The sequence below is a fragment of the Bradyrhizobium sp. USDA 10063 genome (assembly GCF_054063735.1).
Map to the genome: position 1 here is coordinate 7,332,570 of NZ_JBSSGP010000002.1, position 56,311 is coordinate 7,388,880.

53 protein-coding genes (2 of these 53 only partly in view) are annotated in these 56,311 nt (G+C 64.1%); 24 read left to right on the forward strand and 29 right to left on the reverse strand.

The features are described from left to right. Positions 1-162, reverse strand: the 5' portion of a protein-coding gene (locus tag ACVJGD_RS36575; RefSeq protein WP_456638750.1) for a hypothetical protein. It extends 120 nt beyond the left edge of the window; only the first 162 of its 282 coding nucleotides appear in the window; it begins with the start codon at positions 160-162; its stop codon lies beyond the left edge, outside the window. A 68-nt stretch (positions 163-230) separates the two neighbouring features. Beyond that, entirely contained in the window at positions 231-1,481 is a 1,251-nt protein-coding gene (locus ACVJGD_RS36580) for a phage major capsid protein (RefSeq protein ID WP_456638751.1), read from the reverse strand. Between the two features lie 625 nt (positions 1,482-2,106). Between ACVJGD_RS36580 and ACVJGD_RS36585 the strand changes: the two genes are divergently transcribed. Continuing rightward, positions 2,107-3,123: a P63C domain-containing protein gene (locus ACVJGD_RS36585; RefSeq protein ID WP_456638752.1), complete on the forward strand. Its 1,017-nt coding sequence runs from the start codon at positions 2,107-2,109 to the stop codon at positions 3,121-3,123. A 230-nt stretch (positions 3,124-3,353) separates the two neighbouring features. Here ACVJGD_RS36585 and ACVJGD_RS36590 read toward each other — a convergent pair whose 3' ends face one another. The 3 genes from ACVJGD_RS36590 to ACVJGD_RS36600 all read right to left on the reverse strand — a co-directional run bounded on the left by ACVJGD_RS36590 (position 3,354) and on the right by ACVJGD_RS36600 (position 7,078). Beyond that, positions 3,354-4,751: a tyrosine-type recombinase/integrase gene (locus tag ACVJGD_RS36590; RefSeq protein WP_456638753.1), complete on the reverse strand. Its 1,398-nt coding sequence runs from the start codon at positions 4,749-4,751 to the stop codon at positions 3,354-3,356. A gap of 706 nt (positions 4,752-5,457) precedes the next feature. Continuing rightward, a complete protein-coding gene (locus ACVJGD_RS36595) occupies positions 5,458-5,649 on the reverse strand; it encodes a hypothetical protein (RefSeq protein ID WP_456638754.1) in 192 nt (63 codons plus the stop codon). Continuing rightward, positions 5,633-7,078, reverse strand: a complete 1,446-nt coding sequence (locus ACVJGD_RS36600) for a helix-turn-helix domain-containing protein (protein WP_456638755.1) — start codon at positions 7,076-7,078, stop codon at positions 5,633-5,635. The genes ACVJGD_RS36595 and ACVJGD_RS36600 overlap by 17 nt, the downstream gene beginning before the upstream one ends. 201 nt (positions 7,079-7,279) lie before the next feature. Here ACVJGD_RS36600 and ACVJGD_RS36605 point away from each other — a divergent pair, with 201 nt between their 5' ends. The 3 genes from ACVJGD_RS36605 to ACVJGD_RS36615 all read left to right on the forward strand — a co-directional run bounded on the left by ACVJGD_RS36605 (position 7,280) and on the right by ACVJGD_RS36615 (position 9,964). Beyond that, a complete protein-coding gene (locus tag ACVJGD_RS36605) occupies positions 7,280-8,917 on the forward strand; it encodes an isocitrate lyase (protein ID WP_456638756.1) in 1,638 nt (545 codons plus the stop codon). Between the two features lie 73 nt (positions 8,918-8,990). Continuing rightward, positions 8,991-9,200 carry a DUF4170 domain-containing protein gene (locus ACVJGD_RS36610; RefSeq protein WP_028167478.1) on the forward strand — a complete coding sequence of 70 codons (210 nt, stop codon included), beginning with the start codon at positions 8,991-8,993 and terminating at the stop codon, positions 9,198-9,200. 206 nt (positions 9,201-9,406) lie between these two features. Then, positions 9,407-9,964, forward strand: coding sequence for a hypothetical protein (locus tag ACVJGD_RS36615; RefSeq protein ID WP_456638757.1), 558 nt, complete (start codon positions 9,407-9,409; stop codon positions 9,962-9,964). Between the two features lie 5 nt (positions 9,965-9,969). Here the strand turns inward: ACVJGD_RS36615 and ACVJGD_RS36620 are convergent, their stop codons facing one another. Beyond that, positions 9,970-10,857, reverse strand: coding sequence for a metallophosphoesterase family protein (locus ACVJGD_RS36620; protein ID WP_456640488.1), 888 nt, complete (start codon positions 10,855-10,857; stop codon positions 9,970-9,972). A 145-nt stretch (positions 10,858-11,002) separates the two neighbouring features. Between ACVJGD_RS36620 and ACVJGD_RS36625 the strand changes: the two genes are divergently transcribed. Genes ACVJGD_RS36625 through ACVJGD_RS36640 form a run of 4 tightly spaced genes read left to right on the forward strand, consistent with a single transcriptional unit; the run spans position 11,003 to position 14,187 of the window. Beyond that, entirely contained in the window at positions 11,003-11,479 is a 477-nt protein-coding gene (locus ACVJGD_RS36625) for an NUDIX domain-containing protein (RefSeq protein ID WP_456640489.1), read from the forward strand. A gap of 57 nt (positions 11,480-11,536) precedes the next feature. After that, positions 11,537-12,682, forward strand: coding sequence for a hypothetical protein (locus tag ACVJGD_RS36630; protein WP_456638758.1), 1,146 nt, complete (start codon positions 11,537-11,539; stop codon positions 12,680-12,682). After that, entirely contained in the window at positions 12,682-13,626 is a 945-nt protein-coding gene (locus tag ACVJGD_RS36635) for a glycosyltransferase family 2 protein (RefSeq protein ID WP_456638759.1), read from the forward strand. Before ACVJGD_RS36630 ends, ACVJGD_RS36635 begins: the two co-directional genes overlap by 1 nt. Positions 13,627-13,674: 48 nt before the next feature. Continuing rightward, the gene (locus ACVJGD_RS36640) at positions 13,675-14,187 is read left to right on the forward strand and encodes a GNAT family N-acetyltransferase (RefSeq protein ID WP_456638760.1); all 513 of its coding nucleotides are present in this window, start codon (positions 13,675-13,677) and stop codon (positions 14,185-14,187) included. A 50-nt stretch (positions 14,188-14,237) separates the two neighbouring features. On the opposite strand, the gene ACVJGD_RS36645 is transcribed toward ACVJGD_RS36640, so the two are convergent. The 6 genes from ACVJGD_RS36645 to ACVJGD_RS36670 form a co-directional block, all read right to left on the reverse strand. Beyond that, the gene (locus ACVJGD_RS36645) at positions 14,238-16,619 is read right to left on the reverse strand and encodes a TonB-dependent receptor (protein WP_456638761.1); all 2,382 of its coding nucleotides are present in this window, start codon (positions 16,617-16,619) and stop codon (positions 14,238-14,240) included. 101 nt (positions 16,620-16,720) lie between these two features. Further along, complete coding sequence (locus ACVJGD_RS36650) at positions 16,721-17,134, reverse strand: DUF2946 family protein (RefSeq protein WP_456638762.1); 414 nt, start codon at positions 17,132-17,134, stop codon at positions 16,721-16,723. Between the two features lie 269 nt (positions 17,135-17,403). Then, positions 17,404-19,467, reverse strand: coding sequence for a hypothetical protein (locus ACVJGD_RS36655; RefSeq protein WP_456638763.1), 2,064 nt, complete (start codon positions 19,465-19,467; stop codon positions 17,404-17,406). 1 nt (position 19,468) lies between these two features. Next, on the reverse strand, positions 19,469-22,270 hold the full coding sequence (locus tag ACVJGD_RS36660) for a DUF4159 domain-containing protein (RefSeq protein WP_456640490.1): 2,802 nt from the start codon (positions 22,268-22,270) through the stop codon (positions 19,469-19,471). After that, complete coding sequence (locus ACVJGD_RS36665) at positions 22,270-23,211, reverse strand: DUF58 domain-containing protein (RefSeq protein ID WP_456638764.1); 942 nt, start codon at positions 23,209-23,211, stop codon at positions 22,270-22,272. The genes ACVJGD_RS36660 and ACVJGD_RS36665 overlap by 1 nt, the downstream gene beginning before the upstream one ends. Then, positions 23,211-24,206, reverse strand: coding sequence for an AAA family ATPase (locus ACVJGD_RS36670; protein ID WP_456638765.1), 996 nt, complete (start codon positions 24,204-24,206; stop codon positions 23,211-23,213). The genes ACVJGD_RS36665 and ACVJGD_RS36670 overlap by 1 nt, the downstream gene beginning before the upstream one ends. Before the next feature lie 220 nt (positions 24,207-24,426). On the opposite strand from ACVJGD_RS36670, the gene ACVJGD_RS36675 reads away from it, so the two are divergent. Genes ACVJGD_RS36675 through ACVJGD_RS36690 form a run of 4 tightly spaced genes read left to right on the forward strand, consistent with a single transcriptional unit; the run spans position 24,427 to position 27,222 of the window. Then, positions 24,427-25,041, forward strand: a complete 615-nt coding sequence (locus ACVJGD_RS36675) for a DUF1285 domain-containing protein (protein ID WP_456638766.1) — start codon at positions 24,427-24,429, stop codon at positions 25,039-25,041. An 8-nt stretch (positions 25,042-25,049) separates the two neighbouring features. After that, positions 25,050-25,709, forward strand: coding sequence for a CoA pyrophosphatase (locus tag ACVJGD_RS36680; RefSeq protein WP_456638767.1), 660 nt, complete (start codon positions 25,050-25,052; stop codon positions 25,707-25,709). Continuing rightward, entirely contained in the window at positions 25,706-25,969 is a 264-nt protein-coding gene (locus tag ACVJGD_RS36685; RefSeq protein ID WP_456638768.1) for a DUF6111 family protein, read from the forward strand. The genes ACVJGD_RS36680 and ACVJGD_RS36685 overlap by 4 nt, the downstream gene beginning before the upstream one ends. Continuing rightward, on the forward strand, positions 25,966-27,222 hold the full coding sequence (locus tag ACVJGD_RS36690) for a CCA tRNA nucleotidyltransferase (RefSeq protein WP_456638769.1): 1,257 nt from the start codon (positions 25,966-25,968) through the stop codon (positions 27,220-27,222). The genes ACVJGD_RS36685 and ACVJGD_RS36690 overlap by 4 nt, the downstream gene beginning before the upstream one ends. Positions 27,223-27,293: 71 nt before the next feature. Here the strand turns inward: ACVJGD_RS36690 and ACVJGD_RS36695 are convergent, their stop codons facing one another. The 6 genes from ACVJGD_RS36695 to ACVJGD_RS36720 form a co-directional block, all read right to left on the reverse strand. Beyond that, on the reverse strand, positions 27,294-27,530 hold the full coding sequence (locus ACVJGD_RS36695) for a DUF2158 domain-containing protein (RefSeq protein ID WP_456638770.1): 237 nt from the start codon (positions 27,528-27,530) through the stop codon (positions 27,294-27,296). A gap of 152 nt (positions 27,531-27,682) precedes the next feature. Further along, a complete protein-coding gene (locus ACVJGD_RS36700) occupies positions 27,683-28,444 on the reverse strand; it encodes an HAD family hydrolase (protein WP_456638771.1) in 762 nt (253 codons plus the stop codon). Next, on the reverse strand, positions 28,428-29,315 hold the full coding sequence (hemF, locus tag ACVJGD_RS36705; protein WP_456638772.1) for an oxygen-dependent coproporphyrinogen oxidase: 888 nt from the start codon (positions 29,313-29,315) through the stop codon (positions 28,428-28,430). Before hemF ends, ACVJGD_RS36700 begins: the two co-directional genes overlap by 17 nt. 3 nt (positions 29,316-29,318) lie before the next feature. Then, positions 29,319-29,684 carry a 6-pyruvoyl trahydropterin synthase family protein gene (locus ACVJGD_RS36710; RefSeq protein ID WP_225119003.1) on the reverse strand — a complete coding sequence of 122 codons (366 nt, stop codon included), beginning with the start codon at positions 29,682-29,684 and terminating at the stop codon, positions 29,319-29,321. 16 nt (positions 29,685-29,700) lie between these two features. Then, positions 29,701-30,333, reverse strand: coding sequence for a 7-carboxy-7-deazaguanine synthase (gene queE / locus ACVJGD_RS36715; protein ID WP_456638773.1), 633 nt, complete (start codon positions 30,331-30,333; stop codon positions 29,701-29,703). Continuing rightward, positions 30,330-30,800, reverse strand: coding sequence for a tRNA (cytidine(34)-2'-O)-methyltransferase (locus ACVJGD_RS36720; RefSeq protein ID WP_456638774.1), 471 nt, complete (start codon positions 30,798-30,800; stop codon positions 30,330-30,332). The genes queE and ACVJGD_RS36720 overlap by 4 nt, the downstream gene beginning before the upstream one ends. A 275-nt stretch (positions 30,801-31,075) precedes the next feature. On the opposite strand from ACVJGD_RS36720, the gene petA reads away from it, so the two are divergent. From petA to ACVJGD_RS36745, 5 genes are all read left to right on the forward strand, one after another. Continuing rightward, positions 31,076-31,606, forward strand: a complete 531-nt coding sequence (gene petA, locus ACVJGD_RS36725) for a ubiquinol-cytochrome c reductase iron-sulfur subunit (RefSeq protein ID WP_456638775.1) — start codon at positions 31,076-31,078, stop codon at positions 31,604-31,606. A gap of 60 nt (positions 31,607-31,666) precedes the next feature. Continuing rightward, on the forward strand, positions 31,667-33,739 hold the full coding sequence (locus tag ACVJGD_RS36730; RefSeq protein WP_456638776.1) for a cytochrome c1: 2,073 nt from the start codon (positions 31,667-31,669) through the stop codon (positions 33,737-33,739). Between the two features lie 224 nt (positions 33,740-33,963). Beyond that, a complete protein-coding gene (locus tag ACVJGD_RS36735; RefSeq protein ID WP_456638777.1) occupies positions 33,964-34,638 on the forward strand; it encodes a dienelactone hydrolase family protein in 675 nt (224 codons plus the stop codon). Between the two features lie 56 nt (positions 34,639-34,694). Then, positions 34,695-34,925, forward strand: a complete 231-nt coding sequence (locus tag ACVJGD_RS36740) for a hypothetical protein (RefSeq protein ID WP_456638778.1) — start codon at positions 34,695-34,697, stop codon at positions 34,923-34,925. Continuing rightward, positions 34,922-35,188, forward strand: coding sequence for a type II toxin-antitoxin system RelE/ParE family toxin (locus ACVJGD_RS36745; RefSeq protein ID WP_456638779.1), 267 nt, complete (start codon positions 34,922-34,924; stop codon positions 35,186-35,188). Before ACVJGD_RS36740 ends, ACVJGD_RS36745 begins: the two co-directional genes overlap by 4 nt. 17 nt (positions 35,189-35,205) lie before the next feature. On the opposite strand, the gene ACVJGD_RS36750 is transcribed toward ACVJGD_RS36745, so the two are convergent. After that, positions 35,206-36,213: a VOC family protein gene (locus ACVJGD_RS36750; RefSeq protein WP_456638780.1), complete on the reverse strand. Its 1,008-nt coding sequence runs from the start codon at positions 36,211-36,213 to the stop codon at positions 35,206-35,208. 326 nt (positions 36,214-36,539) lie between these two features. On the opposite strand from ACVJGD_RS36750, the gene ACVJGD_RS36755 reads away from it, so the two are divergent. Continuing rightward, positions 36,540-38,702 carry an anthranilate synthase component I gene (locus ACVJGD_RS36755; protein ID WP_456638781.1) on the forward strand — a complete coding sequence of 721 codons (2,163 nt, stop codon included), beginning with the start codon at positions 36,540-36,542 and terminating at the stop codon, positions 38,700-38,702. 19 nt (positions 38,703-38,721) lie between these two features. Next, complete coding sequence (locus ACVJGD_RS36760) at positions 38,722-39,261, forward strand: adenine phosphoribosyltransferase (protein WP_456638782.1); 540 nt, start codon at positions 38,722-38,724, stop codon at positions 39,259-39,261. A gap of 146 nt (positions 39,262-39,407) precedes the next feature. Here ACVJGD_RS36760 and ACVJGD_RS36765 read toward each other — a convergent pair whose 3' ends face one another. The 8 genes from ACVJGD_RS36765 to ACVJGD_RS36800 all read right to left on the reverse strand — a co-directional run bounded on the left by ACVJGD_RS36765 (position 39,408) and on the right by ACVJGD_RS36800 (position 48,965). Then, complete coding sequence (locus tag ACVJGD_RS36765; RefSeq protein ID WP_456638783.1) at positions 39,408-40,076, reverse strand: hypothetical protein; 669 nt, start codon at positions 40,074-40,076, stop codon at positions 39,408-39,410. A 60-nt stretch (positions 40,077-40,136) separates the two neighbouring features. Next, the gene (locus tag ACVJGD_RS36770) at positions 40,137-40,886 is read right to left on the reverse strand and encodes a P-loop NTPase family protein (RefSeq protein ID WP_027581286.1); all 750 of its coding nucleotides are present in this window, start codon (positions 40,884-40,886) and stop codon (positions 40,137-40,139) included. A gap of 170 nt (positions 40,887-41,056) precedes the next feature. Then, positions 41,057-42,259 (reverse strand): M48 family metalloprotease, encoded by a 1,203-nt coding sequence (locus ACVJGD_RS36775; protein WP_456638784.1) that lies wholly within the window; start codon positions 42,257-42,259, stop codon positions 41,057-41,059. Positions 42,260-42,408: 149 nt separating this feature from the next. Further along, positions 42,409-42,969, reverse strand: coding sequence for a LemA family protein (locus ACVJGD_RS36780; RefSeq protein WP_456638785.1), 561 nt, complete (start codon positions 42,967-42,969; stop codon positions 42,409-42,411). A 110-nt stretch (positions 42,970-43,079) separates the two neighbouring features. After that, entirely contained in the window at positions 43,080-44,048 is a 969-nt protein-coding gene (locus ACVJGD_RS36785; RefSeq protein ID WP_456638786.1) for a small ribosomal subunit Rsm22 family protein, read from the reverse strand. Further along, positions 44,045-47,506 carry a chromosome segregation protein SMC gene (smc, locus tag ACVJGD_RS36790; protein WP_456638787.1) on the reverse strand — a complete coding sequence of 1,154 codons (3,462 nt, stop codon included), beginning with the start codon at positions 47,504-47,506 and terminating at the stop codon, positions 44,045-44,047. The genes ACVJGD_RS36785 and smc overlap by 4 nt, the downstream gene beginning before the upstream one ends. Positions 47,507-47,710: 204 nt before the next feature. After that, positions 47,711-48,367, reverse strand: a complete 657-nt coding sequence (locus ACVJGD_RS36795) for a DsbA family protein (RefSeq protein WP_282531642.1) — start codon at positions 48,365-48,367, stop codon at positions 47,711-47,713. Between the two features lie 118 nt (positions 48,368-48,485). Beyond that, entirely contained in the window at positions 48,486-48,965 is a 480-nt protein-coding gene (locus ACVJGD_RS36800) for a DUF721 domain-containing protein (RefSeq protein ID WP_456638788.1), read from the reverse strand. Positions 48,966-49,063: 98 nt separating this feature from the next. Between ACVJGD_RS36800 and mutY the strand changes: the two genes are divergently transcribed. The 3 genes from mutY to ACVJGD_RS36815 all read left to right on the forward strand — a co-directional run bounded on the left by mutY (position 49,064) and on the right by ACVJGD_RS36815 (position 51,418). Then, positions 49,064-50,185: an A/G-specific adenine glycosylase gene (mutY, locus tag ACVJGD_RS36805; protein ID WP_456638789.1), complete on the forward strand. Its 1,122-nt coding sequence runs from the start codon at positions 49,064-49,066 to the stop codon at positions 50,183-50,185. Positions 50,186-50,303: 118 nt separating this feature from the next. Further along, a complete protein-coding gene (locus tag ACVJGD_RS36810; protein ID WP_456638790.1) occupies positions 50,304-50,723 on the forward strand; it encodes a PaaI family thioesterase in 420 nt (139 codons plus the stop codon). Positions 50,724-50,800: 77 nt separating this feature from the next. Further along, complete coding sequence (locus tag ACVJGD_RS36815; RefSeq protein WP_456638791.1) at positions 50,801-51,418, forward strand: glutathione S-transferase family protein; 618 nt, start codon at positions 50,801-50,803, stop codon at positions 51,416-51,418. A 725-nt stretch (positions 51,419-52,143) separates the two neighbouring features. Here ACVJGD_RS36815 and ACVJGD_RS36820 read toward each other — a convergent pair. Next, on the reverse strand, positions 52,144-53,055 hold the full coding sequence (locus tag ACVJGD_RS36820; RefSeq protein ID WP_456638792.1) for an SMP-30/gluconolactonase/LRE family protein: 912 nt from the start codon (positions 53,053-53,055) through the stop codon (positions 52,144-52,146). Between the two features lie 477 nt (positions 53,056-53,532). On the opposite strand from ACVJGD_RS36820, the gene ACVJGD_RS36825 reads away from it, so the two are divergent. Continuing rightward, positions 53,533-53,973 (forward strand): VOC family protein, encoded by a 441-nt coding sequence (locus ACVJGD_RS36825; protein WP_456638793.1) that lies wholly within the window; start codon positions 53,533-53,535, stop codon positions 53,971-53,973. 966 nt (positions 53,974-54,939) lie between these two features. Beyond that, positions 54,940-55,770 (forward strand): alpha/beta fold hydrolase, encoded by an 831-nt coding sequence (locus ACVJGD_RS36830; RefSeq protein ID WP_456638794.1) that lies wholly within the window; start codon positions 54,940-54,942, stop codon positions 55,768-55,770. A gap of 358 nt (positions 55,771-56,128) precedes the next feature. Here the strand turns inward: ACVJGD_RS36830 and ACVJGD_RS36835 are convergent, their stop codons facing one another. After that, positions 56,129-56,311, reverse strand: the final stretch of a protein-coding gene (locus ACVJGD_RS36835) for an MBL fold metallo-hydrolase (RefSeq protein ID WP_456638795.1). Its footprint extends 978 nt past the window's final position; 183 of the gene's 1,161 nt are visible here — the last part of the coding sequence; the start codon falls outside the window, past its right edge; the stop codon is at positions 56,129-56,131.

Consider the following 56,311-nt stretch of genomic DNA (forward strand, 5'->3'; position numbering starts at 1 on the left):
ATGCGGCAGCCGATGGCCGTAGAACGGTCCCGGCAGGTCGCCGGTGCCGTGATGATGCCGGCAGTGGCAATATGGGCAATCATCAATCACAAGGCTGCCGCCGCCGATGGCGCGGCAGGCTACCACAGGCGCGCCCGCGCCGGCGGGCATATGTGTGTTCATGTCAACCTCCTCTGATGCTCGGAACGGACCTTGGCTTGGCGGTCGGGCCCGTTTCGTTTTCGCGCGGGTCAGTTGATGCGCAAGAGCCTTGCCGCATTGGTGCAGATCACGCCGCCGCCCAATCTGGCGAACAACTTGAACAGGACGCAGGCGCCACTTGAATATGGGTCGGGCAGAATCGTCAGCGCCCTGCGGTTCACCAGCATGTAGGCCGCTTTCCAGCCGCCGAACGCGACCGCCACGTTACCCGGCGCGACGTCGGGCATGTGCTCGCTGATGATGACCGGACTGCCGTTCAGGAGATAGCGCTCCGGCTGGGTCGGATCGGCCATCATGATCGGGCGGCCGTTGGCGTCGCTCATCGTCAGCGTCAGCGCAAACGTGTTCTGGTTCATCAGATAGGCGCCGCCCGCGCCGTGGTACTGCACCGGCACCTGCCATTTCAGCAGCAGCAAGTCCTGCCACGTAAACTGACCGGCCGGCGAATTGTCCGACGTCTCGCAAACCGGAATGCCCGCCGCCGGATTGAGAATGCCGACCGGCATGCCGATGCCGCTGCCAGTGGCGATGGCGCGTGAGGCGATGCGGCGCACACCCTGCTGCCCCTTCTGCGTGATCCAGTTCTCGATGTTGATGCCGGCGTCGTCCAAAAAGCTGCGCGTCGCGCAGATCAGGCCGCGCAATTCTTCCGGCTTCAATTCCAACTGTCCGAGGCCACGGGCGACGTCGGCGCCAGAGGCATTGACCGCGCAGTCGGTCTCACAGGCCCAGCCGAACAACTCCTCGCCGTCGACGTTGTCGACCAGAAATTGCACCGAGGCGCCGGCGATCGTCATGCTGTCGACCACGCCGGTGAGGTCGCCGGGATCGGTCAAACAACTCAGGATGCGATTACTGATTTCCGGCGGCACCAAGACGCCGATGCCGCCGAGCGAGAACTCGCTTAAAGCTTTGCGCTCCAGGTCGGGCATGCGCGCGAAATCGCCGGCGCGCAGGTAGCTGGTGAACGAGCGCGCTGCGGTCATCGCGGTGTCGATGTCCTGCGAACCGAAGCTGACCGGCGCTATCGCGGTCGCGCCGTTCTTGCACACCAGCCGCGTCGTCAGATAGTCGTGCGCGTGCTTGCGCTCCAGCGCCACGTCATCGCCGCCGTCGAAGCCCGGCCGCTTCAGCCGAAGCAACTCGCCGTTGATCGCACCTTCAAGTCCATCGAGCCGCGCCCGAAACGCATCGACTTCGTCCTTGGTGACGAAGGTCTCATTCAGATGCGCGCGCGTTTGCTGCACCTCGCGCACGAGGTCGGCAAGTCCGTCACTCATGTAGTCCTCCAAACGTCAGTGCGCCCGGCCGGCAGGCGCGGGTTGTCCTCCTTGATCTCCTTTTGGGTGTGGTCGCAGCGAGCATAGACCGAAAATGACGGGTCGGAAATATTGTTGCGCGCCGCAAACGAAATCGACGCACCGACCATTGCGCGACCGATGCGCCGACTCGGACTGACGTTTGGAGGCCGGGCTTTCCGGCGGCGTCAGTGTAGCACAACAACGAGCGGCTGCGCGTGGCGTCGCCCTATCTGCGTCGCCTGAAAAGGTGATCGGCGCGGACGGCAAGAGCTATCCTGCCAAGCGAAAGCAGCAGCCCAGCACAAGAACGATGAATCCGTCGAGGACCGCGCGCCGCGTCTTGTGCTGAATTAAATCGAGGCATGACGATGCAGAGCGCCGCTGCCAAGGCAGGCCTTGTATCAATCGGTGATCCGGCCACGTCTCGCGATGGCGAGGCGCGAGCAAGGCAGCGTCGGCTAAGCGTCGGAAAGACATAGAAAAAAGCAGTGCGAAACGACGGGATTCCCAACTTAACCGGATTCTGTGAAAAATATCAAAAACGTGCTTGCTGAAATCAGCAAGCACGTTTAATGGATTTTCATGCAGCCATCATGAGGATCCAATGATCGACGACACGCCACAGAGCAAGGGCGGCCAAGCGCGGGCCGACAGGCTGAGCACCGATGAAATCCGCGAAATCGCGTCGTCGGGCGGCATGGCCAAAAGCAAGAAGGTCAAGGAGCTGGCGGCTAAGCTGCCCAAGGCTACCCACCAGGGGAAAATGGTGGTTGGTGACCTTGAGCTTGATTGCTACGTGTTGGCCGACGGCCGGCGCCTTTTCCATAAACGAGGTATGGCGCGCGCGCTCGACATGAAGTCGGGCGGCGGCAACGTCTTTCTACGGGCGGTTAAGCGCAAGGGGCTTGGATCCGAAATCAGTGATTCGCTGCTTAAGAAAATTGAAACTCCTATTGTTTTCAAGCCTCTGACACAGGATCTAGCGCACGGCTACGACGCCGATGTGCTGGTTGATGTTTGCAAGGCTGTCATACGGGCCGCCGACGCCGACAAGTTGATCAGCTCGCAAGATGGTTTGGTTGCGCAAGCCCGGATCCTATTACAGGCCTTTGCCAAGATCGGCGTTACCGCCCTCATTGATGAGGCGACCGGCTATCAGCAGGTTCGAGACCCGAACGCGCTGCGGATCCTAGTCCAACAGTATATCGAGGCGGAGAAACGCGAATGGGAAAAGCAATTTCCCGATGAATACTATGATGAACTGAATCGCATCTATGGCAGCAAGCGCTTAACTACCACCGGATCCGGTGCTGTGATCCAAAATCGACCGCAGCACTTTGCCAATTTCACGCGGTCCCATGTCTACCGCCCGCTAGAGAACGGTGCCGTCCTTGAAGAACTCGACCGGATCAATCCGAAAATCGACAAGAAGGGAACTCGCCGGGCACGCTTTCATCAGCATCTTACCCTCGGCTATGGCATCGAGAAATTGAAGCGGCAGGTCGGCGAGGTCATGACGCTGATGAAGGTTTCGGACACCGTCAGCCAGTTCAAGAGGCTTTTCGCAAAACGGTTTCCGCAAAATGGCACGCAGCTTTCATTCTTAGATGATGAAGTATGAACTTTTTGCTTGGCGCTAAGCATTAGCAAGGGCGGTGACCGCAAATCACGGTCGCGCAACGCTACCGTGATCGCGCCACCAAAGCTGCCAGAACCTTGGCGTCACTAAGTTGCAATCGTCGCGGTGGAAGAAGCTGGCGGCGCTGCCGGCAGCCGCCTTCTAGACGGTGCTGCGGCGGGCCAAGCAGGCCGCGAACGAAGCCCGACCGAGAGACCGGGCTTCCGAATTGGTCAGGCGGCGAGACGCAGGTCGGTGTCCGCCTGCTTCCCCGGTGCGGCCTCGCCGATGATCCGCCGAAGCTCGGTCGCCCACGCCTGCAGGACTTCGCGCTTCTCTTTCATCTCGCGACCCTCCGCGTGGACGTAGTGTCTGCCGGTGACGGGTGGTAGCTTGATGCCGTCCTCCGTCGTCACGCGATGATCCAGGCAAAGCGCGATCTTCGACAACGGCTGACCGATCCCACGCGCCCAGCTCGCCGCAGTCCGGCGCAAATCGTGCGGCGTGAACGGCTTCAGCCCGAGCAGCGCGCAGATGCCGGGCGTCTTGACCTTGCCCTTGACCTTGGTGCCGCGTAGCGCGGTCGACATCGCCTTGCGGTGCAGCGGTTGGTCGTCAAGCGGGCTGGCGAACACGTATTGCTTGTTCGATCCCTTGAGCGCTTCCCGAATGATCTCGACCGCGAGGGTCGACAATGGCTGATGGATCACGCGGCGCTTCTTGACCCGCTTGAGCGGCACGTCGAAGCGCGGGCTGCTGCCGTCGAGATCGACCAGCTCGTCACGGTGCGCGCCGAGCAGCTCGGCCGAGCGCAGCATGGTCACCAGCTCGAACTTGAGCGCCAGCCGGGTGCGCCGGTCCCACGGCATGTCGTCGCGGTCGAGGCCATGCCAGAAAACCCTGATCTCTTCCTCGGACAAGACGCGGGTGCGCGGATGCTCGTCGTCGAGCTTCGGCAGGTTCACGCACGGCGAGGTGGTGACGTACTCGCGCCCGGCTTCCGCTGCCCAGTTGAACAGGCCCGACGCTGCGCGGCGCATATGGCGGGCGTTGCTGACTGACGGCTTGCCACCGTGCCTGCCGGCGACGATGTCGTTCGACAGCTCCGCGATGTCATGCTTGGTGACCTCGCTGGCCAGCTTCTTGCCGAGGCGCGGCGACAGGAAGCGGCGCATGTGGCTGGCATATTGCGCCCAGCTCTCGATGCGCGGGCGCATCTCGCCGTCCGGTTTCCTGACCGGGGTTTCCATCCATTCGATCCGCTCCTCGATGATCTCATCGACGGTCTTGCCCTGCTTCGCCCTGTTCGCCTTGTGCGCGCGGAAGGTTTCGGCCATCGCCTCGCCGCCGCGCGCCTTCAGCGCGTAGACCTTGGCGCGGGCATGCTCGACGGTGAAGGTCTCGGGATTATGGATGCCGAGCCACGCGGTGCGCTGGCGGCCGACGGTCCGGTCGGTGAACTTGAAGCAGAAGGTCGCCACGCCAGCGGTGGTGATGCTGACGTAGAGGCCGGGGCACTTGCGATCGTATTTCTTGGTGCGCCGTGCGACGCCCTTCTCGCACAGGCGGTCGGTCAGGATGACGCTGCTGCCCCGTGTGCGCCGGGCGGCGGTTATGCTACGATTGGTCATGGTTTCAGCTCTCCAAAGGGTTGTGGACCATTTGGGCTCGGCTGTGCGTTCTCTCGGTCCGTGGAAGGGTGAGAGGCCGTAGGGCCGGGCCCTGTTTTTGGCAAAGCGCGCGCTGAAAGCCGATCAAGAGGTTAGCGAAAAGCCGCTTGTTTCAAAGGGTTTTGTTGCTTTCAGACGTTTTCGCCTACTTGCAAAATATAGTCGTGTGGTTCTGGCGCCCCGACGCTGGCGCTAAGCTTGCGGGAAGTATCCCGCAGGCGACGGTGGCAAGAAAGCCCGGTCACCGGGAAGAGCACGAAGTAAGCCGTAACACCATCGCGCAGGGAAAGCCGGAGTTGCTTCGGTTGACCTGTGGTCCTACCCCCGTGCTTTTTGTTGCACGGGGCCCACGGGTGCAACCGGCACCCGGCTTTCCCTGCGCCCTCTGTTCGATGAGAGGGTGAAACGAGACGCAAAGCTCGGACGCATCGCGCCGCGAGAACGCGGACTCACATCCCCTCCGCTGTTTGAAATTGAATCCGAATCTCACCCCACGTCGTCCCGGGCTTGACCCGGGACCCATAACCACAGGATGTCGTGATGTGCTCCGCTGTAACCGCTTGTGCTCACGCAACAACGCCTCCCTGTGGTTATGGGTCCCTGCTTTCGCAGGGACGACACCGGTGCGGGTCTTGGGAGAATCGTAAGGGTGCGGACGCCGCGAGCGTTACTTCATCGCTCCGAAGCGGCTGTCGAAGGAGTTTGAGTGCACGATCGGCTGCGAGCCGGCGAGCTGCGCATCCCTGGCTGCCGGCGCGGCTGCGGCGGTCGAGGTGGCCGGCGCGTCGGTGACGGTCGGCTTGAGCGCCGGCTTGGCGGCGCGAGCATGGGATCGTCGATACTCACAATTCCCGCGCATTCGAAAATGCGAACGAGGAGACCCGCCGCGTGTTCTCGTCCAGGATCAGCGTGCGCGTGATCGGCGGCTCGGCGCGCTGGGCGCAGTTCTCGCGCTCGCAGAGGCGGCAGTTGACGCCGATCGGCGTGCCCTCGGCTTTCTCGAGGTCCATGCCGGCGGCGTAGACCAGGCGCGAGGCGTGGCGGATTTCGCAGCCCAGGCTGATGGCAAAGCGCGGCTGCGGCAACGGGTGCGGCGCGATCGGCCGGCGCACCATCTGCGCGATCGAGAAATAGCGCGTGCCGTCGGGCAGCTCGATCACCTGCTTGAGCAGCCGGTCCGGCGTGTCGAAGGTCGAATGCACGTTCCAGAGCGGGCAGGTGCCGCCGAACTTCGAGAACGGAAAGGTGCCGGAGGAGAAGCGCTTGGACACGTTGCCGGCATTGTCGACCCGCAGCATGAAGAACGGCACGCCGCGCGCGTTCGGCCGCTGCAGCGTGGTCAGGCGATGGCAGATCTGCTCGAAGCCGGCATTGAAGCGCTGCGCCAGCACATGCACGTCGTAGCTCAGCGCCTCGGCCGCGGCGAGGAAGACCTGATACGGCATCATCGCGGCGGCGGCGAAATAGTTCGCGAGCGTGATGCGGTAGAGCCGGCGCGACGTATCGTCGAGCGGGCCGGCGCGGCCGACGATGGAATCGATGCTTCCGCCGCATTCCGCAAGCCCGATCTGCAGCGCGAGCTGGAAGGTGCGGCTCGGCGTGTCGACCAGCTCGGAGATCAGGAGCTGCCGGCGATGGCGGTCGAACCGCCGCAGCGTCTCGCGCATCACGTCGACAGGCATGATCCGCGTCACGATCGAATGCTTTTCGCGCAAGCGCGACGAGAGCGCCGCGAACAGCCCGTCGGCGGCCACGTTCAGCTCGTCGCGCAGGTTCTCCGCCGCGGTCTCGAGCTCGGGGAAATAGTTGCGGTTGGCCTCGATCAGGTCGCGCACGCGCTCGATCGGATTGGCCTCGAAGCGGGCGCCCTCGTTGCGGTCGGCCATCTGGGCGGCGACCAGGGTCTCGCCGCGGCGGGCCTCGGTATAGGCGGCGTAGAGCCGCTGCAGCGCATGGGTCACGCCGGGGCAGAGCTCGGCGAGGTCGCGAAGTTCCTGCTTGGGAACGTCGATCTGGCGGAACAGCGGATCGGAGAAGATCTCGTTGAGCTCGGCAAAGAAGCGGTCCTCGTCGGCGGTCGCGAGGTCACGCAGGTCGAGGTCGTAGGTCTCGGCGAGGCGGAGCAGGATCTGCGCCGTCACCGGGCGCTGGTTGCGCTCGATCAGGTTGATGTAGCTCGGGGAAATGCCGAGCCCCTCGGCGATCTGGGTCTGCGACAGCCCCAATTGCTGCCGGATCCGGCGGAATCGGGGGCCGACAAACAGCTTTTTTCCAGCGTCGGCAGGCATGGCAGTGTTCCTGACCTAATTATTTACAAAATTTACAAAATGACATTTAACACAAGAACTCATGTTACATGACATCACCATTCGAATGCAAGGTATCTGTACTATTTCCGGCGCTTCGCGTTTAGCTCCTGACACGCATTTCGCAATGCACTGTCACGAATGTCGATTGAAAGACGAACGGCGAAGACAAGGATCACGCACATGAACTACCAGCCACGTGGGATCAGCGACCGGGCTATCCAGGGACCGGCTTCCTATCTGAGCGAGATTGAAGCCGCCGAAGCACTCCTCAAGACCAAGGACACGTGGAACGGGGTGACCGCCGAAGCCGTGGCGCGCATGCGTCTGCAGAACCGCTTCAAGACCGGCCTCGACATCGCCCGCTACACGGCGGCGCTGATGCGCGCCGACATGGCCGCCTATGACGGCGACCCCACCAAGTACACCCAGTCGCTCGGTTGCTGGCACGGCTTCATCGCGCAGCAGAAGCTGATTTCGGTCAAGAAGCATTTCGGCACGACCGATCGCCGTTACCTGTACCTGTCCGGCTGGATGATCGCCGCGCTCCGCTCCGAGTTCGGACCGCTGCCCGACCAGTCGATGCACGAGAAGACCTCGGTGCCGGCCCTGATCGAGGAGCTCTACACCTTCCTGCGTCAGGCGGATTCGCGCGAGCTGAACGATATCTTCCGCGCGCTCGACGCCGCCCGCAAGGAAGGCGACAAGGCGAAGGAAAAGGCGCTGATCGAGAAGATCGACAACTTCCAGACCCATGTCGTGCCGGTCATCGCAGACATCGATGCCGGCTTCGGCAACGCGGAAGCGACCTATCTGCTCGCCAAGAAGATGATCGAAGCGGGCGCCTGCGCGCTGCAGATCGAAAACCAGGTCTCGGACGAGAAGCAGTGCGGCCACCAGGACGGCAAGGTCACCGTGCCGCATGAGGTCTTCCTGGCGAAGATCCGCGCCTGCCGTCACGCGTTCCTTGAGCTCGGCGTCGAAGACGGCGTCGTCGTGACCCGCACCGACTCGCTCGGCGCCGGCCTCACGCAACAGATCGCCGTGAGCCACAAGCCCGGCGACATCGGCGACCAGTACAACAGCTTCCTGGATTGCGAGGAAGTGACGGCCGCCAACGCTCGGAACGGCGATGTCATCATCAACCAGAACGGCAAGATGATGCGTCCGAAGCGGCTGCCCAGCAATCTCTATCAGTTCCGCCCCGGCACCGGCGAAGACCGCTGCGTGCTGGACTGCATCACCTCGTTGCAGAACGGCGCCGACCTGCTGTGGATCGAGACCGAGAAGCCGCATATCGAGCAGATCGCCAAGATGGTCGATCGGATCCGCAAGGTGGTTCCGAACGCGAAGCTGGCCTACAACAACTCGCCGTCCTTCAACTGGACGCTCAACTTCCGTTGGCAGGTCTACGACGCGATGAAGGAAGCCGGCAAGGACGTCAGCAAGTACAACCGTGCCGAGCTGATGAAAGCGGAATACGACAACACGCCGCTGGCAATCGAAGCCGACGAGCGCATCCGCACCTTCCAGGCCGATTCAGCCGAGCGTGCCGGCATCTTCCATCATCTGATCACGTTGCCGACCTATCACACGGCAGCGCTGTCGACTGATAATCTCGCGAGGGAATATTTCGGCGAGCAGGGCATGCTTGGGTACGTGAAGAACGTTCAGCGCCAGGAAATCCGTCAGGGCATCGCCTGCGTCAAGCATCAGAACATGGCTGGCTCCGACATCGGCGACGATCACAAGGAGTATTTCGCCGGCGAGGCCGCGCTGAAGGCGGGCGGCGTCCACAACACGATGAACCAGTTCGGCTAACGGCGGAATTGATCAGTCTGGGTCTGGTCGGATTCCAGGCGGATCACGCCACTCGGACAACAGGAGACTGATAATGACCACAGGCAGCAATTTCTGGGTGATCGGCGGTGAGTTCGGTTCGATGAACTTCCACAAGCTCGTCGAAGGCTCGGCCCAGGTCAAAGGTCCGTTCAAGACCCGCAAGGAAGCGGAGGACTGCTGGCGCGAAGTGTCGGAAGAGAACCGCCACAAGGCCGGCGTGCGCTTCTCCATCGTGGAAGAGCCCTCCCGCGTCCCGGCCTGAGGCTGCTGCCGGCAGTCGGTGTTTTTTGAAGAAAACGTCCAAGGGCGGACGGCCCCATCCGGATTTCCGGGTGGGGCTGTCTGATTTCGGGACGCCCGTTGGGGATAACTGCCGCGATAACCCCTTGGGAACCAACGGCCTTTGCGGACGTAACGGTTACTGATAGGTTAATAGGCGAACAACCCGTCAGGACGAGGCCGCAAGGGATGTCGGACGCCCAGAATACCGGCAATGCCGCGAGCGATATGCGGCCGACGCTGCGCGAAGCCCTGCGGAAAGCGCGGATCGAGGCGGCCGACCGTACCGGCGTCGTCGTCGAACTGCGCGATGCCGAGGTGGCGCGGCTGGAGATCCTGAACGAGGCGCTCGATCCCTTGTTCGCGCAGGTGCCGGAGAAGGTTGACCTGTTCGACCGCGGCATCAGCCAGGGCGAGACGCCGCGGCTGTGGATCGACGTCGTCGCCCATGTCGTGATGGGGCGCGACAAGCGCGTCTACCGCTTCGTGCAGGACACCCGCTTCGGCCGCATCGTGCTCGCCGAATCGCACGACGTGCCTGTTATCGTCGATGCCGTCACCGACTATGTCGCCCGCCGCATGATCGAGCGCGAGCATGCGATGGTGGCGACCCCCAAGGTGGTGGAGCCGGTGCCCGCCGAGAAGCCGCGGCGCCGCCGCGGGTTCTGGATGTTCGTGCTCGGCTTCATCCTCGGCGCGCTCGCGCTGTTCGCCCTCGCACTGTATGCGAGCCTGCAGAATCTCTAGCGGCGTCACATCAAGCGCGTGTCGCTCAACCGCCCGACCCGCAGGTCGTCGCCGATCCCGCGCACGATCTGCTCGCAGCGCCAAGCATTGCCGTCACGCTCGATCGAAAACAGATTATACGCCGCCGCCGGATAATGATGGCGGGGCAGCGCCGAAGCCGAGGGCACCCCGATCGCCGGGATCTTGCCGTTGGGTCCGTCGAACCACATCGTGGAGTGGATGTGATCATGGCCGTGCAGGATCAATTCCACGCCGTATTGCTTGATGAGATCGAGCAGCTTGTGCGAATCCGTCAACCGCTTGACGCGCGCATCCGAATGCAGGGGATGGTGGACTAGCAGCACGCGGAATGCGCCTTCGGACGACAACCCCGCCAGCATCCGCTCGAGCGCTGCGAGCTGCGCGTGGCCGAGCCAGCCGGTCGCCATCAGGGGCGGCGTCGGCACTGCGGAGGACGTGCCGATCAGGGCCACCGGACCGCGCCGGCGCAGGAACGGAAACGGCGTGGCGCCGTCTGCGTCATCGCCGCGCAGATAGTCGGCAAACATGGTGGCAAAGCGATGCCGGGTCGCCCGCACATAGGCGTCGTGATTGCCGGGAACGACGGTCACGCGATCCGGCGGGCCGACGCTTTCGAGCCAGGCATGCGCTGGCTTGAACTCCGTCTCCAGGGCCAAGTTGACGAGGTCGCCGGTAATCGCGATGTGATCCGGGTGTTGCCCCTGCAGGTCCGCCACCAGCGCGTCCAGCACCTCGCGGCGATGATATTTGTGGCGGTTGCGGGTCCAGTTCAGATAGCCGAAGGCGCGCTTGCCTGCGAGGTCGCGCAGCCGCGCCACCGGCAGCGGCGGCAGATGCGGATCGGACAGATGCGCCAACCGAAACGCCGCCATCATTCCGTCCCTGTTGGCTTGTCCGTGATATACAGCCGCGGCATGGTCATTCCCTGATGGTCCGCATTCTATTGGCAAGCGGGCGCCTTCCGCGCAAGGATCAAACGTCGTTGTCGTTCCAGTCGAGGTTTTCGTGACGATCCTGATGGATTTGCGCAGGCGCTACGAGCCGCAGCTCAGGCGGGTGTTCCACCTCTATTTCCGGCTGGCCCGCGGCATGACGCTCGGCGTGCGCGGGGTCGTGCTCAATCACGAGAACAAGGTGTTCCTGGTCAAGCACAGCTATGTCAGCGGCTGGTACCTGCCGGGCGGGGGCGTCGAGGTCGGTGAGACGCTGATGGAAGCGCTGCGGCGCGAGCTTATCGAGGAGGGGCGCATCGAGCTTGCGGGCAACCCGGTGCTGCACGGCATCTTCCTCAACCGCCACGTCTCCCGCCGCGACCATGTCGCGGTCTATGTCATCAGGCAGTACCGCCAGGACCGCCTGCCGGAGCCGAACCACGAGATCGTGGACACGGGTTTCTTCGATCCGGCGGCATTGCCCGCCGACACCACGCCCGGCACTCGCCTTCGGATCGCCGAAGTGCTCGACGGCGGGGCGCCGATCGCCACATGGCGCTAGCGAGCGCTTGTGTTAGAAGACGCATCCTTGAACATGGAACGCCGCGACAGGGGCCGGATGAAACAATTGAAAACCGCCTTCGGCGTCGTGTTGCTGCTGATCCTGATCAGCAACATCTGGACGATCTCGAAATGGAACGAGAGCCGCGGCGTCTACGATGACATCTGCTATCTCCGCCAGTCGCATCTGTTTCAGCGGTTCGGCGCAAGCGGCCTGGACACGAACATCAGCAGGGATGACGACCGCTATATGTTGCGCAAGCTCGAGGAGATCCACTTTCCGGATCCCGGCGATCCCGCGCGCTTGCCGTGCCATACCTTCACCGCGGCATTGAACAAGGTCGTGCTGCAGTATCCACCGGGCACCGGCTTCGTGCTGGCACTGTTTCCGGCGGGCTTTCAGGTGATCCCGCTCTATGTCGTCGCCTCAGTCGCGATTTTCGCCTTCGCGCTGCTCGGTCTGGCCCGCGCTGCCACGCGTTCCGCTGTCGCGCTCGCCGGCGTGTTCGGCATCGTGGCGCTCTACCTGATGATCAATCCGACCAAGGCGAGCTATTCGGTGGCGCCGACCATGATCGTCTGCGCACTGGCCGGATTCCTGACCGCGCGGCTGTTTGCCAGTGCGAGCGCGCGTCGCATCCTGCTCGCCGCGCTGGTCGGCTTGCTGATCGGGCTCTCCGTGAACTTCCGCCTGCCGAACTTGTTTCTGTCGGCGGGCTATGCGGTTTTCTTCCTCATCGCCTTCCTGCGCGCACGGAACATGAACACCTTCTGGCAGGGTCTTTCGTTCGGCATTGCGTTCCTGATCGGCATGGCGCCGACATTGATCGCGAATGCGATCAATGCGGGAAGCCCGTTCTCGACCACCTATGGCGGCGTCGACGCGGTGCCGCCGGAATTGGATGCGGCCGTCCTGGTGCAATATGTGCGAGATGCACAATTCCCGCTGCTGTTGATTGCGATCGCCTGGGTGGTAGCGTTGTGGCGAACCGGAGGGCGTCTCGCCACAAGACAGATTGTCGTCGTGGTCACGCTCAACCTCGTCATCAACCTGATCTTCTTCATGAGCCATCCCGTCTTCACGCCCTATTACGTGATCCCGATCGTCATGCTGTCACTGTGGACGCTGTTGTTCGCGACTCTGGATCATTGGGCCTCAAAATCCGCGGACGATTTTGGCTTGCCACAAAAGGCGAGTGCCTGATGGTGAGCGAGCATATCTCCTCATTGCGCATCGCGGTGCTTGTGCCGTGCTTCAACGAGGAAGCGGCGATCGGCACCGTGGTCGCCGATTTTCGCAAGGCGCTGCCAGAGGCGCAGGTCTTCGTCTATGACAACAACTCGCGCGACCGCACTGCCGAGATCGCGCGTGCGGCCGGTGCAGAGGTCCGCAGCGAGCGGCGCCAGGGCAAAGGGCATGTGGTGCGGCGGATGTTCGCCGACGTTGACGCGGACATCTATGTCCTGGTCGATGGTGACGCGACCTATGATGCGCCGAGCGCCCCGCGCATGATCGAGGCCGTGGTGAACGATCATCTCGACATGGTTGTCGGCGTCCGGATCGATCAATCCGTGGCTGCCTACAGAAGGGGCCACCGCACCGGCAACCGGATGCTGACCGGCTTCCTGTCCGCCGTGTTTGGCCACGAATTTCGCGACATGCTGTCCGGTTACCGGGTATTCTCACGCCGCTTCGTCAAATCCTTTCCGGTGCTGTCGGACGGTTTCGAGATCGAGACCGAGCTCAGCGTCCACGCGCTGGAGCTGGCGTTGCCGGTCGGCGAGATCGAGACGCCCTATTATGCCCGGCCGGAGGGATCGGTCAGCAAGCTCAACACCTGGCGCGACGGGTTTCGGATTCTCGGAACCATCCTGAGGCTCTACCGCTCGGAAAAACCGTTGCGGTTTTTCACCGTCATCGGGGTGGTTCTCGCGCTGATCTCGATCGTGCTGGCGATCCCGATCGTCATCACCTTCATCGAGGAGGGTATCGTGCCACGGCTGCCGACGGCGGTGCTGTCGACCGGCCTGATGATCGTGGCGATGCTGTCGGTCTCGTCAGGGGTGGTGCTCGATACGGTGACGCGCGGCCGCCGCGAGATGAAGCTGCTTGCCTACCTGTCCCAGCCGGCCATTAACAAGAAATGATGCGGGCGATGGACCGCGCCCGATCCAGGTGCTATCCCGCGCCTCACCATGAGTGATTTGTCGCTGACCATCCTGCCGGAAACGGCGAACGACGCCCAAGCGATCGAGCGCCTGCACGAACGCACGTTCGGGCCCGGCCGCTTCGTGCTCAGCGCCTATCGGCTGCGCGAGCACGTCGACCACCTGCTCGATCTGTCCTTCACCGCGCGCATCGGCACGCTCCTGGTCGGTTCGGTCAGGCAACTGCCCGTCATGATCGGCGACACGCCGGCGTTGATGCTGGGTCCATTGACGGTGGAGCCGCCGTTCCGCGGCCGCGGCGTCGGCCGCGCGTTGCTCGACCGTGCGCTCGCTGACGCCAAGGCCAAGGGGCATCGCCTCGTTATTCTCGTGGGCGACGAGCCTTACTATAGCCGGGTCGGCTTCAAGGTGATCCCGAAGGGCAGGGCGACCATGCCCGGCCCGGTCGACTACAACCGCCTGCTGGTCGCCGAACTCGTGGAAGGCGCCTTCACCGACGTCTCCGGTCCGATCGGCCCCGATTGGAGCAAGGCGCGGTAGGGTAGGTTTCTCCCTCTTCCACCGGCCGCGGAAGAGGGAGAAGGGAAGTCTCAGAACTTGAGGTTCGCAAAGGCCCTTACGCCAATGCCGGGCAGCAACACTTGGTCCTTGGTATAGGAGACGGAGTTGCGGATGTTCTCGTTGAGCAGGTTGTTGCCGACGAGGCCGATCGTCATCTCGCGTGCGCCGAACCAGGATGGATCGAGCGTGGTCTTGTAGCTGACCTCCGCCCTTAACAGGTTGTAGCCCGCCGTCGGCGTCTCGGCGATCGGAGCGACGTCGTTCTGTGCAAACGCGTGCAGCAGGTTGACGCGCGTGAACCAGTTGGCGTCGCGCCAATAGACGCCGCCGCCGACGCGCATCGGAGGAATGCGGGGCACGTTGGTGCCGTCACTGAAGGTGGCGCGGACGACGTCGAACTGGTTCTCGATGCCCCAGATGCCGCCATTGAGTGGTCCGATATCGAGCTGGCTCTGGAATTCGCCGCCGCGGAAGGTGGCGTTGCGCTGGGAATAGACCGCCTGGTTCAATTCGCCGTCGGGCGCGCCGCAGGAATTGAAGTCCTCGTCACACATCACGCCGGTCAAGCGGCGAAAGATGAAGTTATCGAAATGGGTGTAGTAGGCGGTCGCCTCGAAGCGGAACGGTCCGGTCGCCTTGCGCAGGCCGATCTCGACCGATTTCGCGGTCTCGATCGTCAGATTGGGATTGCCGATATCGAATGTGGCGGTGGCGTCATGCGGGCCGCGCGAAAACAGCTCCGCCGGCTTCGGTGCACGCTCGACATATTGCGCGGTGATGCTGCCGACGAGATCGTAGGGCAGGTTCTGGATCAATCCGATGCTGCCGCTTTTCGGCGTAAAGGACGGATTGCGCGCGATACTGAACTGCGGATTGCCGTCAGGCAGGAAGTCGGCCGGAAAATCCGGCGTTGAGCCGTGCAACTCGACATGCTCGATACGGCCGGCGATCTGTGCCTTGGTCGTCTCGGAGAATTTGAACTCGTTGAAGACGTAGCTTGCGACGCGGTTGTTGTTGTTCGGATTCCACAGGCCGTTGAACAGCGAACCGGGATCGTCGGGGCTGGGCGCGGTCAATTCCTGGTGGCCACCCTGGACGCCGAACGCCGTGGTCACCTCGGCAAAGCGTGCGTTGAACGGCATCAACTGTACCTCGACGCGGGCCTCCTGCTCCTTGTTGGTGAAGGTCTGGCGTACGCCGTCGCTGAAGGGATCGGCTGGATCGGCCAGCCCAAGCTCGTTGTGTCTGTAGTCGGTTGCGCCGGCCCAGAGACGGATTGCATCGATGGCCGCCGCATCCGGCCGGTATTCGCCCTTCATGGTGATCTTGGTCTGATGTGCGTCGATCCGAGTCTGATGGTCGGCGCCGTCGATGCCGGGGATGTGATAAAGTGAATCGTTTTGGGTAATTGCAGCGCCGATAAAGCCGCCGTTGAAGATATACGAGCCGCCGATCGAGGCTCCATCCGCTTGCGCCGCCGAGTTGGGTTGGCGGTAGTTCACCGGCCTCGACGTGTCAAACAGGTAGGGATAGCTCGGGATGTCGTAATCGCCGGACTTGCGACCAAAGGCGTCGGCGTGGAACGCGAAATTGCCTGCGCCGGTATCGAGCAGGATGCCGCCGTCGACGCCACGATCGGCGGAGTTCACGGCGGTTCGCGTCTCGACGTTCACGCAAGGTGACGAAGGCGCGCCAGCCAGCGGCGCTTTCGCCGGCAGGCCGTAGGTCTGGAACGGCGGGGCCGCGCATGAGGGAAGGGCGTCCGGAATGCGGTTGTTGGTCGCGCTCACGACGCCACCGATCGAAGTCGAACCGTAACGCATCGCCGCCGGACCACGAATGACCTCGACCTGGTTGGTGGCAAGCGGATCAACCGGCACGTAATGATCTTCGCCAAGATCCGAGGCGCCGCCGGCGTTGTTGCCGTTCTCGATGATTCCAACGCGATTGACGTCGAGACCTCGGATAATCGGCCGGCTCGAAGCGCCAGGTGCGAAAGTTGAGCCGGTGATGCCCGGTTTGGAAAACAGGAGGTCACCGAGCTGGGCGGTGCCCTCACGGCGAATTTCCTCGTTCGGCACCACGGTGACCGTTGCGAACTGATCGGTCACGACCTGCAGCACGCCTTGCTGTGGCGCTGGCGGCGCGGCCGGCGCGGGCTGCGGCTGTTGCGCCACGCGCTCGCGATTGCGGCCGGGCGTGCTGCGCGCGGCGCGAACGGGAGTGCGCGGCGGAGCAACGGTCCGTTGGCGCCGGACGATCGGACTTGGCGCCGTGACGTTGATCTCCGGCAACTGCGTTGCGGGGGCTGCTGCCGGTGCATCCTGAGCCATCGCGCCGCTGCCGAACGCGCATAGTACTAGCCAGCTTGCTCCACCGACGTGGAATGCTCGTTTTCTCTTGAATCCCATTTTCCTGATCCTGATGCCGTCGGCCAAGCCGACGGACCGATTGCGATGTCCTTCGCATGCCGCTTGACCAGCGGGCGTGCGAAGGAAGTTCGGTCAATCGATCAGGAGAGGGGTGGCGCGCGCGACTGGAACGCCCGATGGGCGGCGCCAAGATGGGTGAATCCGGCTTCGGTGGTGAGCTGGAGAAGTTCGATCGCCTGCGGCAATAGCAGCACAGGCGGCGTGGCGAACAGCACGCCGTGCGCCATCGTGATGACGGCGCAGATGGCGCAGCCGTCAGCGGGCTGGTGGTGGTTATCCGGGTGCGGGAGCTGCAGTTTATGGGCGGACGCGCTCGCCGCATCCGTGACCACGAGGTCCGCAGCACGAAGGAAATCGGCCTGCGACGTCGCGGTCTGGAGCGCGGGAGCGGCCTGCGCCGGATGGAAATGGCCGAACGACAGCACAAACTGGACGGCGAGCGCGAACAGCGCCAGCCGCGCGCCAAGTTTGACGTGTTTTCGAATCCACTTCACGAATGCAGGCCCACCCCCGGGACGGCGTACCCCAACCGCCCGACGTTACATTATAACATCGGAAGGAATGGCGGTGTCAACCGTGGCTCGGCCAGCTTTCAACGATCGATGGAGGCTGTGTGATTGCTGCAACGGCGGATGAGACCCTCATGGTGAGGAGGCGCATCGCGCCGTCTCGAACCATGAGGCCCCGACCTCGCCCGTTGCCCATCCCTCGAGACGCCGCTTCGCGGCTCCTCGGGATGAGGGGAGGCCGTGGTCGGGTCGCTTTACCGTCCCTCGCGGAGCCACGTCGCGGCGAAGGCACCCAACAGCAGCAACAGGCCGATCAGCCCTGCGAACATCGGCAGCACGCCGACGCCCTTGACGACGCTGGCGTCGCGCATCCTGACGCCCATCCAGCCCTCGCCGCGGAACACGCTCGACGCACGGACCGGCACGATGCGGGGCATGTCGAGGCTGGTGCCATCGACCACGCGGCGGGCGTCGCCGCCGGTCGCCTGCGCCAGCGGCTTCAGCATCTCGGTCGTGGAGGTCACTTCCGAGAATTCCTTCGGGTTGGTCGGGCCGACATTGACCAGCGCCTTCAGCGTGCCGTCGGTCGCCTGCCACAAACCGAGCTCGTTGGCGGGGAGCGTCGCACGCCATTCGCCGGGCTCACCCTGGGTCAGCGTCATCTCGCGCGTGGCGCCGCTCGGCGAGGTCACGGTGACCGGCGGGACGCTGTCGCCCATGGTCTGGCGCACCACGGCGAGATCGTGGCCCTGGATCTGCAGCCGCAGCGCTTCTTCGTCGAGATCGGGCTGCTTCATCAGCCAGTGCGACATCCGCCTGAGCAGGTCGAGATGCGGACCGCCGCCCTCATAGCCGCGCGCCCACAGCCAGATGTGGTCGGAAAGCAGCAGCGCGACACGGCCCTCGCCGAAGCGCGACAACAGCAGCAGCGGCTTGCCGTCGGCGCCGGTCATGACCGGCTGACCGATGGCGTTGCGGGTGTCGACGGTGCGGAAGAAGCGGCTCCAATGCGGCGGCTCGCTGCTGGAGCCTTCCAGCCCGCGTGTCACCGGGTGGCGCTTTCCGGCGTCGGAAAGATGCGCGTAGAACGGTTTCTCGGTGACGCCGACGGGTTCGGCCGGGAGCACCGAGTCGAGCGGCGTACGCCAGATGCTGGTCGTGGACGCATAGTCAGGCCCGGCGGAAACCAGCACGGCGCCACCGGCGCGGACGTAGCGCGCGATGTTGTCGAAATAGGCGATCGGCAGCACGCCCTGGCGGGCGTAGCGGTCGAAGATGATCAACTGGAATTCGTTGATCTTCTGCTGGAACAGTTCGCGGGTTGGAAACGCGATCAGCGACAATTCATTGATCGGCGTGCCGTCCTGCTTCTCCGGCGGACGCAGAATGGTGAAATGCACGAGGTCGACGCTGGCGTCGGACTTCAGCAGGTTGCGCCAGGTTCGCTCGCCGGAATGCGGCTCGCCGGAGACGAGCAGCACGCGCAGCTTGTCGCGCACGCCGTCGATTGCCACCACCGCGCGGTTGTTGACCAGCGTCAGTTCATTGTCGAGCGGGGAAGCCTCGATCTCGACGATGTTGGGACCGGCATGCTTGATATCGATGTCGACATTGGCGGTCTGACCGCTTTGCAGCGTGCGCTCATTGATGACCTCGCCATCGCGACGGACCGTGATCCTGGCGCTCTGGCCGGTCACGCCCTGGTCGTCGAGCCGGTAGGTGATGGTCTGGGTCTGGCCGACGATCCCGAAGCGCGGCGCCGCCGAAATTGCAATCCGTCGGTCGCGCTCGTCCTTGCGACCGGTGACCAGCGCGTGCACCGGCGCCTGGAAACCGAGGGCGGCGGCGCCCGCCGGGATATCGTGCACGCGGCCGTCGGTGATCAGGAAGGCGCCGGCGACGCGGTCGACCGGAACGTCCGACAATGCGGAGGACAACGCGCCGAACAGCCTGGTGCCGTCGGTCTCGCCGTCGGCCTGGCCGGCATCGACGACGCGCACTTCGAGGCCCTTGATCTTCTTCAGGCTGTCGACCAGCGCCTCCTGCGCCTTCGCGGTCTCCTGGTTGCGCGTGCCGAAATTCTGGCTCGGGCTCTTGTCGATCACGACAGCGGCGACCGAGGTCAGAGGCTCACGGTCCTCGCGCGTGAAGGAGGGGTTGGCAAGCGCCAGCAAAACCAGCGCCAGCGCCGCGACACGGATCCATGCGCCGCGCGAGCGTGACAACAACAATAGTGCCGCGATGACGACGATCGCCACAAGCCCGATCCACAGCACGAGCGAGGGCACCAGCGGCGTGAAGGCAATGCCGTAATTCATGTCATTGTCCCAGCCGCTCGATCAGCGCCGGCGCGTGCACCTGGTCGGCCTTGTAGTTGCCGGTCAGCGTGTACATCACGATGTTGACGCCGGCGCGGAAGGCGAATTCGCGCTGGCGCGGCTCCCCGGGGGTGAGCGGCAGCATCGCCTGGCCGTCGGGCCGGATCGCCCAGGCGCCGGCAAGATCATTCGAGGTGATGATGATCGGCGAGACGCCGTCGCCGCCGCGCGCGGGCCGCTGCGCAGCCTCGTCATCGTCTTCGCGCGGCAGCGTCTCGACCCAGGTCTGGCCTGAGTTGAAGCGGCCGGGGAAGTCGCGCAGCAGGTAGAACGTCTTGGTCAGCACATGTTCGCGCGGCACCGGCTCGAGCTCGGGCACGTCGAGCGAGGACAGGATCTCGCGCAGCGCCTGCATGCCCGGCGTCTGCGAGGCGCCGTTATCGCCGGGCGCAGCCTCGATGGCGTCGCGGGTGTCGAACAGCACGGTGCCGCCCTGCTTCATATAGGCGTCGATCTTGTTGATGGCGTCCTGCGGCGGCTTCGGTGCGCCGGGCACGATCGGCCAGTAGATCAGCGGGAAGAACGCGAGTTCGTCGCGCGCGGGATCGACGCCGACCGGATCGCCGGCTTCCAGCGCGGTGCGCTGCGCCAGAAACAGCGTCAGTCCGGACATCCCGGCCTTCACGATGGAGTCGACGTCGGCATTGCCGGTGACGACGTAGGCAAGCCGCGTCTGCGAAACCGCCTTGATGGCGAAGTCGTCGCTGTTCTCGGCGCGCGTGGCGGAGGGCGCCATCGAGGCCAGCAGGAAGGCAAGCGCCAGCGCTGCAGGCGCCGCGCGCCGTCGCCATAGCGCGGCAAGGCCGGCGCCGAGCATGGCGACCACGATAGCATCGAGCAGGAACAGACCGAGCGCCGACGATAGCAGGATGCCGCGGAGGTCGCGTGGTTCGGCATTGGTGTAGCTCGCTCGCCGCGCACGCAGGCCCGACGTATCGAGCGGGGCGATGCGGTCGGCGGTCGCCAGCGTGTTGACGGCGATCGGGGCGTCGGCCGGACCGTAGAAGCCGGGCGGGTGCTCCGGCGTCGCGCGGTCGCGATAATCGGCCGGCATCGGCTTGGCGGTCGACGGCGGCGGGCCGAACGCGCCAAAGCCATCGAGCGTGCGGAGCGGTGCCACGGTCTCGGCCTTGGCTTCGCCGGCGACGCCCGCACCAGGCGTCGAGGTGTAGCCGGACATGTCGACCAGACGCCGCAGCATCTCGACGAAAGTGCCGGACATCGGCAGATCCGACCAGCGCGAATCCGCGCCGACATGGAACAGGCTGACCACGCCCTTGCCGCGATGCTCGCCGGTGACCAGCGGCGTGCCGTCTTCCAGCGACGCCCAGCTCTTGGTGGCGAGCACGGCATCCGGCTCGGCCAGCACCTGCCGGCTCACGGTGACGTCCTTTGGCACCGGGAGACCGGCGAACGGGCCGTCGGCGGTGAACGATGCCAGATGCTGCGGCTTCTCCCAGGTCAGGCTGCCGCCGAGGATGCGGCCGCCGCGGCGCAGCTTCACCGGCACCAGATCGTCATCGGCTTGCGCCAGCCGCGGGCCGGCGAAACGCACCAGCACGCCGCCCTGGTCGATCCAGGCGTTGAGGCGCTCGCGGATTTCCGGCGACAGCGTGCCGACGTCGGCCAGCACGATCATCGGCAGCCGCTGGTCGAGGAATTGGGCGATCGCCTGCTGCGGCGCGCCGCGGTCGCCGAGACGCACATCGGCGAATGGCGACAGCGCGCGGGAAAGGTAGAAGGTCGAGGCAAGCAGCGGCTGCGCGGTGTCGCTGGTCGCGCCGGAGACGATGCCGACCGCACGGCGCCGCCACCTCTTGTCGAGGAGCTGCACCGCGCCGGCAGAGCGCTCGCCGGCAATTTCCAGCCGGGCGATGTCGTTGCGCAGTTCGACCGGCAGATCGAACGAGGCCTCGGTCTCGCGATCCTGCGGGGCGAAGGTGTAGCGCGCCTCGCCGATCGGCGATCCCTTGGCATCCAGCGCCCGCACGGTGCCGGAGGTGATGCCGGTCTCGGTGCGCAACACCTTCACTGTCATCTTGGCCGCGGCATTCTCGGCGGCAACGAGCGCCTGCGCGGACGGCGCGCCGCCTTCGTAGATCGTCAGCCTGCGGCTCTCGATCAGCTTGCCGAGGCCTTCGGTGAATTCCGCGCCGCGCCCGGTGTCGACGCCATCGGACAGCCAGGCGATCTCGCAGTCGCCCGTGGCTTTCAGGAACCGGCCGATGGCGGGCAGCGTGTCGACGCGATCGATCGAATAGGGCTTTGGCGCGAACTGCCGCAGCGCGACGCGCGCGGTGCCGGCCGGCATCAGCGTGATGTCACGCTGCGGTTCTGATAACGGCACCAGCGCCACTCCGCGGCGGTCGTTGTCCGCATTGGCGATCAGTTCGTCGGCAGCCCTGATCCGCGCGTCCCAGCTCGAGGCCGAGCTCCAGCCGTCATCGAGCAGGATTACGAGCGGCGCCTTGGAGGACGCGAGCCCGGTCTGCGGATTCCAGATCGGTCCGGCCGCGGCGAAGATGACGAGCGCGGCGGCGAGGAGGCGCAACAGCGTCAGCCACCAAGGCGTGCGCGAGGGCGTCTCTTCCTTGGGCTGGATATCGAACAGCAATCGGGTCGGCGGAAACTCGATGCGCCTCGGCCGTGGCGGCATGACACGGAGCAGCCACCACAGTGCCGGCAGGCTCAACAGGCCCAGCAGCAACATCGGTTCGGCAAACGACAGCGGCAGACCTGCGATCATGCGCCGAGCCCTACTTTGACGGTGGACCGTACGCTGGCCTTGCTCACCGTCATGCCGTTGTGCAGGAACAATAGCAACTCCGCCGCGGAGCGGTCGGTGGTGTGGACCGAGAACAGCCAGTCGAGCCGGTTGGTCTCCGCGCGGATCTCGTCGCGATGCAGCGCGACGCGCGCGACATAGTCGCTGGCCCAGCTCTCGGCGCGGCCCGCGGTGATCATGGCGCCCGCTTCCGGTTCGACGAATTCGACGCGGCCGGAATACGGGAAGGTTTCCTCGGCGGGATCGACGACCTGGATCACCGTGCCGTGCGCGCCCGAGGCCGATAGCCCGGCGAGCGTGGTTCGGATCTCCTGTAGTGGCGACCAGAGGTCCGACAGCACCACGATCTCGGAAAGCGCCGACGGCACGAAGGACGGCGGCAGGCTGGCGCGGGTTGCGTCGTTATGCAGCATCGCCTGCGCCATCTTGTCGATCACGCTGCGGCTTGCGGTCGGGTTCATCAAGCCGGGAATGCCGACGCGTTCGCCGCCGGCAACCAATAATTCGGCCAGCGCAAAGGCGACGATCAAGCCGCGCTCGAGCTTGGAATCGCGCGCCTGCTTGGACGCGAACGCCATCGATGGCGAGCGGTCCGGCCAGATCCAGACCGTGTGCGCCGCCTCCCACTCCTGCTCCCGGACATAGAGATGGTCGTCGCGCGCCGAGCGCCGCCAGTCGACGTTCTGCGACGGCTCGCCGGAGACGAAGCGGCGATATTGCCAGAAGCTTTCACCGGCGCCGGCGCGGCGGCGGCCGTGCAGGCCATGGATGACGTTGTTGGCGATGCGGCGGGCCTCGAGCACCAGGCGTGGCAGCGATGCGGCGAGCGACCGGCTTTCGCCATCGGCACGTCGGATCGCGACAATCTCCCCGTCTAGGTGCTTGTTCTCTGCGGCCATCAACCGATCCGCGTCTTCAATTGCCTGATCACGTCAGGAATGGTCCGGCCTTCCGCGCGCGCGGTGAAGGTCAGCGCCATGCGGTGCTTGAGCACGGGTTCCGCGAGATCGAGCACGTCGTCGATCGAGGGCGCGAGTCGTCCATCGAGCAGGGCGCGGGCGCGGACAGCGAGCATCAAGGCCTGGCTGGCGCGCGGGCCCGGTCCCCAGGCGATCAGCTTCTCACCTTCCGGATTGGGCCGCGCGGCGCGCACCAGCGACAGGATGGCGTCGACGACGGAGTCGCCGACCGGCAGCCTTCGCACCAGCCGCTGCGCGCTGAGCAGGAGTTCCGAGTTCATCGCGGCCTTCGCCAGTGTCTCTTCCGCGCCGGTGGTCTCGAACAGGATGCGACGTTCGGCCTCGCGGTCGGGATAGTCGACATCGATCTCCATCAGGAAGCGGTCAAGCTGCGCTTCGGGCAGGGGATAAGTGCCTTCCTGTTCCAGCGGGTTCTGCGTCGCCAGCACATGGAACGGCTTGGGAAGATCATGACGTGCGCCCGCAACCGTGATGTGCTGCTCCTGCATGGCTTGCAGCAGTGCGGATTGGGTACGCGGGCTGGCGCGGTTGATCTCGTCAGCCATCAGAAGCTGCGCAAATACCGGACCTGCAATAAAGCGGAACGAGCGCTTGCCAGTGCTGCTCTCGTCCAGCACCTCGGCGCCGAGAATGTCCGACGGCATCAGGTCCGGGGTGAACTGGATGCGCTTGGTATCGAGGCCAAGCGTGATGCCGAGCGTCTCCACGAGCTTGGTCTTGGCAAGACCGGGAACCCCGATCAGCAGCGCATGGCCGCCGGAAAGGATGGTCACCAGGGTGTTCTCGATCACCCGGTCCTGACCGAAAATAACGGTGGAAATCGCCTCTTTCGCCGCGCGGATCTGGCCGGCAACCTGCTCGGCCGAGCGGACGATCACATCTTCCAGCTTTTCGACACTGTCTGCACCAGCCATTCCGTGCTCCTTCCTGACGATGCAACCTCGCGTCGTCGCGACATCGGCCCCATGCTAAGCATAAGTGAAGGCCATGTATTCGTTGAATTAAACTATCCCCACCTTAACGGGTTTTCAGGGTATGAACGCCATCACGATGTGGCGAGAACAGCATCCCACACACATCTGGGGTACGTGCACCAATCGTGCCAGATTGAGGCCGCCAACCTTAAGGCAAACCATGGCGAACGAAGGGCAAACAAGCCGTCAGGGCCTCGAAGGGCTGACCGAAGCGGCCACCAACGCCGCAGAAACAAATCCTACCGGAGGAAAAGGCCTTCCCCCCGTGCATTTATGGAATCCGCCGTTCTGCGGCGATCTCGACATGCGAATCGCCGGCGACGGCACATGGTACTATATGGGAACGCCAATCGGCCGGCCGGCACTGGTGCGGCTGTTCTCCAGCATCCTGAAGCGCGAAGACGGCAAGCATTTCCTGGTGACGCCGGTGGAGAAGGTCGGCATCCGCGTCGACGATGCGCCGTTCCTTGCGGTCGAGATGCAAAATGGCGACGACGCGCGCGGACGGCTGCTCAGGTTCCGCACCAATGTCGACGACTGGGTCGATTGCGACGCCGCGCACGGCCTTCGTTTCAAGCCGGCCGATGACGGCGGGCTCACGCCCTATCTGCATGTCCGCGCCGATCTCTGGGCCAAGGTCACCCGTCCGCTCTACTACGATCTGGTTGACATGGGGGAAGAGCGGATGGTCGATGGTCATCCGATGTTCGGAATCGAATCCGGCGGCGCGTTCTTCGCGATGGCGGATGCGAAAGAGGTGAGGGACGCGCTTTGAACGAGCCGATGCTGAAGACGGAGCCTGCCCCGATCAGCTCGGCGGAGTTTTTCGCGCGCAGCCATGCGCGGCTGAATTTCGACGTCCCGCCCGGCCTGGTCGATCCCAACATCATTCCGAGGACCGGCGACTCCGGCAACGACCGTATGCTCGAGATCGTCGCGCGCGAACAGCCGGTGCGGCCGGCCGCGGTGCTGATCCCGGTGGTCGATCACGATGAGCCGACGGTGCTGCTGACGCAGCGCTCGGAGCACTTGAGCAACCATGCCGGCCAGATCTCATTTCCCGGCGGCAAGATCGATGCGATGGATGCGTCCCCGCTCGACGCCGCGCTGCGCGAGGCCGACGAGGAAGTCGGGCTCACGCGCGACTTCATCGAGCCGATCGGCTATCTCGATCTCTATGGCACCGCATTTGGCTTTCGCATCCTGCCGACGGTGGCGCGGGTGAAGCCCGGCTTCAGGCTCAAGATCAACGAGAGTGAAGTCGTCGACGCGTTCGAGGTGCCGCTCTCGTTCCTGATGAATCCGGCGAACCACCAGCTCCACAGCAAGGAATTCCGCGGCATGGAGCGTTCCTACTATGCGATGCCTTTTGCCGAGCGTTACATCTGGGGCGCCACGGCCGGGATATTGCGCGTATTGTACGAACGGATCTACCTGTCATGATCCGTCCGGTATTGACCGAGATCGGAATTTTCCTGATCCCCTTCGCGGTCTATGCCTTGTTCCTCATTGCAACGCGGTCCGGCGTCTTCGCGAAGTCTTCCTGGCCCCTGCCTCTGGTCGCGAAGCTCGTGCTGGGAGCGCTGCTCCTGGTCATAATCAGTTTCGTGATGCTCGCGCATTTCTCCGGCGCGCCACCAAAGTCGACCTATATCCCCGCCCATATCGAGAATGGCAAGCTCGTGCCCGGAGCTGAGAAATGACCCACGCACATGCGCTGGAGCAGGCGCCCTGGCTGAGATCGGGACCCACGGCGCGCGTGCTCGCGCTGCTCAATGCCGACGGTGAGGAAGCGCGCGTGGTCGGCGGCGCCGTGCGTAACGCGCTGTTGCACAGACCGATCGGCGACATCGATCTTGCGACCACGGCGGTCCCTGAGGAGGTGATGCGCCGCGCCAAGGCCGCTGGCATCAAGAGCGTGCCGACCGGCATCGAGCACGGCACGGTGACGCTGGTCGTCGACAAGCATCCGTTCGAGGTCACGACCCTGCGCGAGGATACCGAAACCTATGGCCGCAAGGCCAAGGTCGCATTCGGCCGCGACTGGGCGCGGGATGCCGAGCGGCGCGACTTCACGATCAACGGCCTTTCGGTCGATGCCAAAGGCGTGGTGCACGACCATGTCGGCGGGCTCGACGATATCGTCGCTCGCCGCGTGCGCTTCATCGGCGATCCCAATCAGCGCATCGCCGAGGACTATCTGCGCATCCTGCGCTTCTTCCGCATGCATGCAGCCTACGGCGCCGGCGATCCGGATCGCGAAGGTTATCTGGCCTGTATCGCCGGGCGTGCCGGTCTGGCGCAGCTCTCGGCCGAGCGCGTGCGCATGGAAATGATCAAGCTCGTGGTCGCCGACGGCGCGGTGGTCGCGGTCACCGCGATGGCCGATGGCGGCCTGCTGCAGATGATTCTCGGCGGCGTCGGCTATACCGGGGCGTTCGCAGGCATGATCGCCGCCGAGCGCGAGCTCGGCATCGAGGCGAGTGCGGTGCGCCGGCTCGGCGCGCTCGCACTTGCCATCTCCGAGGACGCAAGGCGCGTTGCCGCGAAGCTGCGGCTCACCAATGCGGAGGCCAAGGCGCTGGAAGCGATGGCGGATCGCTGGTGGCAGCTCGCCGGCATCGACGAGGCGGCGGCGCGCCGTTGGCTCTATCGTCTCGGCGAGGCGGCCTATCTCGACCGGCTGATGCTGGCCTGGGCGCGGACGAGCGATGGCCGCGACATCGCTGATTGGCGCGAGCTGGCGCGCCTGCCGCTACGTTGGCAGGCACCGAAATTCCCGTTGAAGGCGGCCGATTTCATCGCGCGCGGGATTGCCGAGGGGCCGGCGCTCGGCCATGTCCTGGCCCAGGCCGAGCAAGCTTGGCTCGCCGCGGAGTTTCCGCTCGACCATGCGGCGCTCTCGGCGCTCGCCGATGAGGCCGTCGCCCGCTTCACCCACGACCACCGATTGTGATATCGCCGTGATCGCGGGCGGTATTGTAATGAACTTGTCGGCGCTGAACGCCAAGCTCCGACGGCAGTAGCTTACGCGACCTTGCCCTTGCGGCGATCGTCCTCGTCGTCGTCTTCCTCTTCCTCTTCGTCGTCTTCTTCATCTTCCTCGTCGTCGTCCTCTTCCTCGTCATCGGGATTGGCGGCTTCGAGGACGGCAACGGGAAGCGTTTCCCGAAACAGATCGCCGTCGATACCCATCCAAACGCACTCGACGGAATCCTCGTTGACTTCCGCCACCGTAATCGGGTGCCCGCCCGATTTCAGCATCACCACATCGCCTGGTTTCAGTTCCATGGTCCACCCTTCGCGTTGATTGACGCGCGGGCACGTTACAGAGCCGTCATGACAGCCCGATCACGAAGGATCGCGTCCACAAGATTTCCACGGCGATCAATTCGCGCGGCGAAGTGCCGCCATCGTTACCGATCGCCGCCCGGAAGCAGTTCCGTCAAGGAGCGGATGATGCGATCCGGCCTGACAGTCGATCCCGCCGGCAGGCCATCCCCGTGCACGTCGATCCAGATCGAGTAGATGCCGAGCCGCTGTGGCGCCACGACTTCCCACTCCAGATTGTCGCCCACCATCCAGGTATCGGACGCGCTGACGCCGAGCGCATCCATGGCGTGCAGATAGGCACGCTCTTCCGGCTTGCCGAAGCCATGCTCGCCTTCGATCTGGATGTGATCGAAGCGGTGGGTCAGCGCGAACCGCTCGATCTTGGCGCGCTGCATCAGCGCGGCGCCGTTGGTGACGAGCGCGAGCTTGATGCCGAGCGCCCGCAACCCGTCTATGGCGTCGTGCGCGCCGGGAAACACGAAGATGCTCTCCTCGCGAAACGTCGTGAACCGGTCGGCGATCCGGACCGCGAGATCGTCTGACAGGGACGGCTGGCCGCTCGCACGAAGCGCGGCAAAGCCGCCCCTGACGGTTTCGCGACGCGCCTCCTCGAGTTTCAGGCGCCAGATCGGCTCCGCCGTCGACCAGAATTTCCGGGCGAAAGCGAGGATCGCGGCGGCAACCACCGGCGGATCCATGGGCGCCAATTCATCGGCGAACTCGGCCGCGATCGTGTTCCACGCGATCTCGGGCCGGGCATAGGCCGACAGGATGGTGTCGTCCATGTCGATCAGCATGGCGCGGGGAAGTTTGCTCACGATGGCGATCTCACGGCCACTTTGCATGCGGCGGCATCGACGACAGGATCGACTCGACATTGCCGCCGGTCTTCAGGCCGAAAATCGTGCCGCGGTCGTAGAGCAGATTGAACTCGACATAGCGGCCGCGCCGCACCAGTTGCTCCTCGCGGTTATCAGCGGTCCATGCCGTCGCAAAATTGCGCCGGACCAATTCGGGATAGATCTTCAGGAACGCGCGGCCGACATCCTGGGTGAAGGCGAGGTCGGCATCCCAGTCGCCGCTGTCGTGCCAGTCGTAGAAGATGCCGCCGATGCCGCGCGCCTCCTTGCGATGCGGCAGGTAGAAATAGTCGTCGCACCATTTCCTGTATTTTTCGTAACTCGCGATCCGCGCATGCCCATCGCAGGCCGATTTCATCGCGGCATGGAAGGCGAGCGAATCCGCATCGTCCTGCGTGCGCCGCCGGTCCAGGACCGGCGTGAGGTCGGCGCCGCCGCCGAACCACGCCTTGGTGGTGACGACGAAGCGGGTGTTCATATGCACCGCCGGCACGTTCGGATTGTGCAGATGTGCGATCAGCGAGATGCCCGAGGCCCAGAAGCGCGGATCATCCGCCGCGCCTGGGATCTGGGCGCGGAATTCGGGGGCGAATTCGCCGTGCACTGTCGAGCAGTGCACGCCGACCTTCTCGAACAGGCGCCCGCGCATCATCGCCATCACGCCGCCGCCGCCGGGCTTGCCGGTATGGTCGGTGCGCTCCCATGGCGTGCGCACGAAGCGCCCGGCTTCGCCTGGATAGAGCCAAGCAGGCGCGTCATCCTCCAGCCGCTCAAAAGCGGCGCAGATATCGTCGCGCAATGCTTCAAACCAGGTCTTTGCGCGCGCCTTGCGCTGTTCGATGGCGGATTTTTCCATGGCTCAGGCTTCCGGTCCGAAATAGGTGCAGCTCTCGTTGCAACTGTCGCGATGCACGCTGACGCGGGTGACCTTGCCCGCATGCTGCACCCGTTCGAAGATGAATCGCGACAGGTTTTCAAGGGTGGGTCGTCCAAGCGCCTCGATCTTGTTGAGGAACTTGTGGTCGAGCATCTTCTGCACCTCGGCGATGCAGCGTTCGAGAAGGCCGAGGTCAAGCACCATGCCGGTCGCTGGATCCGGCGTTCCGCGCACCGTCACTTCCGCACGAAACGAATGGCCATGGATCTCCTCGCTGCTCGCGCCAAGGGTCGTTCCGGAGAGCGCATGCGCGGCCTCGAAGCGGAACGATTTCGTCAATTCCCACATCCTGAAAGTCCGACTCCTATCTGATACCCAGCGTCTTGTGTGTCTGCACACTCAGCCGCCATTGCGGGTGTTGCAAGCAATACGCGACCGCGCGCGCAGTGTTTTCGATCGCGTCAGGTCCATCCATCGGCTGCAGCGAGAAGCGCTCGAAATCGAGATCGACGAAATCTTCCGGCGCGGCATCCTCCTGCGGATAGACCAGCTTGAGCTCGTTCCCCTTCCGCACCACGAGTTCCGCGCCGGCCTTCGGGCTGACGCAGACCCAGTCCAGCCCGTCTGGCGGCGTGATCGTGCCATTGGTCTCGACGCCGATGGCAAAGCCGCGCGCATGCAGCGCGTCGATCAGTTCGGCATCGACCTGCAGCAGCGGCTCGCCGCCGGTCAACACGACATAGCGGCCGACATTATCGCCCGTCCATTGCGTGGCGATGATGTCGGCAAGCGCTGCGGCACTCGCATAGCGGCCGCCGAGCGTGCCGTCGGTGCCGACAAAATCGGTGTCGCAGAATTGGCAGGTCGCGCTGGCGCGGTCCTGCTCGCGGCCGCTCCACAAGTTGCAGCCGGCAAAGCGGCAGAACACTGAGGCGCGGCCGGCATGCGCGCCTTCGCCCTGAAGGGTAAGAAAAATCTCCTTGACCGCGTAGCTCACGGAATCTCCTTCAGGCTCTGGCTGCGGGTCTGCCGCAAGGCCTCGCCGATCGCCATCGCCGCCGACATCGCGACATTGAGTGCGCGCAGGGGCGGCTTGATCGGGATCGCCAGCCGCGCATCGGCTGCCGCCACCACTGCGTCGGTGACCCCTGCGGATTCGCGCCCGAACAATAAGATATCGGAAGCCGTATAGCGAAAATCGAGGTAGGAGGTGGCGACCTTGGTCGTGAACAGGATCAGCCGATAGCCTGCCTCGTGGCGCCATTCCTCGAATTTCGTCCAGGAATCATGGCGCATCAAATGGACGTGGTCGAGATAGTCCATTCCCGCCCGGCGGAAATGCCGATCGGAGGTCGGAAAGCCCGCTGGCTCGATGATGTGAGCCGCCACATCCAGGCAGGCGCAGAGCCGCAGGATGGTGCCGGTGTTCTGTGGAATATCGGGCTGGAACAGCGCGATCTGCATGGGCCGTGGCGCTTGGTTGGGTATCGCCGAAATGTCTCAATAAAACAACGTTCGGCGCTCATCTCGTGCATTGCACGCCTGCGAGCCGATAGCGGGCTTGCGCTCGTCCGGCAAGGGTGCCAATAGAACGATTCTGGATTGCTGTTCCGCCATTAGGGAGGAGGGATGGCAGTTTTCTGCCGCCGCGGGGGCCGCGGGCGCCGGCAGGCCTCCCGGTCGCAATGGGCGCCGCCGGGGCGGTTCCACCGGCTGCAGACAAGAAAGGGCTTGGAATCGTGACGACAGCGTCTTCGGCGGACCATCCGACACGCCGTGATTTCCTTTTTGTTGCAACGGGGGCTGCTGCTGCGGTGGGCGCAGCCGCGACGGTCTGGCCATTCATCGACCAGATGAATCCGGATGCGGCGACCATCGCCGCCGGTGCGCCGATCGATGTCGATTTGACGCCGATTGCCGAGGGGCAGGACATCAAGGTGTTCTGGCGCGGCAAGCCGATCTATATCAGCCACCGCACCAAGAAGCAGATCGAGGAGGCGCGCAGCGTTCCGCTCGCGAGTCTGCCCGACCCGCAGACCGACGAGGCCCGGGTCAAGTCCGGCCATGAGCAATGGCTCGTCGTGATCGGCATCTGCACCCATCTCGGTTGTATCCCGATCGCCCATGAGGGCAATTACGACGGCTTTTTCTGCCCCTGCCATGGCTCGCAATACGACACCTCCGGTCGTATCCGCCAGGGGCCCGCGCCCGCCAACCTGGCGGTGCCGCCGTATCAATTTGTTTCCGATACCAAAATCCAGATCGGCTAAGTCCCGGCCCCAGCCGAGGCTTCGACCGATCGCGTCGTCTTTCTTCTCAGGATCGCATCAATGAGCGGACCATCCGATTCTCAGCCGAACAATCCCGCCTTGAGGTGGATCGAACGGCGACTGCCGATCTTCGGCCTCATCCACTCTTCCTTCGTGGCCTATCCGACGCCGCGCAACCTGAACTACTGGTGGACCTTCGGCGCCATCCTCTCGATGATGCTGGCAGTGCAGATCCTGACCGGCGTGATTCTGGCGATGCACTATACGCCGCATGCCGATCTCGCCTTCCGCTCGGTCGAACTGATCGTGCGCGACGTCAACTACGGCTGGCTGCTCCGTAACATGCACGCCTGCGGCGCATCGATGTTCTTCTTCGCCGTCTACATCCACATGTTCCGCGGCCTCTATTACGGGTCGTACAAGGAGCCCCGTGAGGTGCTGTGGATCCTCGGCGTCATCATCTATCTCCTGATGATGGCAACCGGCTTCATGGGCTACGTGCTGCCGTGGGGCCAGATGAGCTTCTGGGGCGCCACCGTCATCACCAACCTGTTCTCGGCCATCCCCTATTTCGGCGAGACCATCGTGACGTGGTTGTGGGGCGGCTTTGCCGTCGGCAATCCGACGCTGAACCGCTTCTTCTCGCTGCACTATCTGTTGCCTTTCGTGATCGCCGGCGTCGTCGTGCTGCACGTCTGGGCGCTGCATGTGGCGGGCCAGAACAACCCGGCCGGCGTCGAGGCCAAGACCGAGAAGGACACGGTCGCGTTCACGCCTTACGCGACGATCAAGGACCTGTTCGGCGTCTCCTGCTTCCTGATCTTCTATTCCTGGTTCATCTTCTACATGCCGAACTATCTCGGCGATGCCGAGAACTACGTCCCGGCCAATCCCGGCGTGACGCCGGCGCATATCGTGCCGGAATGGTATTACCTGCCGTTCTACGCCATCCTGCGTTCGATTCCGAACAAGCTCGCCGGCGTGATCGCGATGTTCGCAGCGATCATCATCCTCTGCTTCCTGCCATGGCTCGACAGCGCCAAGACCAGGTCTTCGAAATATCGTCCGCTGGCCAAGCAGTTCTTCTGGATGTTCGTCGTCGTCTGCGTCCTGCTCGGCTATCTCGGCGCGCAGCCGCCGGAGGGCATCTATGTGATCGCCGGCCGGATCCTGACGGTGTGCTACTTCGCATATTTCCTGATCGTGCTGCCGCTGCTTGCCCGGATCGAGACGCCGAGGCCGGTTCCGAACTCGATCGCCGACGACGTGCTGGCGAAGACGGGCAGCAAGGCAGCACCGATGGTCTCGACCGTGATCGCGATCGTGGTTGCGGGCGGGCTCCTGGTCGGCGGTGCGCAAAGCGCCAAGGCCGAGGGGGGCGAGGTCGCACCGCCAGCACAGAAGTGGTCGTTCTCAGGCCCTTTTGGCAAGTTTGACCGCGGCGCGGTGCAACGTGGGCTGAAGGTCTACAAGGAGGTCTGCGCGACCTGCCACAGCCTGTCCTTTGTCGCGTTCCGCAACCTCGCCGAGCCCGGTGGGCCCGGCTATTCGCCGGCCCAGGCCGCCGCGTTCGCCTCCGAGTACAAGATCAAGGATGGCCCGAACGACCAGGGCGAGATGTTCGAGCGTCCGGGGCGCCCGGCCGACTATTTCCCGTCGCCGTTCCCGAACGAGCAGGCAGCGCGCGCGGCCAATGGTGGCGCGGCTCCGCCGGACCTGTCGCTGATCACGAAGGCCCGTTCTTACAAGCGCGGCTTTCCCTGGTTCGTCATCGACTTCTTCACCCAGTACCAGGAGCAGGGCCCGGATTACGTCATGGCGATCCTGGAGGGCTTCGAGGAGAACCCGCCGGCCGGCGTGACCATCCCCGAGGGCTCCTACTACAACAAGTATTTCCCGGGCCACGCCATCAAGATGCCGAAGCCGCTGAGCGACGGTCAGGTCACCTATGACGATGGTTCGCCGACCACGGTCGCCCAATACGCCCACGACGTCACGACCTTCCTGATGTGGACCGCGGAACCGCACATGGAAGCGCGCAAGCGGCTCGGGCTTCAGGTGTTCGTGTTCCTGATCTTGTTCTCGATCCTGATGTACTTCACCAAGAAGAAGGTCTGGGCCAACGCGCACTGATCGCGCTTTCGGTAACGTGAATTGAAAAAGCCCCCGCGGGGGCTTTTTTGTTGGCGCGATTGCGCCCCGCGCGCGGAGCCGTCAAAATAGCGGCTGGAGCTTCGGTTCTGATTGAAATCAGAACCGAAGCTCCAGATTCTTGTTTTGACGCGTTTTCTTCACGCGAACCGGTATCCACTTCGCTCGAAAACGCTCTAACCCCTCAAAGCATCCCGGAGGAATTCATGGGCACCACCATCACCTTCAAGCGTCCGGACGGAAAGGACGCCAGCGGTTATCTCGCCAACGCGGCGCGCGGCGATGCACCGGGCGTGGTGGTGATCCAGGAATGGTGGGGATTGCAAGAGCAGATCAAGGGCCTATGCGACCGCTTCGCGCGGGCCGGCTTCGACGCGCTGGCGCCCGATCTCTACAAGGGCACGGTGGTGCCCTATCACGACACCGATGCCGCGGGTCGCGAGATGAACTCGCTCGATTTCATGGACGCCACCACGCAGACCGTGCGCGGCGCTGCGCAGTATCTGGCCCGGAACAACGCCAAGGTTGGTCTCACCGGCTTCTGCCTCGGCGGCGCCGTGACCATCATCGGCGCCACCAAGATTCCGGAACTGACCGCCGGCGTCGTGTTCTACGGCATCCCGCCGGAGCAGGCGGCCAAGCCGGCGGACGTCAAGATCCCGCTACAGGCGCACTTCGCCAACAAGGACGACTGGTGCACCCCGCAGGTGGTCGATGCCTTCGAGAAGGCCATGAAGGCCGCCGGCAAGTCGCTCGAGCTCTTCCGCTATGACGCCGAGCACGCCTTCGTCAACGAGCAGCGCATGTCGGTGCACGACCGCCAGGCTGCCGAGCTTGCGTGGGGCAGGGCGACGGACTTCTTCAAGAAGCATCTGGGCTGAGGGGGAGGGAACTCGCGTCGCTCGCAATCCGACGCAAAGCGTCATATATTGCTTCAATGACGCGAGTTCTCGACGACGCCATTGAGAAGGTGAGGAGGCTGCCGGAGGACCAGCAGGCCTACATCGCCGAGGTGCTTGAGCAGATTGCCGCCTCCGCAGGTGGCGAGGTGTTCATCGTGCCGGAAGACCATCGCGCCGCCGTGCTTGAGGGCCTCGAGCAGGCTCGACGGGGTGAGTACGCAAGCGACGACGAGATGTCGGCACTTTGGAAGAAGTGTGGTCTGTGAGGCTTTCACTACGTGCTCGCACCGACATAGATGGAATTCACGAATACATCGCACAGCATAATTCTGGTGCAGCGACCGCCGTCGTGAGGCAGATTCGTGCGACCTGCCAATTGCTGTCCCGTTACTCTGGTCTGGGGCGGAAAACTGATATCCCGATGTGCGCGTGTTTTCCACGGCCCGTTACCCCTATCTTGTCTATCACCGCGTCAGTGAGGGCGAACTGGTCATCATCCATGTTCGCGATGGCCGGCGCGATGCTCTAAAGGAGCACGAACTCTGATCAAGGGGCGGGTTCGCTCTTCACCCCGTCCCACCACGGGCAGGTGCCCGACATCAGCTTGAAATTGCCCTGCATCACATGCACCGGCGCGCGGTGGCCTTGGGCGGCGGCGTGCATCCGCATCTCGCGGGCGAGTTCGCGGTCCTTGGCCGGCAGCCAGACGCGCTCGTGACCCCACAGGCTCGGGCCGTCCTGCATCTCGTATGGTTGCCAGGTCGCCGGATCGATCTCGCCGCCGCCCCAGCCGCATTCGATCATGAAGGATGACGGCGTCCTCGCGTAGAACGAGGTCATGAAGTCGTTGGTGTGGCGGCCGAGCGAGGTGCCGATGCGGTCGGGCTGGTTGAGCGCCACGTCGTAAGCCTGCCCGACGTCGTCGAGCGAGAACATCTCGACCATCAGATGATGGATGCCGCTCTTCCCGGTCTCGATCAACGCCAGGCTGTGATGGCGCGGGTTGACGTGGAAGAAAAAGGCGCGAAACGGTTTCAATATGTAGTCCGAAAGCCCGAAGCCGAGCACGTCGACATAGAACGCCATCATCGGGTCGATACGCTGTACCGTCAGCGCGGCATGGCCGAGCCCGAGCGGGCCAGTGCGGAAGCCCGAGATCGCGCGGCCCGGTTTGAACGGCGAGGCATCGATCTCCGCGCCATGAAACGCCTCCAGCCGGTTGCCTTCGGGATCGTGGAAGGAGATCAGGCCGCGCACATGCCTGGCGTCGGCGAGGGCTTGCGGCTCCGCAGTCACCGCGATGCCGGCTTGCTCGAGCCGGATGGCGAGCTCATCCAGTGCCGCCGCATCCGCCACCTCCCAGCCGAAGAAGCGCGACCCTTCGGGAGCAGCGGGATCGATCACGATGCGTTGTTTGCGGTCGTCCATCCGGAAGGCGAGCAGGGAGTTGCCGCGCTCGACCGCCTGCAGGCCGACGAGGGTGGTGCCGAATTCCCGCCAGTCGTCGAGTTCGGCGGCGCCGAACCCGGCATATCCGAGACCTAATAGCCCCATATGCGCCTCCACCGTTGTCGATCGGGGCGGTTTGTCCGCCCTTCTTGGGGATCAAACCTACGCGAATTCGCAGGCCTTCAAACCCCAAAGATGGATTTTTGAGCAGGTCGGGGACCGTGCCCTGTCCCTTGACATCGCCCCCGCCGGGTGGTGTTTAGCGGCGTATGAGCACCGTTGACCGTCCATCCTGTCGTTGGTGGCCCACCTTCTCATAGGTGGCCGGTGCGATTTCATTTAAAATGTCGTCGAAGGTCGCCATCGCAGTGCGACGGTCCCTTCGGTTGTCCTGTGTGGCGTTCCCTCGCTAACTCTCGTAAGAGGAACACATGAACAGGACCGTCTTCTCCCTGCCCGCGAAAAGCGAGTACCGCACCAATGGCGGGCTTGCGGTCAGCCGCGTGGTCGAACAGTTCACCGGCAATGCCGGCCGGCTCGATGACCTGATCGATCTGCTCGACCGCCGCCGCGGCGTCGTGCTGTCCTCGGGCACGACCGTGCCCGGTCGCTACGAGAGCTTCGATCTCGGCTTCTCCGACCCGCCGCTGGCGCTGGAGACATCAGGCACGAACTTTTCGCTGTCGGCGCTGAACCAGCGCGGCGAAGTGTTGATCGCCTTCCTCGGTGACGTCCTGCGCGAGCCCTGTGTCGTCATCACCGAGAAGAGCGCGGCGCGCCTCGTGGGCCATATCATCCGCGGCGAAGCGCCGGTCGAGGAAGACCAGCGCACAAGGCGCGCCAGCGTGATGTCGCTGGTGCGCGATCTCGTGGCGGCGTTCTCATCCAATGCCGATCCGCTCCTCGGCCTGTTCGGCGCCTTCGCCTACGACCTCGTGTTCCAGATCGAGGATCTCGTGCAGAAGCGCCCGCGCGATGCCGACCAGCGCGACATCGTGCTGTACGTGCCCGATCGGCTGCTGGCCTATGACCGCGCCACCGGCCGCGGCGTGGTGCTGACTTACGATTTCGCCTGGAACGGCAAGTCGACCGAAGGCTTGCCGCGCGACACCGCCGAGAGCCGCTATCTCCAGACCGACCGTCAAGGTTTTGCCGATCACGCGGCCGGCGAATACCAGGCGACCGTGGAGGTCGCGCGCGCGGCGTTTGCCCGCGGCGATCTGTTCGAGGCGGTGCCCGGCCAGCTCTTCGCCGAGCCCTGCGAGCGTTCGCCCGCTGAAGTTTTTCAGCGGCTGTGCCGCATCAACCCGTCGCCCTATGGCGCGCTGATGAATCTCGGTGAAGGCGAATTCCTGGTGTCCGCGTCGCCGGAAATGTTCGTCCGTTCCGATGGCCGGCGGGTGGAGACCTGTCCGATTTCGGGCACGATCGCGCGCGGCTCGGACGCGATCGGCGATGCCGAGCAGATCCGCCAGCTCCTGAACTCGGAGAAGGACGAGTTCGAGCTCAACATGTGCACCGATGTCGACCGCAACGACAAAGCGCGCATCTGCGTGCCCGGCACCATCAAGGTGCTGGCACGGCGGCAGATCGAGACCTACTCAAAACTGTTCCATACGGTCGATCACGTCGAGGGCATGCTGCGGCCCGGCTTCGACTCGCTCGATGCCTTCCTCACCCATGCCTGGGCGGTGACCGTGACCGGCGCGCCGAAATTGTGGGCGATGCAGTTCGTGGAAGACCACGAGCGCTCGCCGCGGCGCTGGTATGCCGGCGCCATCGGCTGCGTGAATTTCGACGGCAGCATCAACACGGGGCTCACCATCCGCACCATCCGCATGAAGGATGGGCTCGCGGAGGTCCGCGTCGGGGCCACCTGCCTGTTCGACTCGGATCCGGCGGCCGAGGACCGCGAATGCCAGGTGAAGGCTGCGGCCCTGTTCCAGGCGCTGCGTGGCGATCCGCCGAAGCGGCTCTCGTCCATTGCCCCCGATGCCACCGGGTCCGGCAAGAAGGTGCTGTTGATCGACCACGACGACAGCTTCGTGCATATGCTGGCGGATTATTTCCGCCAGGTCGGTGCCGCCGTCACCGTGGTCCGGCACATCCATGCCCAGGAGATGCTGAAGCAGAAGGGCTGGGATTTGCTGGTGCTCTCGCCCGGTCCGGGGCGGCCGGAAGATTTCAAGATCTCGAAGACCATCGGCACCGCGATCGAGAAGAAGCTGCCGATCTTCGGCGTATGCCTCGGCGTACAGGCGATCGGCGAATATTTCGGCGGCGAACTCGGCCAGCTCGGCCAGCCCGCCCATGGCCGTCCCTCGCGCATCCAGGTGCGGGGCGGCCGGCTAATGCAAAATTTGCCGAACGAGATCGTGATCGGCCGCTACCATTCGCTTTATGTCGAGCGCCAGAGCGTGCCTGATGTATTGTCAGTGACGGCGACCACGGAGGACGGCATCGCGATGGCGATCGAGCACAAGACCTTGCCGGTCGGCGGTGTGCAGTTCCATCCGGAATCGCTGATGTCGCTCGGCGGCGAAGTGGGCCTGCGCATCGTGGAAAACGCGTTCCGGCTGGATGTGGGTTCGTAAGGACGAAAGCGAGACACCAATGACGTTTGACCTCGACCTGAAGGCCGCCATTCGAACCATTCCGGACTATCCGAAGCCCGGCATCCTGTTCCGCGACATCACTACGCTGCTCGCGGACGCCCGCGCCTTCCGCCGGGCGGTGGATGAACTGGTGCATCCATGGGCCGGCTCGAAGATCGACAAGGTCGCCGGCATCGAGGCGCGCGGCTTCATCCTCGGCGGCGCGGTGGCCCACCAGGTCTCCGCCGGCTTCGTGCCGATCCGCAAGAAGGGCAAGCTGCCGCACACCACGGTGCGGATCGCCTATTCGCTGGAATACGGCCTCGACGAGATGGAGATGCACGCCGATGCCGTGCATCCTGGCGAGCGCGTGATCCTGGTCGATGATCTCATCGCCACGGGTGGCACCGCGGAGGGCGCGGTCAAGCTCCTGCGCCAGATCGGCGCGAACGTCGTTGCCGCCTGCTTCATCGTCGACCTGCCCGAACTCGGCGGCGCCGCCAAGCTGCGCGCGATGGATGTTCCTGTGCGGACGCTGATGTCCTTCGAGGGGCATTAGCTTTTCGCGCCAAACCATCCGCGATGTCGTCCCTGCGAAGCAGGGACCCATACCGCGTTGCTCCATCGGTTTGGTAGTCTGGAAGACGCCGTTCCATAGCCACTCAACCCTGTGATTATGGGTCCCTGCTTTCGCAGGGACGGCGATCACGACTGCTGCAGCATCACGCTCAATTCGAGATCGCGGAAGATCGTGTAGTTCCGCCGGACCCACTGATGCAACTCGGTGGACGAGTCCTTCTCGTGCCTGAGATAGCCGGTGAAGGAGAAGTTCAGCCGGTCGATATAGGTCTTCAGGAACACCGGCAGCGCGCTGATGCGGAGCACCCGGCCGTAGCCCATGGCCGCGGGCAGTTCGCCGCGCACCACGAATTCGTTGTCGATGGTGATCAGCGCCCGCGGCGGAATCTGCCGGCGCAGCATCTCGTGGCTGCGCGCGGAGGCGCGGTCGGTATCGGCGACGAACAGGATGATCGGCGCGACATGGCGGCGCAGCGCTTCCTTCATGAAGCCGATTTCGTCGATCATCTTGAAGAATTCGTCGAAGGCGTGGAAGCCGAGGTCGATCACCTTCGCCACCCCGTCATTGACGATCAGCCGATCCATCAGTTGCATCTTGCCATAGGTATCGATGACGTCTGCGGTCTCGGTGGTCCTGGGGAGATAGTCGAGCAGCGACGGCTCCTTCAGATTGATGTCGAAGGAAACCACGTCGCCGTTCTTCAGCAGCAGAAACTCGCTGAGCAGCCGCGCGACCAGGGTCTTGCCGACCTGGGGGCGGGGCGAGCAGATGATGTAGATCGGCGTAGCTGACATCGCCTGCTATATCAGGCGATTTTCGTGCCTAATCCAGCCCCGCATGACCTGGGGCTGCGACTATTTTTCGCTGCCGCGCGTCACCGACTTGGCGCCGACCAGGTCGGTGAGCTTGATGCGGTCGAACTCGCTCCAGACATTGGCAAGCCAGTGCCGGACATAGCCGCGGAGCACGAAAGAATAGTTCGCCGCCTCGTCGTGCGGGCCCTTGTTGGCGACGAATTTGAGGAACGGGACGGAAGCGACCTCGACCTGCTCATAGGCCATCTCGTTGAGTTTCGGGATGGTCAGGTCGGTGGCATCCTTGATGCGGTGGAAATAGGAATTGTAGGTCGACTGATCCCACTGGAAGAACTGGGTGTCGTTGATGAAGTTCTTCACCAGGAAGTATTTCGCGCCGCTCATGAAATTGGCGGTCTCGGCGATCTCGTCCAGCGAGGCGATCGAGGGGCCGAGGATATGGAACACCGCGAAGGTAATCTGGCCCGACCGGGCCGCATCCAGGAAGCCGATGTCGCGCAGCGCGGCGAGCGCGGGTGACAAGAGGCCGGCGCGGACATCGATCACCGTGACCATGGGGCCGGAATTCAGGGTGTCGAAGATCTTCATCTGGTCCGCGGTCGTCGTCATGTCGACGATCTCGGTGATCTCAGGATGGAAGCGCTTCAGCGTCCCCCGCGGGGATTCGGTGTCGAAGGCCCGAGTCCCGACGTTGTTCGCGTTGAAATAATCCAGAAGCGTCCGAGATACGGTCGTCTTGCCGACCCCGCCCTTGTCCGCGCCCACCACAATCACGACTGGCTTTGCCATGGAAATCCCTTAAGACACCGCGCCCCCGACCGCGAGGGCGCGATCGGCAAGTCCCCATTCCTGCTTTGGGCGCGAACATGGCAGAAACAAGGGAGAATTCAATTCCTTGAATGCCAACCAACGCGCTTGGTAGGGATTTTCTTAATGAGTTGAAGGGCGTGAGGCCACAATCAAAAATGTCGGCCCCAGGGGCCCTGAATCGGCGGTTGCTGCGACGGGCCGGCCGGCTCGGCGGGGTCGCCCCAAGGACCGCGCGAAGGGCCGCGCGGTATGGGAGGCGGGAGTTCGCCTTGTACAGACGGTTCCTGTGCGCTTTCTTCGCTAGTCGCCGCGGGATCCTCCGGCAGGGCGATCGGTCCGGGATCATGGCCTCCGGCGAACTTCACCAATGCCTCCACCCTGGATTGCACCGACGGGTGGGTGGCGAACAGGTCGGCGAAGCCCTCGCGCGGGTTGTCGACGCATAGTTCCATCACGGCCGAAGTCGCGCCCGGCAGTTCGCCGCGATTTTCGATCTTGCGCAGGGCCGATATCATGGCGTCGGGATTCTTGGTCAGTTCGACCGATCCGGCATCGGCCAGGTACTCGCGCGACCGCGACAGCGCCAGCTTGACGACCTGCGACAACAGCCAGGCCAGCACGATCAGGACGATGGCGATGATGATCACGATGATCGCGCCGCCGCCCGAGCCCTTGCGATCGGACGAAGACGAGGAGGAAGATGATGACGAAGAAGAGGAGGGCGACCAGCCGCCGGTGGAATTCCACGACAGGTTGGTGAACATCCGGAAGAACAGTTCGCCGAAGAAGCCGACCGCGCCGGCGATGATGACCGCGATCACCATCAACTGCACGTCGCCGTTGCGGATATGGGTGAGCTCGTGGCCGAGTACGGCCTCGATCTCCTGGTCGTTCAGCGTCCGCAGCAGGCCCGTGGTGACCGTGACGGCATATTGGCGCTGGTTCAGCCCGCTCGCAAAGGCGTTCAGCGCGGGGCTATCCATGATCTTCAGCTTCGGCATCGGGATGCCGCGCGAGATGCAGAGGTTTTCCAGGAGATTGTAGAGCCGCGGCTGTTGCTGCCGCGTCACGCTCTCGCCGCCGGTGACGGCGTCGATCATGTTCTGGTGGAAGAAATAGGCGATCACGACCCATAGCGCCGCGCCGATCGTGGCATAAGGGAAAGCCGAGATCAGGTCGTGCAGCGCCCGCATCAGATAGTCGTCGACCGCGCGGCCGCTGTCGATCATGACTTCGGCGACCAGCGCGCCGGCATAGACCAGCACGTAGATCAGGACGAACAGCCCGGCGAGCAGGAGCATCGAACGGAACCTGTTCGACGCGATATGGGTGTAGAGACCGTAGGCGGCCATGATGGATGTCCGCTAACCACTGTCATTCCCGGGCGCGCGAAGCGCGAGCCCGGAATCCATCGTGCCGCAGGCGATGCGGTGAAATGGATTCCGGGCCTGCGCCTTGCGGCGCATCCAGGAATGACGGAGAAGGCGGAGCGCCATCTCGCTCAGAACTTCACGCTCGGCGCGGTCTCGACTTCAGTGCGGCTGGCGCCGAGGTCGAAGAAGTCCTTGCGGGTGAAGCCGAACATGCCGGCGAACAAAGCGGCCGGCATCTGCTGGATGCCGGTGTTGTATTCCTGGACCGCGTTGTTGAAGAAGCGGCGGCTGGCGGCGATCTTGTTCTCGAGATCGGAGAGCTCGCTGGCGAGCTGCTGGAAATTGGCGTTGGCCTTCAGGTCCGGATAGGCTTCCGACAGCGCGATCAGCCGGCCGAGCGCGCCGCTTAGCTGGTTCTCGGCGGCGGAGACCTGCGCCGGTCCCTGCGCTGAAATCGCGGAGTTGCGCGCCTTGATCACGTCGTCGAGCGTGCCGCGCTCATGCGCCGCGTAGCCCTTCACGGTCTCGACCAGGTTCGGCACCAGGTCGTGGCGCTGCTTGAGCTGGACGTCGATATCGGCAAAGGCCTGGTTGACGCGCTGGCTCAGCGCCACCAGCCGGTTGTAGGCGGCAAACGCAAACAGCACGAGGACGACGATGACGCCGAGAACGATCCAACCGGTCGACATGGAAAAACTCCTGATGCGATCAACGCGCAAAGCCTAGACGAAAATGGCCCCGCGCGTCAGCCCGCCTCCAGCGGGCGGCATGCGTTGGTCGGGCCAGGCAGGGAACTAGTTCAAGCGCCCGTGACCGCGTCGCCCCATCGCCAGCGCCGGGCGCGGGCGTAGTCGGCCTTGGCGCGGCGGGGGATCTTCGTAATCGAAAGGCCATCCGGGGTGCAGAGTTTTGCGGTCACCTCCGCCTTGCCAACCTCCGGCTGCGCCAGAACGCGGGAGGGATGGGCTGCAATCGGCGTCCGCGTCAGCACGACATAGGAAAAGCGCTCGTCCTCGAACGGCACCTCGGCGCCTTTGACCTGCATGTGCGCGCGCGAGCGGGAGAGCCGCTGGCTGAAATGGCACCAGTCCGGCGCCTCAAGCGGGCATTCTTCGTCGTGCGGGCAGGGGGCGGCGACATGGGCGCCGGTCGCGATCAGTTGCGCCCGCAGCGCGATGATCCGCGCATAGCCCGCGGGCGTGCCGGGTTCGACGATCACGAGCGCCTCGCCCGTCTTCTCCCACATCAGCCCGGCGAGCGCGGATCGCTCGGCCTCATCGATCTCGCCGACCATGTAGCTCGCGACGACAAGGTCCGCTCGTTCGGAATTAGCGAGCAGCTTCCGGGCCGGCCCAAATTCGTAGCGCGCATCGCGCAGCCGTGTGCCGGCGATCTCAAGCGCCAGCGCGCGCAAGCTGGCATTGGCATCAAGCAGGACGAACCGTTGCAGCGACGAGAAGGCTTCCGCCGCCGCCCAGCTCGCTGTGCCCGGTCCGGCGCCGATGTCGAGCAACGACGTGGGCGCGAAATCCGGCCTGATCACGACGAGCGCGTTCAGGCTTGCGGCGATGGCGGCATAAGTCGCGGGCATCCGCGCCAGCGCGTAGGCGAGCGCATCGGCCTCGGATTTGATCGTGCCCGAGCCGCCGCCGTCGCGGTAGGTCCGCGAGATTGTGGCGGCGCGATTTGCCGCTTCGGTGCGTGAGAAGCCCTGCAGCTTCGCGTCGAGTGCCGCCTTGAGTTCGACGGGAAGGTCGGGCGAGATCACGCCACGTGCTGATCCAGGATGCCGACCGCGCCTTCGAGGTCGACCGAGACCAGTTGCGACACGCCGCGCTCGGCCATGGTCACGCCGAACAGCCGGTTCATCCGCGCCATGGTGATCGGGTTGTGGGTGATGGTGATGAAGCGGGTTTCGGTCGACGAGGTCATCTCGTCCAACAGGTTGCAGAAGCGCTCGACATTGTGGTCGTCCAGCGGTGCGTCGACCTCGTCCAGCACGCAGATCGGCGACGGATTGGTCAGGAACACCGCGAAGATCAGCGCGAGCGCCGTCAGCGCCTGCTCGCCGCCCGAGAGTAGCGACAGCGTCTGCGGCTTCTTGCCCGGCGGCTTTGCAATGATCTCAAGGCCGGCTTCGAGCGGATCGTCGCTCTCGATCAGGTGCAGCGCGGCTTCGCCGCCGCCGAACAGCTCGACGAACAAGCGCTTGAAGTGGTTGTTGACGGTCTCGAACGAGGTCAGCAACCGCTCGCGCGCTTCGCGGTTAAGGCTCTGTATGCCCTGACGCAGGCGCTTGATCGCCTCCACCAGGTCGTCGCGCTCGGTGGTGAGCGCGGTGTGCTGGGTCTCCACCTCGCGCAGCTCTTCCTCGGCGCGCAGATTGACGGCGCCGAGGCGCTCGCGATCGCGGCGCATCTTTTCGAGCTCTTCCTCGACCTGGCCGGCCGGCGGCAGTTCGGCGCCCGGCTCGATCTCGGCGAGGCCGGCCAACGCCTGCGGCTCGACCTCGAGCATGTCGTGGATCTCGCGCTCGATGTCGACGAGCCGACGTCGCGTTCCTTCCATCCGCTCCTCGGCGCGGGCGGTCGCCTCGCGGGCGCTGGAGAGCGCTTCCAATGAGGCCTTTGCGGCGCGGTCGGTTTCCGCCATCGCGGCCTCGGCGGCAGCGAGCGCGTCGGCGGCGGTACGGCGATCATTCTCGGCGTACTCGATTTCGCTGATCAGCGCGCTGCGCTTCTCCGCAAACACCTCCGGCGCATTGGCAAGTTCCTCGCGCTCCGCAGTGAGTTCAGTGATGCGGGCCTCGATCGTTCCGATCTGGGAGGCGCCGCTTGCTTTGCGGTTCTGCCACTCGTTGCGTTCGGCGAGAATCGCCTGCACGCGCCGGTCGGCGAGTTCGGCTTCGCGGGCCAGCGCCTGCGCTTCGGCGCGCACCTGGGCGGCCATGCGACGCTGGTTCTCGATCTCGGCGCGGACGGCGGCGAGCTGGGCTTCGGTCTCCATGCTCGGTGGCAATTCGGAGAGCGCCGCATTCGCGGTCTCGTGCGCGGCCTCGGCTTCCGCCCGGTCGGCGGCAAGGCGGTTCTGCGCTTCCGTCAGCGCGGACTTACGTGCGGCGTGGCGATTGACCTCGCGCTCGGCGGCGGCATGGCGCTCCCGCGCGGCATCGGCTTCGCGACGCGCGGCCCGTCCTGCCTCGCGCGCGGCGGTCTCGGCGGCAGAGGCGGCGCGCAATTCGGCTTCCGCATTCTCCAGCGCCTGCCGCTTGGCGATCACCTCGCTGCGCGCCTGCTCCAGCTCATGCTCGATGTCGACGAGGCGGGCACGCTCGGCGAGGCGCCGCGCCGCGCCGGTCGGGGCGTGAGCGGCGGTGACAAAACCGTCCCAGCGCCAGACGTCGCCTTCCAGCGACACCAGCCGCTGGCCGGTCTTCAATTGCGACACGAGCTCCGCGCCGCGCTCCTTCGCCACCACGCCGATCTGGGCAAGACGCCGCGCCAATTCCGCCGGCGCCTGCACATGGTTGGCAAGGCAATCGACGCCCTCGGGCAGCGCCGGGTCCTCACTGGCAGGGACATTGGTCCAGCGCATCGGCGCCGAAGGATCGACGGGCGCATCGAGATCGTCGCCGAGCGCGGCGCCGATCGCCTTCTCATAACCCTTGGCGACCGTGATGCCGTCGATGATCGGCGGCCACAGGTTCTTGGTCTCGCCATTGACGATCTTGGAGATGGTGCGCGCCTCGGTCTCGAGCCGTTGCACGCGCTTTTCCGCGTCGGTCAGCGGGCTGCGGGAGGCTTCCAGCGTCTGCCGCGCCACGACGTGACCGGTTTCACTCGCCTGCACGGTGGCTTCCGCCTCGGCCAGCGTCTGCTGCGCGGTCTCGACCGCGGCCGCAAGCATATCGATGTCGCCCAGCGAGCCGGTCTCCTCCGCGAGCTTTTGCTCTTCGGCCTGGACGTTGGCGATCTCGTGGTCGAGCCTAGCGAGCCGCTCGCGATGGGTGCGCACGCCGGCTTCGAGCTGGTTGCGCTTGGCGGTGAGGTCGGCAAGCTCCGTGGTCAGCTCGGCGAACCGGCGCTCGGTTTCGGCAAGCACGGCTTCCGCTTCCGCGACGCGCTCGTCGACGCCGGAGCGCTGCTCGACCCGCGACTTGATCTCTTCCTTCAGCTCGGCGTCTTCGGTGTCGAGCCGCTGCAGCGCGACGTCGGCGTCGGCCGTCTGCTGCTGCTCGCGCGCGATGTCGGCGACAAACTGCGCCAGGCGGCGGTCGAGCTCGGAAACACGTTCCTTGGCGCGCTCCTCCTCGCGGTCGAGCATCTCGCGCGCATTGTTGAGCCGCTGCAGGCCCGCGGCGGCGCGGGCCTCCGCCTCGCGCAGCGCCGGCAGTTCGGCGGCGCGGATCGCCTGGATGCGAGCCGATTCCGCCTGCTCGCGGGTGCGCTCGGCTGCCTCGCGAACGGCGAGATCATGCGTCTGCGCGGCGTCGTTGACGTCGGCATGGGCCTCGATCCAGCGCAGATGGAACAGCATCGCCTCGGACTTGCGCACCTTGGCGGCGACTTCGCGGTAGCGGATCGCCTGCCGCGCCTGCTTCTTCAGCCCGTCCATCTGGCCGGTGAGCTGGCCGATCACGTCCTCGACGCGGGTGAGATTGGTCTCGGCCGCCTTCAATCGCAGTTCCGCTTCATGGCGGCGGGCATGCAGGCCGGCGACGCCGGCGGCGTCCTCCAGGATGCGGCGGCGCTGCTCCGGCTTGGCCTGGATGATCTCGCCGACCTTGCCCTGGTGCACCAGCGCCGGGGAGCGCGCACCAGTCGCGGCATCGGCGAACAGGAGCTGCACGTCGCGCGCGCGCACGTCGCGGCCGTTGATGCGATAGACGGAACCCGCCTCGCGCTCGATGCGGCGGGAGATTTCCAGGACCTGACTGTCGTTGACGGCCGCCGGCGCCGTACGATCGGTGTTGTCGATCGTCATCACGACTTCCGCGTGGTTACGCGCCGGGCGGTTGCCGGAACCGGCGAAGATCACGGCGTCCATGTCGGCGGCGCGCAGCGACTTGTGCGAGGTTTCGCCCATCGCCCAGCGCAGCGCTTCCACGAGGTTGGACTTGCCGCAGCCGTTCGGCCCGACCACGCCGGTCAGGCCCGGCTCGATCATGAAGTCGGTGGGTTCAACGAACGACTTGAAACCGTGGAGGCGTAGGCGCGTGAGCTTCATGAACACAAATCTCTGTTGGCCGGGCGCGAATCTCCCTGCCGTGACAATACCATGGAAGGCAATGTCGGTATCTAGGCGGACCGCTCGCTGCGACCCTCACGGCCGCGACAATGGCGAGGCCGGGGCGCACCGGCAACCGCCGCCTCAGGCTTTTCCCAAGGCTTTTGCTTGGTTTAGCGCGCCTTGCGAATAGCTGTGGACGAATCAGCTTTTCAACAACGAATTGATGCGCTTGCTGAATTCGTCGAACGAGGTTTCGCCCTTCAGCATCTCGCCATTGATGAAGAAGGTCGGCGTCGAATTCACCTTCAACACGTCATTGGCGTATTTCTGGTCGGCGGCGATCTTGTCGAGCAGCGCCTGATCCTTCAGGCAGTCCTCGACCTGCTGCTGGCTGAGGCCGGCCTGCTTGCCGATTCGCGTCAGCGTCTCCGTGGTGTTCTTCATCACCCAGTCGTTCTGCTGGCGGAACAGGAGGTCGATGACCGCAAAATATTTCGGTGCGTCGTCCTTGGCGATGCAGCGCGCCAGCATCGAGCCGGCGGCGGCCTTGATGTCGAGCGGGAATTCGCGGAACACGTAGCGGATCTTGCCGGTGTCGATGTATTCCGACTTGATCTTGGGGAATACCGTCTCGTTGAAGTTCGCGCAGTGCGGGCAGGTCATCGAGGCGTATTCGGTGATGGTCACAGGGGCGTTCTGCGGGCCGAGCGCCATGTCCGGCAGCGACTGCGGCTTGGCGACATCGGCCGCGGTCTGCGCCATCGCCTCCGAAATCAGGCGCAGCGGCGAAAGACCGATCAGGGCGGCGAGACCGGTCAGTGACAGAGCGGCGGTGAAGGCGCGGCGCGTGATGATCAAGGTCGGCTCCCGGATTGGCGCGGTCACGCCCAAAGAGGTCTAAAAAAGCGAGCTTTCGCTAGCTTGAAATAGTGATTGTGGCAATGCTGCGCTCAAAGGCCTGCCGCGCAAAAAAGTCTCAATTTCGCTTGATCGAGGCCCCCAATCGCGCCAGCGCGGCACGCAGCGCCTCGTCCTCCACGGCGGACAGGGTCTTTTCGACCGCCGCCACCGCCTTGGCGTCGGGCGGGCGCGGCCGCGCCGGGCGTTCCCGCCGCGACAGAGGCGCCTGCCGCAGCGCCAGCCGGCCGACTGCGTGCCAGCCGAAGAAGCGGTTGACCCGCTCCAGGATGCGGTCGGAGGAATGCTGGATTTCCAGCGCCATCGGCCCCTCGACCCGAAGGACCAGCGTTGCCGGCTCCTGCGGCTGCCCCTCCACCGGCCGCGGCCATTGCATCTTCATCGGCTCGGAAAACCGCGCGATCTCAGGCCCCGCAATCTCCGCCCACCGCGTCACCAGTTCGCGCGCGGCGAACCCCTGCTTGGCGTAGGCGTCCGAGAAGACGTCGTTGAGCAGGATGGAGAGCGGCTTTGCGCTGATCGGACCGGGTTTTGACATGGTTTGTCATATCACTTTCGCAACGATCCCAGGAATAAAGACGTGGATGCCCGGGCATGACGTGGAGAGATTTGGACGCTGACATTAAAGTAGCACCCATGAGCTCTCGCGCCGCCGCCAGGACCAAGCCACGAGAAACGCCTGGCGCGGTCGCCGCGCGGCCCGCCCTGTTGCTTGCCTGGTATGACCGGCATCGACGCCGGCTGCCGTGGCGGGCGCCGGCGGGCGAGCGGGCTGATCCCTACCGGGTGTGGCTGTCGGAGATCATGCTGCAGCAGACGACGGTCAAGGCGGTTGGGCCCTACTTCGAGAAATTCATCTCCCGTTGGCCGGATGTCACCAAGCTTGCGCGCGCCTCGCTGGACGACGTGCTGCGGATGTGGGCCGGGCTCGGCTATTATTCCCGCGCGCGCAACCTGCATGCCTGCGCGGTCGCGGTGCTGCGCGACCATGGCGGTATCTTTCCTGATGATGAAGAGGGGCTTCGCACGCTGCCCGGGATCGGGCCATACACGGCCGCAGCCATCGCAGCGATCGCGTTCGACCGCTGCACCATGCCGGTCGATGGCAATATCGAGCGCGTGGTGTCGCGGCTGTTCGCGGTCGAGGAGACGTTGCCGCAGGCCAAGCCGCTGATCCAGCAATTGGCGAGCACCTTGCTCGGCCCCTCTCGCGCCGACGACGAGAAATCTCGCGCTGGCGATAGCGCGCAGGCGCTGATGGATCTGGGCGCCTCGATCTGCACGCCGAAGAAGCCGGCCTGCGCGCTGTGCCCGCTCAACGACGACTGTGCGGCTCGCGCGCGCGGCGACCAGGAGAGCTTTCCGCGCAAGGCGCCGAAGAAGACCGGCGCGCTGCGCTCCGGCGCTGCCTTTGTCGTCACCCGCGGCGATGAGCTCCTGGTCCGCACCCGACCCGAGAAGGGCCTGCTCGGCGGCATGACGGAAGTGCCGACTTCCGAATGGCTGGCGGGGCAGGGCGATGCGGCCGCGCTTGAACAGGCGCCGTCGCTGAAGGGCGTTGCGCGCTGGCACCGCAAGGCGGGCGTCGTCACCCATGTCTTCACGCATTTTCCGCTCGAGCTTGCGGTCTACACCGCGACCGTTCCAGCGCGCACGCGCGCCCCGGAGGGGATGCGCTGGGTGCCGGTCGCGACGCTCGCGGACGAAGCGTTCCCCAACCTGATGCGCAAGGTGGTCGCGCACGGGCTCGGCATGTGAGGCTTTGTTAGGACGCGTTTTCTTCACGCGAACCGGGGGCCACTTCGCTCGAAAACGCTATGCTGACAGTAGGCTGGCAGCAGGCCTGCGCTAGGTAGGAGCCCCAACGGAGGCTCCCATGATCGCAACCGCGCTTGACCGTCTCGCCACGCCGCCCTGCGCCAAGCTGCTCGGCTGGCGCCTGCTCGACGCGCGCCCGGACGAAGGCTGGATCCGGATCGGCTTCGAGGGTAAGCCCGAGTTCCGCAACCCGGCCGGCTTTATCCAGGGCGGCATCCTGTCGGCGATGCTCGACGACACCATGGGCCCGGCGGTGTTCGTCATGACCGACGGCAAGCTCTACACCGCGACCATCGCGATATCAGTGAATTTCCTGGCGCCCGCGAAGCCGGGACCGCTCGTCGGCGAGGCCAGGGTCATCCAGCTCGGCAAGACCATCGCCTTCGTCGAAGGCAGGCTGATGGCGGAAGACGGCGCCTTGCTCGCGACGGCATCGACCAGTGCACGCCTGGTGGAGACGGCAAAGGCCGTTCGCTGAGCCCGTCAATCAGAGCGGGGATGGACGGGGCAACAGCGCGCCGTTAACTTCCCGTCCTTCTGAATGAGGGATGGAACATGCTCAAGCTCTACTATGCCCCCGGCACCTGTGCGCTCGCCTCGCACATCGCGCTCGAAGAGGCCGGCGCGCCCTATACGATCGAACGGGTCGACTTCAAGGCCAACCAGCAGAACAGCCCGGACTATCTCAAGATCAACCCGAAGGGACGTGTGCCGGCGCTGGTCACCGATCAAGGCGTCCTCACCGAGACGCCTGCGGTGCTCGCCTTCATCGCGCAGAGTTTTCCGAAAGCGAAGCTGGCGCCGCTCGATGACAGCTTTGCATTCGCGGAGGTGCAGGCGTTCAACAGCTATCTCTGCTCTACGGTGCACGTCGCGCATGCCCACAAGATGCGCGGCTATCGCTGGGCGGCGGAGGACTCCTCCTTTGCCGACATGAAGCGCATGATCCCGAAAACCGTCGGCGCGAGTTTTGCGCTGGTCGAACGCGACATGCTGAAAGGCCCGTGGGTGATGGGCGAGGCCTTCACGATCTGCGACATCTATCTCTTCACGATGGCGCAGTGGCTGGAAGGCGACGGCGTCGATCTCGCGTCCCTGCCGAAAGTGGTCGATCACCGCAAGCGGATGGCCGAGCGACCTGCGGTGAAGAAGGTGCTCGAGGCGGAGGCGTGAGCGCTTTGTGGTGCTCTCACAATCACCGCACCGCTGTCGTCCCGTCGAAAGACGGGACCCATAACCACAGGGAGGTGTTGTGGTGTGAGCAAGCGGTTACAGCCTTTCATATCAAGCCCGGAACGACGTGGGGAGAGTTCTGAGTCAATTGTCAAACAGCTGAGAGGATATGAGTCCGCATTCTCGCGGCGCGATGCGTCCGAGCTTTGCGTCTCGTTCACCCTCTCGAAATCAGAGGGCGCAGGGAAAGCCGGGTGCCGGTTGCACCCGTGGGCCCCGTGCAACAAAAAGCACGGGGGTAGGACCACAGGTCAACCGAAGCAACTCCGGCTTTCCCTGCGCGATGGTTTACGGCTTACTTCGTGCTCTTCCCGGTGACCGGGCTTTCTTGCCACCGTCATCTCTCGCGCAAACTTGTTTGCGCAAAAAACTTAGCGCCAGCGTCGGGGCGCCAGAACCACACGACTTCGCCGTCCGTGATGCGCATGCTCGTCAGTCACATGCATCGCGTCCACCGCATCTCACCGCAACGTTCGTGACGATCGCGAGCCGCCCCTCATTCGGGTGAGATGCGCGGAGTCATAATGCTGATTTGCCCGACGGCGAAAGCGGAATGTTTTTTGTGCGAGGGGTGGACAGGCCAAATCACCTTGAAATCGCTTGGATAATTCGCTTCGCCGCGCACGCGGCAACGCTTGAGCCGTTGTCAGGTCGGCTGTCAGCGCTCAGCGTGTATCGACCCTGTAAGCCACAACAGTGCCGTCCATCATCATCGGGATTATGACGGTACCATCCGGCGCCACGCCGAGGTCGGCGCTCCCCTTCTGGAGGGGAAGGAGACGCGTCGCCGTGCCATTGCTCGCGACGTGGAACAGCCCGCCATTCATCCAGTCGGTGACAAGATAGCCGCCCTTGCCATCCGGCTCGACGCCATCGAGATTGCCGACTGGTTTCGACTCGCCAAGAGCAGAGACTTTCTTGGTTGCGAGATCGACCACCTTCATATGCCCAGGCACCTTGGTCGAGAAGTCCGGGGCCATCTTGCCCCACGACGCGACCACAAGCCTGCCGTCCTCGGCGAGAAGCCCGTTCGGGTTGTCGAGCGCGTCATCCTGCATCAGGAGCGACAGCTTGCCGCCATCGAGCACCCAAATGCTGTTTGACACCATGTCGGAGGCGTAGATCCGTCCGCTCTTGTCAGCCGTGAGGTCGTTCAAGAACTTGGATCCGGGGGCCTCGTATCGGTTCATGACTTCGCCCTTGGCGAGGTCGATTTCCGCAATCCGGTCCACATCTGCGGCGTACAGCTTGCCGTCGGCAAGTGCCAGCCCGGTCGGACTGTCGAGTCCCTTGACCCACTCGATTGTTACGACCTTTCCATCCGGCCCGAGCTTTGAAATGAAGCCGTTGCCATCCTTCTTCCTCGCATCGCCGTTGACGTTCGACACATAAATGGCCCCCGTGGCTCGGTCGAAGACCGCCGATTCCGGGTTCCTGAATCCACTCGCCTCCCACAGCTTCTGAGGTTCTGCGGCGACGGCACTGAAGGTAAGCACAGCTAACACTAATGCGGAGAGCTGAGGTGTCCTCATAATAGCCTCCTCGTGATTGCCACCGAGAAGGAACGAGTCTGTCACCGCAGATGTTCCGCCCGTTGTTCTTTTATGTCCCGCACCGGCTTGCCTTACGACTGCCTTGCCCTGAAGCAATCATGATTGTCGGAACGTTCTTGGCAGCCATCAGGGTTACGTCACGGCGGGTTAAGTACCGAAAGCCCCAAAAGATAAATTCGTCTTGAATCGGAGGCGATATCCGGAAGTGGCACCAACAGACGTCCCAACTCATGCCGGGGATGTCCGCTGGTGGCCTTTGCGACATGCCGTCGATATCCGCGAACGTCTGTTGATAGTGGTAGACCGGAAGTGATCGGCCCACACTCAAAGCGACGCGAATGACCCGAAGCAGCCTTCGCCGCGCGGGCCATGCCGCCTACCGTGCAGCGGAGCGAGCTGGTAGTGTTACGAGAGCGGGAGGACCAGTTGCCAGGGTAGCTCACCCGGCGGAGGTAAGCAGGCTATGCCTAATGTGCGGCGTTGATGACAGGGAGCGATAAGATGATACTCAATCCAGATCATATTACTATCGCGGTGGCAGACGCCGGCCCGGCGATCGAGTTCTTTGCGCTATTTGGCTTCAGAAAGGATCACGTCGCAAGGATCGACGGTGGCCTTCCCGCACGATACATGGGCATGCCGGGCATGAAAGCTCAGCACATCACCCTCGTATTAGAAGGAGCGGATCCTCATTTCGAGATCCAACTGCTTGAGTTCGACCCGACCCCGGGGACTGATCCGGGTGCGCACCCGACGAATCTGCGACAACGGGGCTTCAATCACCTCGCCTTCCGCGTCGACGACATTGAGGCAGCCACCGCGCACCTCGTGGCCAACGGCGTAACCGTGCTGAGCGACGAAATGGACTACATCAGTCGAAAGCTGCGCCTTTTCGAGGGTCCCGAGGGCATTACCCTCGAATTGGTAGAGTGGGCGGCTTAGATGGTTCTGGCTAAGGCCTCCAACTAGCGGCCTGCCGTCACCTGAGTAAGTCGTGATGTCGCCTTCTGGGCCCACCCCGGACATAGTCGCCAACAGCTTTAACGTCGGCTTCTAAGAGAAAGGCGGATGTCGTGCACCAGGCCCTATTGGACGCTTGGCAGCGTGCGGTCGACGAATTCGATCCGCACCGTGGCCGGGGCCGCCCACGCTAAAAGCAAGCGCATCCTCGCCGTGTCGTCCCTAGACGATACATCCTCTGTGCGTCACTTTCGACGCATCTTGCAGGCTGGATGGATTGGGTCTGGTTCGCTGCTACACTATTGGTCGCTATTGTCCTATCAAGCGGGTGGTCCGCCACGCGCGGCAACTCCCGTTCACTCATTTGCATACGAACTAGATTGTGAGCATGCGCTTCTTTCGGCCGTGAGGGCTCAAGCCATGACAAAGTACTTTTCAACGCGGATCATGACAGATGTGTTCGTAATCTTAGTATCTGTGGCGATGATTACGATTGCGGTGACATCTTTGGGCGAGCCCATTCGGGCCGGCATCGCGGCTTCTATTCCAACTCCTTTCGATCTTGCGATGGGTAGAACACTTGCAATTGCTGAACCGGGCACCCCGAAGCTTGCCCAAGCGCAACCGAAATGCCGACTTCGGTCCGCTCCCCTGCAATGGAATGTGGACTGGCTTTTTCGGCCGCCTGTGGCTCCCGGCTGACGAATTCGATCCGTGCCGGGGGCGGGAAAGATCAGCTCGGATAAACGCATCATGTCCGATGTCGAGGTGAAACCGGACACCGAGTGGTGTTGAGGCTGAATTCCGGTTTGACCCATAGCGGTCGTGCTTATCGAGTACATCGAGCATTAGTTAGGTCAGGGGCGCTGCTTGTATCGCCATCGTTGACCCTGCTGATTTCCAACGCTAGCTCTCGAGTTCGACGTTTGGCGGCGGAGGAACGCGAGTTTGATCCAAGATGCCCGCGGCGACATCGATTATGATGAAGAGGGATCAGGCCCCACGATAGTCTTTGTGCCTGGATCTTGGGGCACGCGGTCAGCTTGGCGCAGCGTGATCGCGGCGCTGAGCGGCCAATTTCGCATCGTTACAACGAGCCTGCTTGGTTACGGTGGCACAGCGGAACGAAGAACCGCAGCCGATTTTTCGATCGACCGCGAGGCCGAAATTGTTGAAATCGTCTGCCGGCGGGCTGGCGGGTGCGTGCATCTTGTTGGACACTCGTACGGGGCCCAGGTTTGCCTTGCTGTTGCGATCCGCGGGGCCACCCCGCCCGTCAGCCTGAGTGTCATCGAACCGACCGGAGTAAATCTGCTGCGCCGGGCTGGCGACTTAGTGCTGTACGAGCAAAACGCGAACTTCCGTGACGCTTATTTCCGGGCCTTCGATAGTGGGGATAAGGAGGCTGTCCGACGTGTGATGGACCTTCATGACGGTGATGGAAGCTTCGATGCGCTTCCGTCGCGCGTGCGTGATTATCTTATCGCGACCACGGCAACCAACATTCTCGACTGGCGTTCGGGCTTCGACTTTGATGCGCCGATTGTGGCCTACTCGGGCATCTCCGTTCCCACCCTCGTCATGCGCGGGGGCCGTGGACACCCTTATATAGCGAGGAGCGCCGAGATTCTGAGCGGCGCCATTCCCAACGCATCTCTCGTGACCGTTCCCGGGGCGGCCCATTCCGTCATTGCTACGCATGCCGCCGAGGTGGCAAGACTGATTGGTGAAAATGTCTCTAGCGCGGAGCTGGTACATAGGAACATGGCCGAGCAGTGAGACGTCTGCTGCCAGCCTTACGGAAATTGGTCAATGCGTGGGTTTGGCCCTTTTGCGAAGTCCCAGGCGGGCTCTGAGATGGTCCGCTTATCGGGGAGGACCGGATGTGACTGACCGACCTTCCGAATGGCCCTGTTGACTCACAAGAGACATCGGGTCGCGGCAAAACAGCCGGGGCGCGATGTGGTGGTCTTTCGGGAGCGAGGGCCTTGGCCGTCGGGGAGGTAGTCGAGGCGGCTCAAGTCTATCACGCTTCTCGCCGATGCGGCGACGGCAGTTGCGGGGCCGCTTGCGGCCCGCGCAGCACCCGACCGCATGCGGTGAGCCGGCGGAGCCGCTCGAGTGCAGTATTCGCGACTCAAGCGTCAAAGACGAAGCGTGTGCCGGTATAGGCGCGCAGCAGCTTGGTCGGCATCTCGGTTCTGGCGATTTCCCAGAAGGGTTCTCCAGTGCAGTGCATCGGAATGATGTAATCGGGGTCGATCTCCTTGAGTGACGCGATCGTTTCCCGCACATAGTCCTCCTTGTACGGCGCGAGATG

Bases quoted from the DNA above. Each gene is read 5' to 3' on its own strand.
- ACVJGD_RS36775 (WP_456638784.1), bottom strand. From the start codon at position 42,259: ATGGCCGCCTACGGTCTCTACACCCATATCGCGTCGAACAGGTTCCGT.
- ACVJGD_RS36625 (WP_456640489.1), top strand. From the start codon at position 11,003: ATGGATTTGCGCAGGCGCTACGAGCCGCAGCTCAGGCGGGTGTTCCAC.
- mutY (WP_456638789.1), top strand. From the start codon at position 49,064: ATGAGCTCTCGCGCCGCCGCCAGGACCAAGCCACGAGAAACGCCTGGC.
- ACVJGD_RS36670 (WP_456638765.1), bottom strand. From the start codon at position 24,206: ATGGCTGGTGCAGACAGTGTCGAAAAGCTGGAAGATGTGATCGTCCGC.
- ACVJGD_RS36620 (WP_456640488.1), bottom strand. From the start codon at position 10,857: ATGGCGGCGTTTCGGTTGGCGCATCTGTCCGATCCGCATCTGCCGCCG.
- ACVJGD_RS36580 (WP_456638751.1), bottom strand. From the start codon at position 1,481: ATGAGTGACGGACTTGCCGACCTCGTGCGCGAGGTGCAGCAAACGCGC.
- ACVJGD_RS36635 (WP_456638759.1), top strand. From the start codon at position 12,682: ATGGTGAGCGAGCATATCTCCTCATTGCGCATCGCGGTGCTTGTGCCG.
- ACVJGD_RS36730 (WP_456638776.1), top strand. From the start codon at position 31,667: ATGAGCGGACCATCCGATTCTCAGCCGAACAATCCCGCCTTGAGGTGG.
- ACVJGD_RS36640 (WP_456638760.1), top strand. From the start codon at position 13,675: ATGAGTGATTTGTCGCTGACCATCCTGCCGGAAACGGCGAACGACGCC.
- ACVJGD_RS36740 (WP_456638778.1), top strand. From the start codon at position 34,695: ATGACGCGAGTTCTCGACGACGCCATTGAGAAGGTGAGGAGGCTGCCG.
- ACVJGD_RS36710 (WP_225119003.1), bottom strand. From the start codon at position 29,684: ATGTGGGAATTGACGAAATCGTTCCGCTTCGAGGCCGCGCATGCGCTC.
- ACVJGD_RS36600 (WP_456638755.1), bottom strand. From the start codon at position 7,078: ATGCCTGCCGACGCTGGAAAAAAGCTGTTTGTCGGCCCCCGATTCCGC.
- ACVJGD_RS36680 (WP_456638767.1), top strand. From the start codon at position 25,050: ATGCTGAAGACGGAGCCTGCCCCGATCAGCTCGGCGGAGTTTTTCGCG.
- ACVJGD_RS36690 (WP_456638769.1), top strand. From the start codon at position 25,966: ATGACCCACGCACATGCGCTGGAGCAGGCGCCCTGGCTGAGATCGGGA.
- ACVJGD_RS36685 (WP_456638768.1), top strand. From the start codon at position 25,706: ATGATCCGTCCGGTATTGACCGAGATCGGAATTTTCCTGATCCCCTTC.
- ACVJGD_RS36770 (WP_027581286.1), bottom strand. From the start codon at position 40,886: ATGGCAAAGCCAGTCGTGATTGTGGTGGGCGCGGACAAGGGCGGGGTC.
- ACVJGD_RS36610 (WP_028167478.1), top strand. From the start codon at position 8,991: ATGACCACAGGCAGCAATTTCTGGGTGATCGGCGGTGAGTTCGGTTCG.
- ACVJGD_RS36645 (WP_456638761.1), bottom strand. From the start codon at position 16,619: ATGGGATTCAAGAGAAAACGAGCATTCCACGTCGGTGGAGCAAGCTGG.
- ACVJGD_RS36810 (WP_456638790.1), top strand. From the start codon at position 50,304: ATGATCGCAACCGCGCTTGACCGTCTCGCCACGCCGCCCTGCGCCAAG.
- ACVJGD_RS36815 (WP_456638791.1), top strand. From the start codon at position 50,801: ATGCTCAAGCTCTACTATGCCCCCGGCACCTGTGCGCTCGCCTCGCAC.
- ACVJGD_RS36755 (WP_456638781.1), top strand. From the start codon at position 36,540: ATGAACAGGACCGTCTTCTCCCTGCCCGCGAAAAGCGAGTACCGCACC.
- ACVJGD_RS36720 (WP_456638774.1), bottom strand. From the start codon at position 30,800: ATGCAGATCGCGCTGTTCCAGCCCGATATTCCACAGAACACCGGCACC.
- ACVJGD_RS36700 (WP_456638771.1), bottom strand. From the start codon at position 28,444: ATGCAAAGTGGCCGTGAGATCGCCATCGTGAGCAAACTTCCCCGCGCC.
- smc (WP_456638787.1), bottom strand. From the start codon at position 47,506: ATGAAGCTCACGCGCCTACGCCTCCACGGTTTCAAGTCGTTCGTTGAA.
- ACVJGD_RS36735 (WP_456638777.1), top strand. From the start codon at position 33,964: ATGGGCACCACCATCACCTTCAAGCGTCCGGACGGAAAGGACGCCAGC.
- ACVJGD_RS36655 (WP_456638763.1), bottom strand. From the start codon at position 19,467: ATGAATTACGGCATTGCCTTCACGCCGCTGGTGCCCTCGCTCGTGCTG.
- ACVJGD_RS36825 (WP_456638793.1), top strand. From the start codon at position 53,533: ATGATACTCAATCCAGATCATATTACTATCGCGGTGGCAGACGCCGGC.
- ACVJGD_RS36630 (WP_456638758.1), top strand. From the start codon at position 11,537: ATGAAACAATTGAAAACCGCCTTCGGCGTCGTGTTGCTGCTGATCCTG.
- ACVJGD_RS36765 (WP_456638783.1), bottom strand. From the start codon at position 40,076: ATGTCAGCTACGCCGATCTACATCATCTGCTCGCCCCGCCCCCAGGTC.
- ACVJGD_RS36615 (WP_456638757.1), top strand. From the start codon at position 9,407: ATGTCGGACGCCCAGAATACCGGCAATGCCGCGAGCGATATGCGGCCG.
- ACVJGD_RS36760 (WP_456638782.1), top strand. From the start codon at position 38,722: ATGACGTTTGACCTCGACCTGAAGGCCGCCATTCGAACCATTCCGGAC.
- ACVJGD_RS36675 (WP_456638766.1), top strand. From the start codon at position 24,427: ATGGCGAACGAAGGGCAAACAAGCCGTCAGGGCCTCGAAGGGCTGACC.
- ACVJGD_RS36695 (WP_456638770.1), bottom strand. From the start codon at position 27,530: ATGCTGAAATCGGGCGGGCACCCGATTACGGTGGCGGAAGTCAACGAG.
- ACVJGD_RS36605 (WP_456638756.1), top strand. From the start codon at position 7,280: ATGAACTACCAGCCACGTGGGATCAGCGACCGGGCTATCCAGGGACCG.
- ACVJGD_RS36665 (WP_456638764.1), bottom strand. From the start codon at position 23,211: ATGGCCGCAGAGAACAAGCACCTAGACGGGGAGATTGTCGCGATCCGA.
- ACVJGD_RS36590 (WP_456638753.1), bottom strand. From the start codon at position 4,751: ATGACCAATCGTAGCATAACCGCCGCCCGGCGCACACGGGGCAGCAGC.
- ACVJGD_RS36750 (WP_456638780.1), bottom strand. From the start codon at position 36,213: ATGGGGCTATTAGGTCTCGGATATGCCGGGTTCGGCGCCGCCGAACTC.
- ACVJGD_RS36800 (WP_456638788.1), bottom strand. From the start codon at position 48,965: ATGTCAAAACCCGGTCCGATCAGCGCAAAGCCGCTCTCCATCCTGCTC.
- ACVJGD_RS36780 (WP_456638785.1), bottom strand. From the start codon at position 42,969: ATGTCGACCGGTTGGATCGTTCTCGGCGTCATCGTCGTCCTCGTGCTG.
- ACVJGD_RS36595 (WP_456638754.1), bottom strand. From the start codon at position 5,649: ATGCGCGGGAATTGTGAGTATCGACGATCCCATGCTCGCGCCGCCAAG.
- ACVJGD_RS36585 (WP_456638752.1), top strand. From the start codon at position 2,107: ATGATCGACGACACGCCACAGAGCAAGGGCGGCCAAGCGCGGGCCGAC.
- hemF (WP_456638772.1), bottom strand. From the start codon at position 29,315: ATGGAAAAATCCGCCATCGAACAGCGCAAGGCGCGCGCAAAGACCTGG.